General features: G+C 67.5%; 48 protein-coding genes. 18 read left to right on the top strand and 30 right to left on the bottom strand.

Annotated features, from left to right (window positions below):
- Positions 1-474: 474 nt before the first annotated feature.
- From LC039_RS25910 to LC039_RS25890, 5 genes are read right to left on the bottom strand one after another with little or no spacing between them, the layout of a single operon-like run.
- Complete coding sequence (locus tag LC039_RS25910) at positions 475-1,239, bottom strand: DeoR/GlpR family DNA-binding transcription regulator (protein ID WP_226629637.1); 765 nt, start codon at positions 1,237-1,239, stop codon at positions 475-477.
- Complete coding sequence (locus LC039_RS25905; protein WP_226629636.1) at positions 1,229-3,088, bottom strand: ABC transporter ATP-binding protein; 1,860 nt, start codon at positions 3,086-3,088, stop codon at positions 1,229-1,231. The genes LC039_RS25910 and LC039_RS25905 overlap by 11 nt, the downstream gene beginning before the upstream one ends.
- Complete coding sequence (locus LC039_RS25900) at positions 3,088-4,017, bottom strand: ABC transporter permease (protein WP_226629634.1); 930 nt, start codon at positions 4,015-4,017, stop codon at positions 3,088-3,090. The genes LC039_RS25905 and LC039_RS25900 overlap by 1 nt, the downstream gene beginning before the upstream one ends.
- Positions 4,017-5,003: an ABC transporter permease gene (locus LC039_RS25895; protein ID WP_226629632.1), complete on the bottom strand. Its 987-nt coding sequence runs from the start codon at positions 5,001-5,003 to the stop codon at positions 4,017-4,019. The genes LC039_RS25900 and LC039_RS25895 overlap by 1 nt, the downstream gene beginning before the upstream one ends.
- Positions 5,004-5,044: 41 nt before the next feature.
- Complete coding sequence (locus LC039_RS25890) at positions 5,045-6,577, bottom strand: ABC transporter substrate-binding protein (RefSeq protein ID WP_226629630.1); 1,533 nt, start codon at positions 6,575-6,577, stop codon at positions 5,045-5,047.
- A gap of 718 nt (positions 6,578-7,295) precedes the next feature.
- Here LC039_RS25890 and LC039_RS25885 point away from each other — a divergent pair.
- The 8 genes from LC039_RS25885 (at position 7,296) to LC039_RS25850 (ending at position 15,745) form a co-directional block, all read left to right on the top strand.
- Positions 7,296-8,678 carry an ethanolamine ammonia-lyase subunit EutB gene (locus LC039_RS25885; protein ID WP_226629629.1) on the top strand — a complete coding sequence of 461 codons (1,383 nt, stop codon included), beginning with the start codon at positions 7,296-7,298 and terminating at the stop codon, positions 8,676-8,678.
- A complete protein-coding gene (gene eutC, locus LC039_RS25880) occupies positions 8,678-9,418 on the top strand; it encodes an ethanolamine ammonia-lyase subunit EutC (protein ID WP_226629627.1) in 741 nt (246 codons plus the stop codon). Before LC039_RS25885 ends, eutC begins: the two co-directional genes overlap by 1 nt.
- 336 nt (positions 9,419-9,754) lie before the next feature.
- Positions 9,755-10,546, top strand: a complete 792-nt coding sequence (locus LC039_RS25875; protein WP_226629625.1) for an inositol monophosphatase family protein — start codon at positions 9,755-9,757, stop codon at positions 10,544-10,546.
- A 135-nt stretch (positions 10,547-10,681) separates the two neighbouring features.
- Positions 10,682-12,079 carry an amidase gene (locus LC039_RS25870; RefSeq protein ID WP_226629623.1) on the top strand — a complete coding sequence of 466 codons (1,398 nt, stop codon included), beginning with the start codon at positions 10,682-10,684 and terminating at the stop codon, positions 12,077-12,079.
- A gap of 4 nt (positions 12,080-12,083) precedes the next feature.
- Entirely contained in the window at positions 12,084-13,046 is a 963-nt protein-coding gene (locus LC039_RS25865) for a phosphotransferase (protein ID WP_226629622.1), read from the top strand.
- A 2-nt stretch (positions 13,047-13,048) separates the two neighbouring features.
- On the top strand, positions 13,049-13,960 hold the full coding sequence (locus LC039_RS25860; RefSeq protein ID WP_226629620.1) for a choline/ethanolamine kinase family protein: 912 nt from the start codon (positions 13,049-13,051) through the stop codon (positions 13,958-13,960).
- Positions 13,961-14,024: 64 nt separating this feature from the next.
- On the top strand, positions 14,025-14,498 hold the full coding sequence (locus LC039_RS25855) for a DUF2938 family protein (protein WP_226629618.1): 474 nt from the start codon (positions 14,025-14,027) through the stop codon (positions 14,496-14,498).
- A gap of 23 nt (positions 14,499-14,521) precedes the next feature.
- Positions 14,522-15,745, top strand: coding sequence for a YbfB/YjiJ family MFS transporter (locus tag LC039_RS25850; protein ID WP_226629617.1), 1,224 nt, complete (start codon positions 14,522-14,524; stop codon positions 15,743-15,745).
- Between the two features lie 58 nt (positions 15,746-15,803).
- Here LC039_RS25850 and LC039_RS25845 read toward each other — a convergent pair whose 3' ends face one another.
- The 16 genes from LC039_RS25845 to LC039_RS25770 all read right to left on the bottom strand — a co-directional run bounded on the left by LC039_RS25845 (position 15,804) and on the right by LC039_RS25770 (position 31,811).
- A complete protein-coding gene (locus tag LC039_RS25845; protein ID WP_226629615.1) occupies positions 15,804-17,000 on the bottom strand; it encodes an MFS transporter in 1,197 nt (398 codons plus the stop codon).
- Entirely contained in the window at positions 16,997-18,373 is a 1,377-nt protein-coding gene (locus tag LC039_RS25840; protein ID WP_226629613.1) for an amidase, read from the bottom strand. Before LC039_RS25840 ends, LC039_RS25845 begins: the two co-directional genes overlap by 4 nt.
- Positions 18,374-18,387: 14 nt before the next feature.
- Positions 18,388-19,125 (bottom strand): SDR family NAD(P)-dependent oxidoreductase, encoded by a 738-nt coding sequence (locus LC039_RS25835; RefSeq protein WP_226629611.1) that lies wholly within the window; start codon positions 19,123-19,125, stop codon positions 18,388-18,390.
- A 7-nt stretch (positions 19,126-19,132) separates the two neighbouring features.
- Positions 19,133-19,858 (bottom strand): SDR family NAD(P)-dependent oxidoreductase, encoded by a 726-nt coding sequence (locus LC039_RS25830; RefSeq protein ID WP_226629605.1) that lies wholly within the window; start codon positions 19,856-19,858, stop codon positions 19,133-19,135.
- Positions 19,855-20,673, bottom strand: coding sequence for a polysaccharide deacetylase family protein (locus tag LC039_RS25825; protein ID WP_226629603.1), 819 nt, complete (start codon positions 20,671-20,673; stop codon positions 19,855-19,857). The genes LC039_RS25830 and LC039_RS25825 overlap by 4 nt, the downstream gene beginning before the upstream one ends.
- Positions 20,674-20,686: 13 nt before the next feature.
- The gene (locus LC039_RS25820; RefSeq protein WP_226629596.1) at positions 20,687-21,475 is read right to left on the bottom strand and encodes an ABC transporter permease; all 789 of its coding nucleotides are present in this window, start codon (positions 21,473-21,475) and stop codon (positions 20,687-20,689) included.
- Positions 21,472-22,329: an ABC transporter permease gene (locus LC039_RS25815; RefSeq protein ID WP_226629594.1), complete on the bottom strand. Its 858-nt coding sequence runs from the start codon at positions 22,327-22,329 to the stop codon at positions 21,472-21,474. Before LC039_RS25815 ends, LC039_RS25820 begins: the two co-directional genes overlap by 4 nt.
- Positions 22,326-23,381, bottom strand: coding sequence for an ABC transporter ATP-binding protein (locus LC039_RS25810; protein WP_226629593.1), 1,056 nt, complete (start codon positions 23,379-23,381; stop codon positions 22,326-22,328). The genes LC039_RS25815 and LC039_RS25810 overlap by 4 nt, the downstream gene beginning before the upstream one ends.
- A gap of 96 nt (positions 23,382-23,477) precedes the next feature.
- Positions 23,478-24,488 (bottom strand): ABC transporter substrate-binding protein, encoded by a 1,011-nt coding sequence (locus LC039_RS25805; protein WP_226629591.1) that lies wholly within the window; start codon positions 24,486-24,488, stop codon positions 23,478-23,480.
- A 127-nt stretch (positions 24,489-24,615) separates the two neighbouring features.
- On the bottom strand, positions 24,616-25,131 hold the full coding sequence (locus LC039_RS25800) for a MarR family winged helix-turn-helix transcriptional regulator (RefSeq protein WP_226629589.1): 516 nt from the start codon (positions 25,129-25,131) through the stop codon (positions 24,616-24,618).
- Between the two features lie 134 nt (positions 25,132-25,265).
- Entirely contained in the window at positions 25,266-26,204 is a 939-nt protein-coding gene (locus LC039_RS25795; RefSeq protein ID WP_226629587.1) for a nucleoside hydrolase, read from the bottom strand.
- A 5-nt stretch (positions 26,205-26,209) separates the two neighbouring features.
- Positions 26,210-28,444, bottom strand: coding sequence for an arylsulfatase (locus tag LC039_RS25790; protein WP_226629585.1), 2,235 nt, complete (start codon positions 28,442-28,444; stop codon positions 26,210-26,212).
- A 64-nt stretch (positions 28,445-28,508) separates the two neighbouring features.
- On the bottom strand, positions 28,509-29,258 hold the full coding sequence (locus LC039_RS25785; protein ID WP_226629583.1) for an ABC transporter permease: 750 nt from the start codon (positions 29,256-29,258) through the stop codon (positions 28,509-28,511).
- A gap of 23 nt (positions 29,259-29,281) precedes the next feature.
- On the bottom strand, positions 29,282-30,076 hold the full coding sequence (locus LC039_RS25780) for an ABC transporter ATP-binding protein (protein WP_226629581.1): 795 nt from the start codon (positions 30,074-30,076) through the stop codon (positions 29,282-29,284).
- 26 nt (positions 30,077-30,102) lie between these two features.
- On the bottom strand, positions 30,103-31,068 hold the full coding sequence (locus tag LC039_RS25775) for an ABC transporter substrate-binding protein (RefSeq protein ID WP_226629579.1): 966 nt from the start codon (positions 31,066-31,068) through the stop codon (positions 30,103-30,105).
- Entirely contained in the window at positions 31,065-31,811 is a 747-nt protein-coding gene (locus tag LC039_RS25770; RefSeq protein WP_226629577.1) for a GntR family transcriptional regulator, read from the bottom strand. The genes LC039_RS25775 and LC039_RS25770 overlap by 4 nt, the downstream gene beginning before the upstream one ends.
- A gap of 199 nt (positions 31,812-32,010) precedes the next feature.
- On the opposite strand from LC039_RS25770, the gene LC039_RS25765 reads away from it, so the two are divergent.
- Entirely contained in the window at positions 32,011-32,826 is an 816-nt protein-coding gene (locus LC039_RS25765; protein ID WP_264179681.1) for a formylglycine-generating enzyme family protein, read from the top strand.
- A gap of 432 nt (positions 32,827-33,258) precedes the next feature.
- Positions 33,259-34,971, top strand: coding sequence for a chloride channel protein (locus LC039_RS25760; protein ID WP_226629575.1), 1,713 nt, complete (start codon positions 33,259-33,261; stop codon positions 34,969-34,971).
- Positions 34,972-35,228: 257 nt separating this feature from the next.
- On the opposite strand, the gene LC039_RS25755 is transcribed toward LC039_RS25760, so the two are convergent.
- Entirely contained in the window at positions 35,229-35,903 is a 675-nt protein-coding gene (locus LC039_RS25755) for a TetR/AcrR family transcriptional regulator (protein ID WP_226629573.1), read from the bottom strand.
- Positions 35,904-36,031: 128 nt separating this feature from the next.
- Here LC039_RS25755 and LC039_RS25750 point away from each other — a divergent pair, with 128 nt between their 5' ends.
- Positions 36,032-37,210: an efflux RND transporter periplasmic adaptor subunit gene (locus LC039_RS25750; RefSeq protein WP_226629571.1), complete on the top strand. Its 1,179-nt coding sequence runs from the start codon at positions 36,032-36,034 to the stop codon at positions 37,208-37,210.
- Complete coding sequence (locus LC039_RS25745) at positions 37,207-40,380, top strand: efflux RND transporter permease subunit (RefSeq protein WP_226629569.1); 3,174 nt, start codon at positions 37,207-37,209, stop codon at positions 40,378-40,380. Before LC039_RS25750 ends, LC039_RS25745 begins: the two co-directional genes overlap by 4 nt.
- Before the next feature lie 90 nt (positions 40,381-40,470).
- Here LC039_RS25745 and betI read toward each other — a convergent pair whose 3' ends face one another.
- Positions 40,471-41,127, bottom strand: coding sequence for a transcriptional regulator BetI (gene betI / locus LC039_RS25740; RefSeq protein ID WP_226629567.1), 657 nt, complete (start codon positions 41,125-41,127; stop codon positions 40,471-40,473).
- 132 nt (positions 41,128-41,259) lie between these two features.
- Between betI and choX the strand changes: the two genes are divergently transcribed.
- Together choX and LC039_RS25730 are read left to right on the top strand one after the other, a co-directional pair.
- Positions 41,260-42,183 (top strand): choline ABC transporter substrate-binding protein, encoded by a 924-nt coding sequence (choX, locus tag LC039_RS25735; RefSeq protein ID WP_226629565.1) that lies wholly within the window; start codon positions 41,260-41,262, stop codon positions 42,181-42,183.
- The gene (locus LC039_RS25730) at positions 42,180-43,106 is read left to right on the top strand and encodes an alpha/beta fold hydrolase (RefSeq protein ID WP_226629563.1); all 927 of its coding nucleotides are present in this window, start codon (positions 42,180-42,182) and stop codon (positions 43,104-43,106) included. The genes choX and LC039_RS25730 overlap by 4 nt, the downstream gene beginning before the upstream one ends.
- A gap of 132 nt (positions 43,107-43,238) precedes the next feature.
- On the opposite strand, the gene LC039_RS25725 is transcribed toward LC039_RS25730, so the two are convergent.
- The 7 genes from LC039_RS25725 to LC039_RS25695 all read right to left on the bottom strand — a co-directional run bounded on the left by LC039_RS25725 (position 43,239) and on the right by LC039_RS25695 (position 51,411).
- On the bottom strand, positions 43,239-45,014 hold the full coding sequence (locus LC039_RS25725) for a formylglycine-generating enzyme family protein (RefSeq protein WP_226629562.1): 1,776 nt from the start codon (positions 45,012-45,014) through the stop codon (positions 43,239-43,241).
- Entirely contained in the window at positions 45,011-45,394 is a 384-nt protein-coding gene (locus tag LC039_RS25720) for a VOC family protein (protein WP_226629560.1), read from the bottom strand. Before LC039_RS25720 ends, LC039_RS25725 begins: the two co-directional genes overlap by 4 nt.
- A gap of 54 nt (positions 45,395-45,448) precedes the next feature.
- Positions 45,449-46,831, bottom strand: coding sequence for an ABC transporter substrate-binding protein (locus LC039_RS25715; RefSeq protein WP_226629558.1), 1,383 nt, complete (start codon positions 46,829-46,831; stop codon positions 45,449-45,451).
- The gene (locus LC039_RS25710; protein ID WP_226629556.1) at positions 46,828-47,664 is read right to left on the bottom strand and encodes an ABC transporter permease; all 837 of its coding nucleotides are present in this window, start codon (positions 47,662-47,664) and stop codon (positions 46,828-46,830) included. The genes LC039_RS25715 and LC039_RS25710 overlap by 4 nt, the downstream gene beginning before the upstream one ends.
- Positions 47,665-47,677: 13 nt before the next feature.
- On the bottom strand, positions 47,678-48,688 hold the full coding sequence (locus LC039_RS25705) for an ABC transporter permease (RefSeq protein WP_226629555.1): 1,011 nt from the start codon (positions 48,686-48,688) through the stop codon (positions 47,678-47,680).
- A gap of 80 nt (positions 48,689-48,768) precedes the next feature.
- Positions 48,769-50,343: an ABC transporter substrate-binding protein gene (locus LC039_RS25700; RefSeq protein ID WP_226629553.1), complete on the bottom strand. Its 1,575-nt coding sequence runs from the start codon at positions 50,341-50,343 to the stop codon at positions 48,769-48,771.
- Positions 50,344-50,547: 204 nt separating this feature from the next.
- A complete protein-coding gene (locus tag LC039_RS25695) occupies positions 50,548-51,411 on the bottom strand; it encodes a sulfurtransferase (protein ID WP_226629552.1) in 864 nt (287 codons plus the stop codon).
- Between the two features lie 110 nt (positions 51,412-51,521).
- Between LC039_RS25695 and LC039_RS25690 the strand changes: the two genes are divergently transcribed.
- The 4 genes from LC039_RS25690 to LC039_RS25675 form a co-directional block, all read left to right on the top strand.
- Complete coding sequence (locus tag LC039_RS25690; protein ID WP_226629550.1) at positions 51,522-53,309, top strand: ABC transporter ATP-binding protein; 1,788 nt, start codon at positions 51,522-51,524, stop codon at positions 53,307-53,309.
- Positions 53,310-53,334: 25 nt separating this feature from the next.
- Positions 53,335-54,009 carry an aspartate/glutamate racemase family protein gene (locus LC039_RS25685; RefSeq protein ID WP_226629548.1) on the top strand — a complete coding sequence of 225 codons (675 nt, stop codon included), beginning with the start codon at positions 53,335-53,337 and terminating at the stop codon, positions 54,007-54,009.
- A 10-nt stretch (positions 54,010-54,019) separates the two neighbouring features.
- Entirely contained in the window at positions 54,020-55,396 is a 1,377-nt protein-coding gene (locus LC039_RS25680; RefSeq protein WP_226629546.1) for a dihydroorotase, read from the top strand.
- Positions 55,393-56,078, top strand: a 686-nt coding sequence (locus LC039_RS25675) for a dihydrodipicolinate synthase family protein (RefSeq protein ID WP_226629544.1), incomplete at its 3' end; no start/stop codon positions are given. The genes LC039_RS25680 and LC039_RS25675, both read left to right, overlap by 4 nt.

The raw sequence follows: 56,078 nt of genomic DNA, 5'->3' as shown, positions 1-56,078 counted from the left end.
CCGTCATGAACGGTCACACCGCGCTCGGCATACCCGTTACTGTGGCCGTGGGATAAGTCCGTCTGGGGAAAGGGGGAGCCTGATCATCAGCCGATTTGTGCAACAGAGTCTTCGGCAGCCTGCTAAATCCCATCGATTTCCGGCGGGGCCAGTTGGCCACTTCAATAGAGCTGCTGAATGTCGGCCAGATCCTCTTCCAGCGTGGGGACTGCGGGCTCGATTTGGAGGGTTTTCGCCACAAGCCCCAGCCCGCTTGCAGCAATCTGCCGCGCCTGAGCGTGGGGCGTGTGCGAAGGTTGGGGCGGTGTCGGGAGCAGGCGAACCGGTGCCGCCAGACACCGCGAGAGCCATCGCATGCTTGCATGCAAGCGGCAGCCGCAATGTCATCCAGATCGAGACATTGCCAAAAGACCTGCCGTCCGAAAGACGCGGGGGAAATACAGACCGCGCCTGCGCTTGGAGATCGCCTGCGGCTCAGTCCCAGACGACTTCGCCGATCCCCGCGCCGCGCAGGGTGCCCACCTCCGACTCCTCCACGCCTTTCTCGGTGACCAGCACGTCGATCTCGTCGCAGCCGCAGATCTCGACGCGGCTGACCTCCCCCAGCTTCGAGACGTCCGCCAGCGCCACGACCTTTTTCGCCGAGGCAATCACCGCCCGGGCAAAGTCCGCCTCGGACTGATGGAAATCCGTTGCACCGCGGGTGGCAGAGATACCCACGGGCGAGAAGACACCGAGATCGGGGCTGTAGCGCCGCATGCTCGACGTCGCCATCTCGCCGAAGGTGCCGGGGATCTCGGGGATCACCCGGCCGCCGATGAGCACCACGTCGGCATCGGGGCGGATCGCGAGGATCGCGGTGCTGGCATCGACCGAATTGGTGATCACCGCGACATCGGGAATTCCGGCCATCGCCGTGGCGAAGGCCAGCGTGGTGGTGCCAGCATCCAGCGCCACCATCATGCCCGGCTGCACCAGGCGCGCGGCGGCAATGGCGATGCGCTTCTTGGCCGCGGCGTTGACCCGCTTGCGGTCCTCGAACTTCGGCTCGTTCTGGACCGTGACCCGCTCGGCGCCGCCATGCACACGGCGCAGCTTGCCCTCGCTTTCCAGCTGCACGATGTCACGCCGGATGGTCTCGCGCGAGACCTGCATGTCCTCGACCAGCTCATCCACGCTGACGCGCTCGCTCACGGTCAGCTTGGCGAGGATGAGATGGTAGCGATCCTTAGCCCACACGGGAGATTTCCTCTTTCGTTTCAGCGGACTCAAGCATGCCCCTCGCCAGCGGGAAGTGGCAGGCAATTCGTCCGCGGGCCAAGGTATTGCGGAGCATGGGATCGCTTTCAAGGCATTCCGGACGGGAAACCGGGCACCGTTCCGCAAAGGCACAGCCCTTGGGAAGGCGGATCGGCGAGGGCGGCTCGCCGTCGACCAGGCATTCCCCAGGATCGTAGGGCGATGCCTCGATGGTCGGAGCGGCGGAGAGCAGCGCCCGGGTGTAGGGGTGCAGCGGCCGTCCGAAGACATTTTCGTTCGATCCGATCTCGACGATCCGGCCCAGGTACATCACCGCCACCCGCGAGGCGACGCGGCGCACCAGTGCAAGGTCGTGGCTGATGAAGATGCAGGTGATCGCGCGCTCGCGCTGCAGCGTGCGGAAGAGCTCGATCAGCGGCGTCTGCTCCATCGGGTCGAGGGCCGAGAAGGTCTCATCAAGCAGCAGCACTGTGGGCTCGAGCACGATCGCCCGCGCCACGTTGATCCGCTGGCGTTGCCCCGCCGAGAGCCCCGACGGCAACTTGTCGTAGAGCGCGGGATCGAGCCCGACCTCGGCCATGGTCGCCTCGACCCTGGCGCGCCGCGCCTTGCCACCGAGGTCCGAATGCAGCCGCAACGACTCCGAGATCGTGCGCCCGATGGTCCAGTGCGCAGGGATCGAGCCATAGGGATCCTGCAGCACGAGTTGGAGCTGCGCGCGAAGATCGAAGCGCTCCTTCTTGGTGAAGGTGCCGACGTTCTTGCCGTGGAAGTGCACCGCGCCATCGTCCGGTTCCTCGAGCCAGGTCAGCAGCCGCATCAGGGTCGACTTGCCGCAGCCCGACTCGCCCACGATGGCGAGGCTCTCGCCCGGGTAGACGTCGAAATCCGCACCACGCACCGCCTGCACGAAGACCGACCCGAAGAGCTTGTCCTTGCGCGGCACCTTGTAGGTGCGCCTGACGGCGGTGATCGACAGCGCGGCGGGACGGTTCAGCTCGTCGGACGCCGAGAGGCTTTCCGGTGCGGTGGTGCCCCAGATTTTCGGAGACTGCGCGATGAGCTGCCCGGACGCCTCGGTCTGCGGCGCCTCGAGAAGCTGCCGGGTCGGGCCGCTCTCGACGATCCGGCCTTTGTCCATGACCACGATACGGTCGGCGAAATCCTTGATCGTCGGCACCGAGGAGGTGATGAAGATGAACGCCGTGCCAAGGCGCTCGCGCAGGTCCTGGAAGAGCCGGATGATCTGCGCCGCCACGGTCACGTCGAGCGGCTGGGTGACATTGTCGGCAATCACCAGCTTGGTCTCGCCGATCATCGCGTCGACAATCGCGGCCCGCTGGATCATGCCGCCGGAATATTTCGACGGGAGTTCTTCCATGCGGTGCCGGGCCTCGGGGATACGCACGAGGTTGAACAGCTCGTGCACCCGCTCGAGCGCCTCCTTCATCGACACGCCGGGGCGCACCGCCCGGTATTTCTCGGCGATCTGGCGACCGACCGGCAGCGTCGGGTCGAAGACCCGCGTCGGGTCGGCGCCGACGTAGCCGATGCCGGTGCCGCGGATGCGGCGCAGCGCGTCCGGCGCCGCCTCGAGCACCTCCTCGCCGCCGAGGCTGACGCTGCCGCCGGTCACCGTGAGCGGCGCCTCAGTCCAGCCCATCAGCGACCGGCCCAGAACGCTCTTGCCGGCACCACTGCGCCCGATGATCGCCAGTGCCTCGCCCGGCGCCACATCGAAGGAGACGTGATCGAGGATCGGGGCATCACCCGGACGCGCGGCGTTCGCGACGCTGAGCTCCGACACGGAAAGAAGCTTCTCGGTCATCATTTGGCTCCTTCGAAGACGGCGTTGCGGGCGCGCTCGAGCGCGGTGCCCATCATGTTGAGCGACAAGAGCAGCAGCATCAGGAAGACACCGGGCAGCACGGCGATCCACCAGGCGTTGATCAAGTACTTGCGCCCGTCGGCGATGATCACACCGAGCGTGGGGGTCGGCGGCTGCAGGCCGATGCCGAGGAAGTCGAGCACGCATTCGAAAATCATCATGCGGGCGAGGTCGAACACCGCGGCGAAGGCCATCGGCGGCAGGGCGACCGGGGCCACCATCAACAGGATGATGCGAATGTCCGAGGCACCGAGCACCCGGGCGGCGCGCACGTATTCCTGCCCGCGCTCGGCCAGGGCCCCGGCACGGGTCAGGCGGGCGTAGTTCGGCCATGTGGCCAGCACCAGCACGGCAATCACCAGAGCGGGCGTCGCGCGGGCGAGGCCGAGAATGGTGATCGCGAGGATGATCGGCGGGATCGACATCTGAATGTCCACCACGCGCATCAGCAGCTGGTCGATCTTGCCACCGACGAAGCCGGCGTAGAGCCCCACCGCCGAGCCGATGACGAAAGAGAGCGCCGTGGCCGCAAGCCCGATGAGGAAGGTGATCTGCAGTCCGACCAGGGCGCGGGAGAGCATGTCGCGGCCAAGCTGGTCGGTGCCCAGCGGAAAGGCCGGGTTGGCACCCTCGGAGAAGATCGGCGGCGTGAACTTGTCGACGAAGTTCATCTTGGTCGGGTCGACCTGGAAGACGAAGACCGACACAAGGGCCATGAGCAGCAGCAGGCCGAAGAGACCGGCCCCGAGCAGGAACCAGGGCGAGGACCGCGTGGCCAGCCAGATGCGCTTGCCCATGGCCAGTTCACGGGTCGATGGCAGGGCGGGTTTCGGGGCAGCGAGCGGGGCGGTGGAAATGTCAGAGGTCATCAGTAGTCCAGCCTTGGGTCGAAGAGGCCGCTGACGAAGTCGACAGCGATGTTCACCAGCACGAAGAAGGCGCTGATAATGATGGCGATGGCCTGCACCAGCGGGAAGTCGCGCTGCAGAACCGCCTCGACGGTCAGCTTCCCGAGGCCGGGGAAGTCGAAGACGAACTCGATCACCAGAAGACTGCCGATCAGACTGGTCAGCATCACGCCCAACGTGTTGATGAACGGCACGGCGGCGCCGCGCAGCACGTGGCGCGAGAAGATCTGCCGCTGACCGAGGCCACGTACCGGGGCCACGCGGACGAAGTCGCGGCGGGTCATCGAGGAGATCGCCGAAGACCAGGTGCGGATGAAGATCGGCGCCATCTCGATGGCCAGCACGATCGCCGGCAGGATCAGGTAGCGCGGCCCCTCGTAGCCCACGGCGGGAAGCCATTTGAGCTTGATCGAGATCAGCAGCACCAGCAGACCGGCGATCCAGAAGCTGGGCATCGAGACCAGCAGCGATGAGCCCATGATCGACAGCGACTCCTGCCATTTCCCGGCGCGCAGGCCCGCGTAGATGCCGATCGGAGCAGAGACCAGCAGCGCCAGGCCCAGGCCCGCCAACGCGAGACCGAGGCTCAGCGGCAGGCGGCTGCCCAGCAGCGACAGCACGTCGGCGCGGTCGGACCGGGTCTGGTCGTCGCCGTGCCCGCCCCCGACCGAAAGGCCGGATTCGGAGCGGATGTAGGACTGGCCGAAGTCCCCATGCAGGACGATACCGCCGACGTATTTTCCGAATTGCACGAGGAACGGGTCGTTGAGACCCATCTTCTCGGACAGGGCATCGACGCTCGCCTGGTCCGACAGGCCCCCGGCCAGCATCCGGGCGGGATCGCCCGGACCGACGCGCAGCAGCGTGAACACGATCAGCGCCGCAAGGAAGACGATGAGCGCGCCTTGTGACAGGCGCCTCGCGAGAAAGGAGAAGGTTGCGATCATGTCTGATCCTCGGGGTCTTTGATCGTGTTCACCGGCCTGGCTCAGGCCATGTTCGCGGCGGTGAAGTCGAGATCACCCGCGGCGGTCATGCCGATGCCGGTGAGCGCGGAGGAGGTCGCGATCATCATGTTGGAGTTGAACAGCACCTGGTTCGGCAGCTTGTCGGCGATCTCGGGCAGCACCTCGTCCGAGATGATCTTGGCGCGGGTCGCCATGTCGGTCTCGGCCACCTGCTTTGCGAGCACCGCGTCGATCGACGGCTCGCTGACGCCGGTCACGAGGCCGATCTTCGAAGAGTACTGCAGCATCAGCTGGATGTTGGGCTCGGGGGAGTTCGGCGCCCAGCCACCGTCGATCATGTTGCCGGCGTTAACGTTGTAATAGGCGTCGTTCCAGGCGGCGACCTCCATCACCGTCAGCGTGATCGGGAAGCCTTGAGCCTGCAACATGGCGGTGATCGCCTCGCAGATTTCCTTGGACTTCGGGTAGAAGCCGGTCGAGGTGATGTATTCGATCTCGGGCATGCCGCTGCCGCCCGGGTAGCCGGCCTCGGCGAGCAGTTGCTGGCACAGTTCCGGGTCGTACTTGCCGTAGTCGGGCAGCGGGGTGGAGCCGAGCTTCATCGGCGGCAGCACGCTCTCGGCCTTGTAGCCGGCCTCGCCGATCAGCGAGAGCAGCCCGTCGCGGTCGATCGCGGCGGCGGCGGCGCGGCGCACGCGGTAGTCGTCGAAGGGCGGCTTGTTGCAGCGGAAGTGCAGGTAGCGGTTCTCGACCGAGTTCACCTTCTGGGTGCCGACGCCCTCTTCGCTCTGCAGGCTGGCGTATTGCTCGGGCTCGAGCCGTTCGATCACCTCGGCTTCGCCGGACATCAGCGCCAGCATCCGCGCGTTGCCATCGGGCACGTAGCGCACGACGATCTTCTTGACGTTGCCGGTGCTGCCGCCCCAATGGCCGTCGAAGGCTTCGAAGCTGTGACCGCTGGCATCGGTGCCGAGGTAGCGGAACGGGCCGGTGCCGTTCATGCTGCCCTGCAGCTTCTCGGGCGTCGCGACATCGGCGGCGCGCAGGATCGGCGAGTAGACCTGCAGGAAGAGGAACGAGTGCGAGGGGAAGGTCTCGGTGGTGACGGTCAGGCTGTGGCTGTCCTTGACGGTGACCTTGACCGGCCCGGGGTAGAAGGCACGCGCCGCGCCTTCGCGCGAATAGTACTCGAGCGATGCCTTCACGTCCTCTGCGGTCAGTTCGGCACCGTCGTGGAAGGTGATGCCCTTCTTCAGCACGATATCGACATTGGCGCCGTCGATGATCTCGAAGCTCTCGGCGAGGCGCAGCTCCGGCTCAAGCAGGTCGTCGCCGGTCATCGGGTAGCGCAGCAGCGTGTCGAAGACGATGAACTCGATGCGCGTGTTGGCCAGGGTCGTGTTGCCCGACGGATCCCAGTTGCCGGTGGTGTTCTCGGGACTGAGCCAGCGGACGACGCCCGTCTCGCCAGCCTGCAGCGGCGCGCCGAGCACGGCTGCAGTGAGCGGGATGGCCGCGCTGGCCATGAGGAAGGTTCTGCGTGAGAGTTTCATTGTCTTATCCCTGTTGCTGGTCGTTCCGGATCGTGGTCTTGCGCGCCGAGCCGGGTAGTCATGCCTGCGAGCCGGCAGTCTTGTGGTCTTGCCCCACGCGTCCATGCGGTCGTGTGGAGGTCGAGGTTGCGCTGCCCTTAAGTGTCGTGGCGGGTGGCTGATCCATCGGCGCGTTGCCGTCCTGTCCCTGAGATCCGGTGTGAAAGTGCTGACGTGACGCAAACACAAATCCACACAAACACACACTTCGGTCAAGCGGTGTTTCCAACAATTCGCCGATTTACACATATTTTCTTCCTCAGGATCTGAATTGGGTATGCAACTTTTTGCACACCGTTGAAAAACATCGCAGCCACCATCGCGCGACGTCGAAAATCGCGCCGTTCTGAAAACACGGTGCTGTCTGCGATGTATTTCGCTCCACAAAACCGCAAAAACACCCAACAAGGCTCAGGACAGCTCCCAACAGAAACGCCTGCCAGCCGCGCGATTCCCCAACATCCACAGCCAACTGCACACGGCATGTCATGACGCGTCATGGACCGCCGGTGCGGCCCAAACCCGCAGCAGGAGACCTCATGAGACCGCAGCGAGAATCTCCGTCTCCCACCCGCGCGCCGGCGACAGCCTGCTTGACCGAGTTCCTCCCGCCCCCGCCGGGCGCAGCAGCCCCAACCTCCGGAACGATCCGACCCAGAAATGAAAGGCACCCCTCCCCGTGACCTACTCGCATATCGCCGGCGGCGAGACGCACCGGTTCGACACCCTCGCACACGTCCTCGCCGCCGCCTCGCCACTGCGCTCCGGCGATGAACTGGCCGGTCTCGCGGCTCCCAGCGAGGCCAACCGCGTGGCGGCGCGCTACGTGCTGGCGGATCTGCCGCTGACCACCTTTCTCGAGGACCTCGTCGTGCCCCACGAGCACGACGAGATCACCCGCCTGATCATCGACAGCCATGACGCCGTCGCCTTCGCCGCCTTCCGGTCCATGACGGTCGGCGATCTGCGCGACTGGCTACTGGCCGATACCACTGATGGCCCGGCCCTCGAGCGCGCCTCCCGCGCGTTGACCGCGGAGATGGTCGCCGCCGTCAGCAAGCTGATGCGCAATCAGGATCTGATCGCCGTGGCCGCGCGCATCGAGGTGGTCACGAAGTTCCGCAACACGATCGGCCGCAAGGGGCACCTCTCGACACGCCTGCAACCCAACCACCCGAGCGACGATCCGCGCGGGATCGCCGCGACGATCCTCGACGGGCTGCTGCAGGGCACCGGAGACGCGGTGATCGGCATCAACCCCGCGTCGGACAGCGTGAAGAACTGCACCGACCTGCTGAAGGCGCTCGACACCTTCCGGCAGGAGTTCGACATTCCCACCCAAAGCTGCGTGCTGACCCATGTGACCAACTCGATCCAGATCATCGAGGCAGGCGGCCCGGTCGATCTCGTCTTTCAGTCGATTGCGGGCACCGAGGCGGCCAACAACGGCTTCGGCGTCAACCTGGCGGTACTGAAGGAAGCGCACGAGGCGGCATTGTCGCTCAACCGGGGCACGCTCGGCAACAACGTCATGTATTTCGAGACCGGACAGGGGGCGCCGCTCTCGGCGGGCGCCCATCACGGCGTCGATCAACAGACTCTCGAGGTGCGCGCCTATGCCGTGGCCAAGGCCTTCGATCCGTTGCTGCTCAATACCGTGGTCGGCTTCATCGGGCCCGAGTACCTGTTTAACGGCAAGCAGGTGATCCGCGCCGGCCTCGAGGACCACTTCTGCGCCAAGCTCATGGGTCTGCCGATGGGCTGCGACATCTGCTACACCAACCACGTCGACGCCGATCAGGACGACATGGACACGCTGATGTGCCTGCTGGGCGCTGCTGGGGTCAACTTCGTGATCTGCGTGCCCGGCTCGGACGACGTGATGCTGTCCTACCAGTCTCTGGCCTTCGAGGACGCACGCTGGATGCACGGCAACTTCAATACCCGCCCCGCTCCTGAATTCGATGCCTGGCTCACCCGCATGGGATTGGGACGCGATGCCGACCGCCGCGCCCTGCCGGACCTGGGCGATTTTGCCAAACGCGCGGGGCTCGTGGCCTGATGACCGAAATGAAATCCTCGCTCACCAGCAACCTGCGCCACCTCACCCCCGCACGGCTTCGGCTCGAAGCGGGCGGCGGCGCCGCGAAACTCTCCTCGGTCCTTGATTTCCAAGCCTGCCATGCGAATGCCCGCGACGCCATCCGCACGCCGGTCGACTGGCGGGGCGTCACGGAGGCGCTCGGGGACGCCGCCGCCATCCAGGTGCACAGCCGCGCCGAGACCCGCGACATTTACATTCGCCGGCCCGACCTCGGCAGGCGGCTGCGCGACGAGGATGCGGCTTTGCTGCCCGAAGGCCCCTTCGACATCGCCATCGTCGTCGCCGACGGCCTCTCGGCGCATGCGATCAACGACACCGGCGGCGCGCTCGTCGCCTCGCTGCTACAGGCCTTCGCCGACCTCTCGGTTGCACCAGTGGTGCTGGCTGAACAGGGGCGCGTCGGCCTTGGCGACGAGATCGGCGCGCATCTCGGCGCGGCGCTTGTGCTGATCCTCGTGGGGGAGCGCCCGGGACTGTCGGTCACCAATTCGATCGGCGCCTACCTCACCCGCAACCCGCGCGTGGGCACCCCGGACAGCGCCCGCAACTGCGTGTCGAACATCCACGGCAAGGGCGGGCTGTCCATCGCGGATGCGACGCACAAGATCAACTGGCTGGTGCGGCACGCCCGCAAGCTGGGCGTCACGGGAGTTGGACTGAAAGACCTGTCCGACACCGTCCCCCTGCTGGGCGACTGAGACAACAGGAACCGCCGCGCGCCCATGGTGCGCGGCCGCGGACACGACATGGGGCACGGAGGCCATCGAGACATGTCGCCGCCCACCGAAAGGTCGCCCAAATACACACAAACACAACACTCCGTTGGCGCAAAGCTGGCAAAAGCGACATCGATCTGCTGAATTTTCGCGCTTAATTTCGCAATCAGAGCGCCCATAATGAGTGAATTACAGGATATTCACCGAAACTCCCACAAATCCACACAAGCGTTCTTGAAATTTGTGGGTTTGTGGTGAATCTGGGACTAAGCCGGAGGCAAGAGCCGCCGTGATCGCCCGATACGCATGGACCAAATGATGATGACACCCCCCGAGCAGAGCTTCGCCGCCGACGTGGCCGATGAAGCCCGCAAGATCGCCAAGCACTACTTCCGCAGCGCCCTCGAGGTGGACGACAAGGCCGACAGCTCGCCGGTGACCGTCGCCGACCGCGAGATCGAGGCCTACCTGCGCAGCCGCATTGCCGAGACCTTCCCCGAGCACGGCATCTTCGGCGAGGAGCAGGCGCCGGTGAACCTCGATGCCAGCATGATCTGGGTGGTCGATCCGATCGACGGCACCAAGTCCTTCGTCACCGGCCACCCGCTTTTCGGGAACCTGATGGCGCTGCTCAAGGACGGCACGCCGTGGCTGGGGCAGATCGACATGCCCATCCTCGGCGAGCGCTGGCAGGGGGTCGCGGGCATGCCCACGCTGCACAATGGCGAGCCCTGCCGCACCAGCGGCTGCACCCGGCTTTCGGAGGCGCGCGGCTACACGACCGACCCCCGTCTTTTCGAGGGCCCGGCCCGTGCCGCCTATGACGCCCTGGCCTCCTCGGTGCACCTGCTGCGCTTCAACGGCGACTGCTACAACTACGGGCTCCTGGCTTCGGGACAGTGCGATGTGGTGCTCGAGATCGCCCAGCAGCCCTACGATTACCTTCCGGTAGTGCAGGTGGTGACCGGTGCAGGCGGCGTGATCAGCGACTGGGCCGGCAATCCCCTTACGCTCGAGTCGCAGGGCGACGTCCTCGCCTCCGCGACACCCGAACTGCACGACGAGATGCTGGAAAAGCTGGCACGCACCCGCGAAACCGCTGCCGCCTGACGGGCGCCGTTCCAATCCGACAGGCGTTCCGATGCCCCGCCCCTGCCGCTAGGCTGAAGAAAGGTCGCGGGGCCGGGACGTGCAGACAACAGGGCGCAGCGCGCCCGGTGACAGACCAAAGAAGAGGCTGAGACCATGTGGACCCTTTCCGCCACCGAACTTCTGCAGGGATACCGTGACGGGACGCTCTCGCCCGTCGACGTGATGCAGGCGCTGCTCGACCGTTGCGACCGCATCAACCCAAAAATCAACGCTCTCTACGAGATCGACGCCGCGGGCGCGATGCAGGCCGCCCGTGCCTCGGCGGCCCGCTGGCAGGCCGGCGCGCCGATGGGACCGCTCGACGGCGTGCCCTGCGTGGTCAAGGACAGCATCGCGGTGAAGGGCACGCAGATGAAGCGCGGCCTCAAGGCGCGTGAAGATGCGGCGCCCGACACCGAGGACTCACCCCCCGCCGCCCGCCTGCGCGAGGCCGGGGCGATCCTCTTCGCCAAGTCCACCATGCCGGACATGGGATTTCTTGGCGCCGGGGTCAGCTCGGCCCACGGCGTGACCCGCAACCCCTGGGACCTGTCGCTGAACACCGGCGGCTCCTCTTCCGGTTCGGCCGCCGCCGTGGCCGCCGGGCTCGCACCACTGTCCATCGGCAGCGACGTCGGCGGCTCGGTTCGCCTGCCCGCCAGCCATTGCGGCCTCGCCACGCTCAAGCCCACGGCGGGCGTCATTCCGCACCTGCCCTACAGCCGCGACCGGGTGGCCGGGCCGATCACCCGCACCATGGCCGACGCCGTGCTGATGATGTCGGTGCTCGGCCAGCCCGACCCGCGCGCCTTCGAACCCGGGGCCGAGATCCCGGCGCAGCTCGCCCCGCTCGACCTGACCGGCAAGCGCATCGGCCTGATGCTGGCGATCGGCGACAGCCCCGAGGTCGCCCCCGAGGTCGCCGCGCTGATCCGCAAGGCCGCCGAGGTGTTCCGCGCACTCGGCGCCGAGATCACCGAGATCGACAACCCGGTCGGCTTCCCCTTCCTGCGCGCGCTGCACACGTATTTCTGCGTCAAGGCCGCCGGCGAACGCGCGGGCCTGCCCGAGGACCGCCGCGGCGAGATGCTGGAGGTGCTCACCCGCTCCGCCGACAAGGGCGACGCCTTCACGGCGCTGGACTTCGCGAAGGCGCTCAGCACCATCGAGAAGGCGCAGCTGAACATCGCCCGGGCCACCGCGGACTTCGACTTCCTGCTTTCCCCCACCATGCCGCTGCCGAACTACCCGGCCGAGGCGGTGGGCGCCGACCCGGAGAACCCGCACGACCACGTTGGCTTCACCGCCCTGCTCAACCAGTCCGCCCAACCGGCGATCACCGCGCTCTGCGGCTTCGCCGGCACCTCGCCGGTCGGGCTGCAGCTCATCGGATCGGCGGGTCAGGACATCGAGCTTCTGCGCGCGGGCCTAGCTTACGAAGCCGCCCGCGACGAGATGCCCGCCTTCCCGGACGAGATCGGGGCGCCCGCGATCATGGCAGCCGGGGTGTGACCGGATGACCGTGACGGATGACATGATCCCGGCAAGTGAACGCCAGACCTCGGCGCTCGCAGCCCTCGCTCCCGGGGCGGTGGCGGGCGATCCGCTGCCCGCCGTGGCCATGCCCATGCACATGGGGCTCGATGCTCTGGTGACACCGTTCGAGCAGGACGGCGTGCCGCTCATCGCCAAGACCTTCCTGCCCGGCGCGCTTGCCCCCTTCACCTTCGCCGGAGCGGCGGAGGCGGCCCGGGCGGCGGGCGAACTCGGCATCGCTCCCGCATTGAGGGCCCGCGACGACGCCACGGCGACGCTGCTGTTCGACCGGCTCGGCGACGGATGGCGCATGGCCTCGGTGAAGGACCTTCAGTCTGAAAACACGCTCGCCACGCTGGTCGCCGCGAAGAAGCGCTGGCACGGCGCGCCGCCGCTGACCACCGCGATCGTGCCGATGGAGCTTTACCAAAGCTACCTCTCCACCTGCCGAGAGCGGGCCATTCCGGTGCTTCCGGCAACGCTGCGCATGGATCTCGAGGGCCTGACGCAATGGGTCGAGCGCATTGCGGGCGCCCTCGACGCCGCCGGCGCGGACAGCGTGCCGCTGCATGGCGAGAACGTAACCTCGAACGTCATGCTCGGCCCGGGCGGAGAGCTCCGCCTGCTCGACTTCGACCGCGCAGGGATGGGCGACCCCTTCCGCGACCTCGGCGCCATGGCGCTCGACCTCTGCGTCGACAACGAGGACCGCGCGGCGCTGATTTCGCTCTATACCGGCCAGCCCGCCACCGCCGGCGAGCTGGCGCGTCTGAAACTGCACGGGCTGCTCGACGATGCCTGCTGGGCCCTCTGGGCGCTGATCGCCGAAACCGAAGCTCCGCGCCGCGGCCCGGAGCTCTACAAATACGCGGCCAACCGGCTGATCCGGTTCCGCCTGCACCTGTCGACCTTCGACATGGCGCGGCTGCTGCGCGAGGTATGACCATGGACATGACCGATATCCACGCCGCCATCGCCCGCGTGCCGCTGTTCGACGGGCGGGAGGTGAAAGCCTTCCGCATCAATGGCGGCATCACCAACATCAACTGGCGGGTGGTCGACCAGTCCAGTCGCGAGACCTTCTTCGTTAAGCTCCACGGCCCCGGCACCGAGCAGTTCATCGACCGCCAGACCGCGCTCGCCGCCGCGAAGATCGCGGCGCAGAAGGGAGTCGGGCCCCAGGTCCTGTTCCACGACGACGACGCCGGGATCGAGGTGCACGAGTTTCTGCAGGGCTTCACCAGCTGCGATATCGTCGACGCGCAGGACGAACGGGTCCGGGCGAACATCATGGCAGCCTACAAGGACATGCACGACAGCCTGCTGCTGGAGCGCGAGAACACCGGCCTCAGCCAGTTCGAGGATTTTGTCGGGAAGGTCGTCGGAAAGTCTCCCATGGTGCCGCGCGACATCGACCAGCTGGTCTGGCAGGCGCGCCGGGCCAAGGCGGCGATCGAAGCCTCGGGCATCACGCTGGCCGGCTGCTACAACGACGCCTACATCTCGAACTACATGCGCAACGACGACGCCGAGATCCGCATCATCGACTGGGAATACGCCGCCAACAACGATCCCTACTGGGACGTGGCGATGTTCAGTTTCGAGGTCTTTTTCGACGATATCCGCGGCATCTCCTCGATCCTCGAGATGTACGAGGGCGCCGTCCGCGAGGATGTTCTGGCCCGGACCTATCTCTACATCGGCGTGGCCATGGTGCGCTGGGGTCTCTGGGCCATCTACCAGAGCATGACCTCGCCGATCGGCTTCGATTTTGCCAAATATTCGCGCTTGCTGCTGCTTCGGGCACGGCGGCAGATCGGATCGCCGGAATGGGACTGGGCGCTGACCAAGGTCTGAGGCACAACGGCGGAGCGTGTCGCACCTTCGCGATGCGCGCCCTTTCGCCCAGAAGGAAACGGACATGTCGAACTTCCTCGTCTGCACGCTGATCCTCGGGATCGGCGCGACGGTCTTCTCGGATCTCTGGCAATGGGCATTCCTGCGCATCACCGAAGGCAAGGCGCCGAACTGGAGCAGCGTCGGGCGCTGGGTGCTGGGCTTTCGCGAGGGCCGCGTGATGGATCCCGATCTCGGCACACGCCCGGCGCTGCCGGGTGAGAACGCCGTTGGCTGGGTCTTCCACTACATCGTCGGCATCGGTTACGGTGGGCTGTATCTTGCATGCCTTGCCCTGTTCGGGGCCGGGCCGACGCTGGGCAACGCGCTGCTGTTCGGAGCCATCACCCTCGCCGCACCCATGCTCTTCATGAAGCCCTGCATGGGGGGCGGCCTCTTCGGCATGCGCGCCGCCAAGCCGTGGCGCGGCGCATTGAAGACCGTCTCGGCACACCTGTCCTTCGGCCTCGGCCTCTGGATCGTCGCGCTCCTCACCTGATCCTCTTCCAAGACAGCGCCAACATGAGCACCACCTCCACCGCCACCCCGTCGCAGCCCGGATGCGCACCCGCCCCCGCGGGCTGGGCGATCGTTGCCGCGGGCGCCGTCTGCCTGGCCATCGCCATGGGAATCGGTCGCTTCGCCTACACCTCGATCCTGCCGCTGATGATCGCCGAAAACGCGCTCGACCTCAGCTACGGCAGCACCCTCGCCTCGTCCAACTACCTCGGCTACCTGGTCGGCGCGCTCGGCTGCGTGCTGATCCCGAACCACTGGTCAAGCGCGCGCCTCGTGCGCTGGGGGCTGGTCGCGACGGTGCTGCTCACCGCCGGCATGATGCTGCCCCTGCCCGGCCTCTGGCTCGGCCTGCGCTTCGTCTCGGGCGTGGTCAGCGGGCTGACGCTGGTCCACGCCTCGCGCTGGTGCCTGGGCGCCATGGCGCGGCGCGGCAGGGCGGCGCTCGGCAGCGCGATGTTCACCGGGGTCGGGCTGGGGATCGCCGTATCCGGCGTGGTTGCCAGCGCGATGATCGCGGCGCATTGGAGCTGGGTCGCCGCCTGGGGCGGCTTCGCGCTGACCGCGGCGCTGCTGCTGGCGCTGGTCTGGCGCCTTGTGGATCCGGCCACCGAACACCGTCCCGCCCCTGCCCTCCGGCCCGAGACCCCGCGCTTCCGCCTGCCCCGGCCCGAGCTGCAACTGTCGCTCTTCACGCTGGCCTATGGGCTTGCCGGCTTCGGCTACATCATCACCGCGACCTACCTGCCGGTGATCGCCCGTGCGGCGCTGCCGCCCTCGGTCTGGCTCGATCTCTTCTGGCCGATCTACGGCCTCGCCGCGGCCGCCGGATCGCTCATGGTAACCCGTCTGCACGGACGGCTGGAGACCCGTGCCCTGCTCATCCTGTGCCACCTGATGCAGGCCGCCGGGGTGATGCTGTCGACCGTTTGGCCGAGCCTCTCGGGTTTCATCCTCGGGGCCATCGTCGCCGGGCTGCCGTTCACCGCGCTGAACTTCCTGGCGATGGACGAGGCCGCGCGCCTCCAGCCGCATCGGCCGGCCCAGTTCATCGGCCTGCTCACCGCGGCCTTCGCCATCGGGCAGATCTTCGGCCCGCCGCTGGTGCAACTCGTCATGCACAACGTGACCGATCCCGCATTCGGCTTCGACCTGTCGCTGCGCATCGCCGGGGGCGCGCTGCTCGTGTCGGCGGGGCTCTACGTGATGCTCCGCAGGCGCTATCCCTGACCCCGCTCGCGCGTCGGTGGCCTCTCACGGCGTTGCACCCGTGTCGCGCCGGTAGAACCTAGGCCATCCTTTTCGGCGCAAGGACCAACACGAGCGCCAGCAACGCCGCGATGCCGATCGCAACACCCGGCCAGCCTATGCCATCCCAGACCAGGCCGAAGAGCCAGCCGAACAGCGCACCGCCGAGGTAATAGGCCAGAAGGTAGAGCGTCGCCGCCTGCGCCTTGTCGACGGGCGCCAGCCGCGTGGTTGCTCCGGAGGCGAGCGCATGCGCCGCAAAGAACCCGACGGTGAAGGCGGTGAGACCGGCGAGGATGCCCCAGAGCGCCGGCACCAGGGTCAGCAGCACGCCGGCGACCGCGCGCCCGACGAAGAGTCGCGCCGCGCGTGCCGCTCCCAGTCTCGCGGCGGCCGCCCCGCTGAGCGTGGCGCTGGCCATACCGGTCGCGTAGAGCAGGAAAAGGATCCCCACGAGGGCTGTAGACAGGCCGAAAGGCGGCGCGACCAACCGATAGGTCAGGAAGTTGTAGATCGCGACAAGCGTGCCCATCAGCACGAAGCCCATCAGGCTGAGCCGCCGCTGTACGGGATCCTCGAGATGACGCCCGAATGCCTTGACTTGCGCCGCGATGCTACGCCCCTCCGGCGCGAAATGGCGCGCGCTCGGCAGCAGCAGAGAAAAGGCGAGCGCGGTGAGGACGCCCACGCCAGCGACGGACAGCAGCGCCCAGTGCCAGCCGAAGTGTTCGGCAACCGAGGCCGCCAGCAGCCGGCCCGCCATGCCCCCGAAGGCGGCGCCCGACACGTAGATGCCATTCGCGCGCGTCCGCGCCTCGGGCGCCACCTCCTCGCTGATGTAGGTGATCGCCACGGCGGGCACGCCCGCGATGGCTAGACCGCTCAGTGCGCGCAGCAGCAGCAGGCTGTGCCAATCGGGCGCGAAGGCGGTGGCACCCAGCGACAGCGACGACAGCCAGAGCGAGGCCACCATCACCGGCTTGCGCCCGAAACGATCCGACAGCCCGGCCGAGACCAGCATCGCCAACGCCAGCGCGGCGATGGTCACCGACAGCGACAGGCTTGCGGTCGCCGCCGAGATCCCGAACTCGGCGGAGAAGAGCGGCATCAGCGGTTGCACGGCGTTCATGATCGCGAAGGTCGAGAACCCGGCCGCGACCATCGACAACACGACCCGGCGGTAGTGCGGGGAACTCGCGGTGATGAACGTGCCCGCGCCGGCAGTCGCGCTGGTCATTGCCCCAGCAGCGCCTCGACGCCCGCGGCGACCCGCAGCAGGAAGCGGTCCTGGTACCATGAGGTCATGATCTGCAGCCCGATGGGCAGACCCTCGGTGTTGCGGCCACAGGGCATCGAGATCGCCGGGTGCCCGGTCAGGTTCAGCGGGTAGGTGAACGGGTACCAGGCACCGCGGATGGTGCCGCGGTTGCCGGCGATCTCGACCTCGCCGGCGGTGTCGATCGAGGTCGGGATGGCCGGCGCGGTCAGCACCGGCGAGACGATCACGTCGCAGCGCGACAGCGCCTCCTGCAGCGCCGCGAAGGTCTGGGTGCGGACGAAGGTGGCCTCCGACAGATCCTTGGCCGACAGTCCGCGCCCCTCGATGATGCGCACCAGCAGCGTCGGGTCCATCTCGTTGCCGTAGCGCGCCACATGCGCGCCCATGCGCGCCGAGAGCCCCGCGCGCAGCACGGTGAGGAAGGCCGGCTCGACCGCGCGCAGGTCGATGTCGATCTCCTCGACCTCGGCCCCCGCCCGCGCCATGGCCGCCACGGCGGCGCGGGTCGCCGCGGCGGTCTCGGGCTCGACGCTGGCACCGGCGTTCGGCAGCCAGCCGACGCGCAGGCCGGTCATGCCGTCGAAGGGTTTCTCCGGCGGCAGCGCCCCCTGCCCCCAGGGATCGCGCGCGTCAAAGCCGGCCATGGCCTCGAAGAAGAGCGCCGTGTCGGCCACGTCGCCCGCCATCGGGCCGACGTAGGAATTGGCGCCGAAGAGATCGGGCAACGACAGATGCGGGATCATGCCCAGCGTCGGCTTCAGACCGACGATGCCGCAGCAGGCCGCCGGAATGCGGATCGAGCCCCCGCCGTCGGAGCCGATCGAGAGCGGCCCCATGCCCGCGGCCACCGCCACCGCCGAACCCGAGGAGGAGGCACCCGGCGTCCGGTCGGGGTGGGTCGGGTGCAGGGTCCGCCCCGAAACCGGCGAGGTCGCCTCGGGCTTGTGGCCGAACTCGGGGGTGGTGGTCTTGCCGATGAGAATGCCGCCCGCCGCGCGCGCGCGCGCCACCGAAACGCCGTCTTCCTGCGGCACGGTCTCGGCAAAGATGCGCGAGCCGTTGGTCGTCCGCACCCCTTCGGTGGCGATGAGGTCCTTCACCGAGAAGGGCACGCCGTCGAGTGGACCGCGCAGGGTGCCTGCGGCGATACGCGCCTCGGCGGCCCTGGCCTCGTCCAGCGCGCGCTCGGCGCAGACGGTGACGTATGCGTTCAGCTCGGCCCGCGCCTCGATCCGATCGAGCGCGGCCTGCACCGCTTCCACCGGGGAGATCTCGCGCGCGGCGATGGCCTTCGCCAGCGGGATGGCGTTCAAGTCGGCGATGTCGGTCATGTCGGTCCTCGGCGTCAGAGCATGTTGCGACCGCCGTTGATGGCGATCGTCTGTCCGGTGATGAAACGGGCCTCGTCCGAGGCGAGATAGGCCACCAGCCCGCCCACCTCTTCAGCCTGCGCGATGAAACCCGCGGGGGTCGCGGCGACGAGCGCGTCCAGCGTTTCGCGTGGAATGCGGTTGTGCGCCTCGGTGGCGATGGCGCCGGGGCAGACCGCGTTCACCGTCACCCCGTGCGGCGCTAGCTCCTGCGCGAGCGCGCGGGTGAAGCCGACGATCCCCATCTTCGCGGCGGCATAATCCGACAGGCGCAGATCCCCCGAAAGCGCGGCATCGCTCGACATGTTGACGATCCGGCCGCGGCCGCGCGCCTTCATGCCCGGAGCGATGATCCGGCAGGCGCGCATCGTGGTCATCAGGTTGACCTCGGTGACGAAGCGCCAGACCTCCTCGTCGCTGTCGCAGAAGAGCGCGCTGCGCTCTCGGCCGGACTGGCCGAGGTTGTTGAACAGCACGTCGATCGGCCCCAGCTCGGCCTCGACTTGCGCCACCGCCGCAGCCAACGCCTCGCCGTCGGTGCCGTCGAAGGCCCGCGACAGCCAACCCGCCTGAGTCACCTCGGGCTTAGCGGCCTCGTGCAGGTCGAAGACGGCCACGCGGGCCCCTTCGGCGGCGAGCCTACGTGCCGTTGCCGCGCCGATCCCGCCCGCTCCCCCGGTGACGAGGGCGGTCTTGTTGGTGAAACGTTGCATGGGTGCCTCAGTGGAAGGTGCGGCCGCCGTCGACAGCGAGGGTGGTTCCGGTGATGTGCCTGGCTCCCGGCCCGACAAGAAAGAGGATTGCCTCGGCCAGTTCCTCGGGCTGGGCGATGCGGCGCAGCGCGTAACGCTCGCGGATTTCCTCGAGCTTCGCCTCGGGGTCCGGCGCATGGACCCAGGACTGGTCGAAGAGATCGCTGTGCACCGCGCCGGGACAGACCGTGTTGACCCGGATGCCCTGCGCGGCCCAGTCGAAGGCCAGCGATTTCGACAGCATCACCAGCCCCGCCTTCGAGGCGCAGTATGCGGCGCGGCCGGGAATGGGCCGCAGCCCCGCGCCGGACGAGACGTTGACGATCGCGCCCCGGCCCGAGGCTGCAAGGTGGGGAAACGCGGCCCGCGCCGCCCGCATCGGCCCCGAGAGGTTGACGCTGAGCACGCGGTCCCAGTCGGCATCCGAGACTGCTTCGCTCGGCGCCTCGAGGTCGATCCCGGCGGAGTTCACCAGGATGTCGATACCACCCAGCACCTCGGCGGCCCGGACCATGGCCGCGGTCACCGTCCCGGCGTCGGCAAGGTCTGCCCGGGCCCCCTCGCGCGGCGCCGCGTCGTTGCGGTCGATCACGAAGACCCGGGCGCCGCGCTCTTCGAGCAGCGCCGCCGTGGCGCGGCCGATGCCGGCGGCACCGCCGACCACAACCGCGCGATATCCTTCGAGAGCGCTCATGCGGTGGCCTTCATCCGCGCGGCCATGTCGGCGGCGATGCGGTCGCAGCGGTCGATCCAGACGTTGTCATGGCTGCGGATGTGCCGGATGAACCTGTCGAGCACGATGGCGCCCGACGGCTGGCCGATGAACTCGGGGTGCATGGCGGTGACCATCATGCGGTCCTCGGCGTAGAGCGTGTCGAATTCCCAGCTCCAGGTGTCGACCACCTGCGGCGGCGAGGTGATGGTGCGGCCGGGCAGGATCTTGGCGAACTGGAAGTAGGGGCTGTCGGTATTGATATAGCGGAACGGCAGCTCGACGCAGTCGATGGGCTCGCCGCGCACCTTGAGCATGTAGGGCGCATCGTCGTCGAAGAAGTTCGACGAGTAGGAAAAGCCGTATTCCTTGATCAGGTCCATGGTCACGTCTGTGACCTCGGCCGCCGGGCTGCGCCAGCCGCGCGGGGCCTCGCCGGTGGCGCGGATGATCGCCTGCTGCGCCAGTTCCATCTCCTCGCGCTCCTCCTCGGGGCTCAGGGTGACGATCCAGCGGTGGGTGTGGCTGTGATGGGCGATCTCGTGACCGTCCTTCAGCAGCGCCTCGACCACCTCGGGATGCGCCTCGACGACAAGGCCCGGCACAAAGAAGGTCGAGGTGATCTCGTGCCGCTTCAGCACCTCGAGCACCCGCCATACGCCGCGCTTCCAGCCATAGGCGCCCTGCGACATCAGGATCGGTCTCTTGTGCGCCTCGGGGTCGCGCGCGGTCCACATCGTCTCGCAATCGAGATCGAAGGTGAGCATCATCGGGAAGCCCTTGGAGGTAAAGCTCATGGTCGTGTCCAGTTCAGAAGAAACGGGTGAAGGAGACCCATTTCTGGGCCAGGATGAGAGCGATCGCGGTGCCCGCGACCAGCAGGGTCGAGGCGGCAGCGATCGAGGGGTCGACGCCATGCTCGACCGAGGCGAAGATCTTGACCGGCAGCGTGGTCTGCCGCGGCGTCAGCAGGAAGATGGTCACCGGCACGTTGTCGAGCGAGGTGACGAAGGAGAAGATGCCCCCCGCGACGAGCCCCGGTTTCAGCAGCGGCAGGGTGACCAGCCGGAACGCCTCGAAGCGGTTCGAGCCGAGCACCATCGCCGCCTCTTCGAGCTGCGGGTTGAGCCCGGTCAGTGACGACATGGCCGAGCGCACCACGTAGGGCAGCGTGATCAGCACGTGCGCAAGCATCAGGATCCAGAACTGCCCGCGGAACCCGAGCATCGAGATGTACTGCAGCAGCGCGACCCCGATCACCACGGCCGGGAAGACCAGCGGTGCCATGACCAGCGACAGGATCGCGTCCCGGCCCCGCACCAGCCGGTGGTGCAGCGCGTAGCTCGCCGCGGTGCCCAGCAGGATCGACAGCGCCGTGGCGCCCGCCGCCAGCGTCAGACTGGTCGAGATCGCGCGGCGGTAGCCGCGGTCCGTCAGCACCTCCGAGAACCAATCCAGCGTCCAACCCTGCGGCGGCACGGTCAGGTAGCTGGTCTTGGTGAAAGAGGCGAGGACGACCACCACCGTGGGCGCGTTCATGAAGACTAGGACGAGGAGAGCGAAGAGCGTGAGCAGCAACGTGGGTTTGCGCGGGATCATGCCTGAAGCCCCTTCGTGTAGCGCGCCGCCAGGCGGTTGGCCCCCCAGATCAATCCGAGCGTGATGGCCGTGAGGATGAAGGCGAGCGCCGCCCCTGCGGGCCAGTTCAAGTTGGTCATGAACTCGTCGTAGATCTGCGTCGCCATGACCTTGTAGGTCGGCCCGCCCAGCATGCGCGGGGTGACGAGCGCCGAGATCGTCAGCACGAAAACAAGGATCGATCCGGTGATGATGCCCGGCAGCGCCAGCGGCACGATGATCGTCGCGAAGGTGCGCGGGCGCGAGGCGCGCAGCCCGAGCGCCGCCGCCTCGACATCGGCGGGAATGTTTTGCAGCGCCGGCACCAGAAGCAGCACCATGAACGGCAGGTAGATCTGCGTGAGGCCGATGACGACGCCGGTCAGGTTGTACATCAGGTCGAGCGGCTCGGCGATGAGGCCGAGCGAGGCCAGCGTCTCGTTGATCACCCCGTTGGGCGAGAGCAGCACCATCCAGCCGAAGGACCGCACCACGATGTTGCAGAGCAGCGGGAAGATCACCAGCAGGATGGTCAGCGTCTGCACAGCCGGAGACGAGCGCAGGATGAACAGCGCCAACGGAAAGCCCAGAAGCAGCGTGGCCAGCGTCACCACCAGCCCCAGAAACAGCGTGCGGGCCATGATCTCGATGTAGAAGCCATCGGTGAGCACAGACAGGTAGTTGGCAATGGTCCAATCCGAGCCCACGCCGGTTCCGGCAGTGTAGTTGCGCAGGCTCATCAGCCCCATGAGCAGCGTCGGAGCGAGGAAGAGCAATAGAAGGAGCGCGGTCGCGGGCAGAACCAGCCCGGCGCCCAGCCAGCGGGACGAATTCATGCCGACACCTCCGCGGGCGACAGAAAGATGCGGTCGGGCGCGATCTCGAGCGCCACCTGCGTTCCGGGCGCCAGATCGGCGAGGGGACCGCGCGAGGTGACACGTGCCAGCACCTCGACCCCCTGCCCCAGCGACACGACATATTGCACGCTGGCGCCTTCGAAGATCCGCAGGTTGATGGTGCCCGACAGCTCACCGGTCGCCCCGGGCACGAGATGGATGTCCTCCTGCCGCAGCGTGACGGTCAGAGGCGCGCCCTCCAGCATCGAGGGCGCGGCGTCGAGCATGACGCCCTCGGCCAGGGCAACCCTGCCGCCACTGACACGGCCTTGCAGCTTGTTCGGGCTGCCGACGAAGCCGGAGACGAAACCGTTGGCGGGACGGAAGTAGACTTCCTCGGGCGAGGCGAACTGCTGGATGTCACCGCCCGACATCAGGCAGATGCGGTCCGACAGCGTCATCGCCTCGTGCTGATCGTGGGTGACAAAGAGCGAGGTGATCTGAAGGTCGGCCTGCAACCTCTTGATCTCGATCTGCATTTCTTCGCGCAGCTGCGCGTCGAGGTTCGACAGCGGTTCGTCGAACAGCAGGATCGAGGGGCGCGGCGCAATGGACCGGGCCAGCGCCACCCGCTGCTGCTGCCCGCCCGAAAGCTGGCGCGGGTAGCGGTCGCCATGCTGGCCGAGCCTGACGCGTTCGAGCGCCTCGCGGACGCGGGTGTCGAGTTCGGCGCCGGACACTTTCTGTCGGCGCAGACCGAAGGCGACATTCTCGAAGACGGTCAGATGCGGGAACAGCGCGTAGCTCTGGAAGACGAGGCCGATGTTGCGGCGGTTCGGGGGCAACCGGGTCACGTCGGTCTCGCCGAAGAGGATCTGCCCGCCGCTGGGGTCGAGCAGCCCCGCGATCATCCGCAGGATCGTGGTCTTGCCGCAGCCTGACGGCCCGAGAAGCGAAACGAATTCCCCCTGCGCGACATCGAGGGACACCGAGTTCACGACAGTAAGGTCGTCGTATCGTTTCTTGAGGTTCTTGATCGTGAGTGACGACACTGGAGTCTCCGTCTGAGTGTGAGGCAGGGCCACACAGGGGCCCGGCCCGCGCAGAAGGCGCGGGCAGCGGGCATGGTCAAAATTTCCGAAGGGAGATTAGCGGGTGATCTCGCGCTGCCAGCGGGCGCGCCAGTCACCGACGTTCGCCGCCACCACTTCGGGGTCGGGGAAGTAGAGCGTCGGGTAGGCTTCGGTCGGCACGGCTTCGGCGGCGGCACCTTCGAGCTTGGTCTCGGGGTTCACCGGGCCCTCGTACATCTTCTCGGCGAGGCAGGATTGCGCCTCGGGCGAGAGGATCGTGTCGATGAAGCCGTAAGCGCCCTCGGGGTTGGCCGCGCCCTTGGGGATGATCAGCGTGACGTTGATGCCAATGCCGCCCTCCGTCGGATAGGCGATCTTGACCGGCACGCCGCCGGCCGCGGCCGAGGCGGCACGGTCGGTGTACCAGGGGGCCATGGCGATCTCGCCGCGCTCGAACATGCTGATCAGCTGGTCGGCCTGGGTGTAGTAGGCCTGCACATCGGGGGCAATCTTGGCGATGGCCTCGAAGCCGGGATCGAGGTTGTCGATATCGCCACCGTTCAACCGCGCCGCCGCAAGCAGGAAGTGGACGCCCGCGGTGCCGGAGATGTCCGGCAGCGCAACCTTGCCCTTGTAGGCGGGATCGAAGACGGCGCTCCAACTGGTCGGCGGGGTGTCGACCAGCTCGGGGTTGTAGGCCAGCGCAGTGGCCGCCCACATGAATTGCACGAAGCTGTCGTCCGGTCCCCAGACCTGCGGGTCGAAATTTGCCGCATTCGGCAGCTTGGCATGGTCGAGCGACTCGACGAGGCTTTCCGAGCCAAGCTGGGTGGCAAAGGAATTGTCGATGTAGATCACGTCGAAGTCGCTGCTGCCGCCGGTCGCGCGGACCATCGAGGCGAACTGCGACGAGCTGCCTTCCTGGGTGATCACCGTGTCGCCCGAGGCATCCTCGAAGGGTGCGATGTGGCATTGCGCGACGGCTTCGCCGAAGGAACCGCCAAATGTGCCGACCACGACATCATCCGCAAGAGCCGGCGATGCGACCGACGCGAGCAACGCGCCGAGAACTGCAAGGTGTTTCATGTTGATCCCTGTTGTCGATTATCTGCCTCGAGCTTGGGGAGATTCCCTTGGTCTGTCCAGTTTTATCTTTTCATAAAGATACCCAAAAGCAATCGGCGCGAAGATCGCCCAAGTTCTGCTCATCCGCTTATCTGTGGATCGAGTTCAGCAGCAGCACGCGGCGCAGAAGATCCTCCAGTTGCTGCCGCTCCTCGGCGGAGAGCATGCGTACGAAATCCCGTTCGGCACTGGCTTGTGGCGGCATGGTCCTGTCGGCGAGCGCGCAGCCCTCGCGGGTGAGGCGCACCAGAACCCCCCGGCCATCCGATGGATCGACCTCGCGCGTCACAAGTCCCTTGCCTTCGAGCCGGGCGATCTGGTTGGAAAGACCGCCCGACGAGACGACCAACGTCGCCTGCAGGGATTTCGGCGTCATGGCGTAGGGCGCCCCGCTTGCCCGCAGGGTCGCGAGGATCGCGTAGGTTCCGTATTTTATGCCATGCTCGTGCAGGACACCGTTCATCCGCTCGTTGATGAACTCCGCCAGCCGCAGGATGCGCCCGGTAATCTGCTTGCCGGAGGTATCAAGCTCCGGCACTTCCTCCGTCCACAGCAAGATCGCCTCGTCCACGAAATCGCGCTCGTCCTTGACCGAATAAGACATCAGGTTTCCGATAAATTATCTTTTCCGAAAGGAATAATCGCGCAGCCGTGAGCGAAGTGCAAGTCGGAGCGCGGTGCCTGAGCCGGTCAAGCCGCGCCGCCCGGCCCCTCGGAGCGCGGGCGGCGCATGGGCCGTCACGGGATCGCAACCGCGCCGACCTTCGCCGACGCGGCAACGCGGAACGGCGCGAAGAACAGCTCCTTGACCAGCTCTGGATCGCAGGCCGTCGCCACCTCGATCTCGGCCCGGCCGGTCGTGCGCCGGGTCGCGCCGCCCTCGGGCCCCTCGAGCACCACCCGGACCGGCGTCGGCGTGAGGCCCAGCAGATCCGGCATCACCGCGGCCATCACGGTCAGCGGATCATGCAGCCCGCAGCCCTCCTGCGCGCGCCCGGCGTAGAACTCGAGGTAGAGCCCGCTTATCTCCTGCAGGAACGGCCCCTGCGCGGGATTGATCCGCGCAAGCGCTTCGAAATCCCCCGCATCGAGCAGGACCCGGTTCGTCACGTCGAGGCCAACCATGCGGATCGCCGCGCCGCTCTGCAGCACGACGTCGAGCGCATGCGGGTCGTGGTAGGCATTGGCCTCGGCATGCGGCGTCACATTGCCCGGCACGTCCAGCGCGCCGCCCATGAAGACGATCCCGGCGAGGTTCCCGGCAAACTCCGGGTCGAGCAGCATCGCCTTGGCGATATTGGTCATCGGCCCCACCGGGCAGAGCACCAGCTCGCCGCGGTGCTGCCGCGCCATCCGCACGAGGAAAGCGGCAGCGCCCTCCTCCTCTTTCGTGCCACGGGCGTCGATGGAGGTCAGTTCGCCGAACCCCTCTGGTCCGTGTACGTGGTGGCTGGGCTCGATCGGCCCGTTGACCAGAGGCTTGTTCTCCCCCTGCGCCACCGGGATGTCGAGCCCTGCCCTTTCCACGAGGTGCAGCGCGTTGCGCGTGGCCTGCCGGGCGGTGACATTGCCAAAGACCGTGGTCAGCCCCAGCAGCTCGATCCCGGGATGCGCCGCAGCGTAGAGGATCGCCATGGCGTCGTCGATGCCGGGATCGGTGTCGATGATCATCTTCATGGCGGTCAGTCCACATCCAGCGTGTCGGGCTTGAGACCGCCGTCATCACCAAGCGCATAGTCCACCTGCAGCAGCCGGCCCTGGAAGTCGGGGCGCTTGCGCTGCGCGGGATCGACGGGTTCGGGATGGCTCGAGCCGAAGCGCAGCGGCGAGAGCGAGAGCCGCAGCAACGTCTTGGGGAACAGGCAGGCGCCGGCCTCCTCACCGTCGATCAGCAGGCGACCCCGCCCTTCCAGCGTGCCGGTCTTCTCGAACTCGAAGCACAGCTCGCTGCGGCCCATGGGCAGCTCGCGGTCGGACACCAGGCGCACAACCTGCGTGCCAGCGGCGTTGTAGACATAGACCAAGCGGTTGTCGCAGATGTCGAGCGCGTAGCCGCCGTGGCAGTTGCCGAAACAGACCAGCGCGCCCTCCATGTCGGGCCGGTCCCGCTCGACGGTGACGGTGATCCGGTGCGAGCAGTCCTGCGTCATCGGCGCCGCTTCGGGCGGAATGGTCGAGATCGGCGGGTAGAAACTGTAGGCGGTGCGCCAGCGCGGCGCGCCCGGACGATAGGGCGGACGGAACAGCACGTCGCTGTCGTCGAGCGGCATGACGCCGTAGCGCCCGGCCTCGGCCCACCAGCGTTCCTTCAGTTCGGTGAGCTTGGCGGGCATCTCCGCCGACAGATCGCGGGTTTCCGAGAAATCCTCGTCGAGGTGATAGAGCTCCCAAGCCTCGGTTTCGAAATCCGTGCCTGCCTCGTGGCGGGTGACCGCCTTCCAGCCCTGATGCCAGATGCTGCGGTGGCCATACATCTCGAAATACTGCGTGGTCTTGCGTGTCTCGGCATCAGGCGCATCGAAGGAATAGGCGAAGCTCTCGCCATGCACCGGCATCTGCGGCACGCCCTTGATCGTCTCGGGCGCCTGCATGCCGCAGATCTCCAGAACGGTCGGGGTGATGTCGGTCGCATGGGTGAACTGGCTGCGCACCTCGCCCTGCTGCTCCATGCCCGCAGGCCAGGACACGATCATCGGATCGCGCACGCCGCCGCCATGGGTAAAGCTCTTGTAAAGCTTGAGCGGCGTGTTGGACGCCTGCGCCCAGCCCCAGGGATAGTTGCCGAAACTGCGCGGGCCGCCGATGTCTTCCAGCTGCTGCGCCGAAACCGCGTAATCGTCGGGGATCTTGTTGAACCAGCGCAGCACGTTGGTGGTGCCGTCGGGATCGCAGTCGATGGAGGCACCATTGTCAGAGATCAGCACGATGATCGTGTTGTCGCGCTGACCGGTGCGGTCAAGGAAGTCGAGGACACGGCCAAAGCTCTTGTCGGTGTGATCGAGAAAGCCCGCATAGGCCTCCTGCATCCGTTCGGCGACCTCGCGCTCTTCTGCCGACAGTTCCTCCCAGGCGCGCACGCCGGGGTTTGCCGGCGGCAGGTCGGTGCCCTCGGGCACGAGGCCGGTCGCCTTCTGCTTGGCGAGCCTGCGGGTGCGCTCCTCGTCCCAACCGTGGGCAAAGGCGCCGCGGTAGCGCTCCATCGCCTCCTTCGGTGCCTGATGCGGGAAGTGACCCGCGCCGTAGCAGAGGTAGAGGAAGAAGGGCTTGTCGGGCCAGATCGCCATCTTGTCGGACATGAAGCGCACGGCTTTGTCCGCAAGGTCGTCCGACAGGTGGTAGCCCTCTTCGGGGCCGGCGGGGGGCGTGGCCGAATGGTTGTCCTCGAAAAGCTCGGGGTAATACTGGTCGGTGCCGCCGTTCATGAAGCCATAAAAGCGGTCGAAGCCGCGCCCCAGCGGCCACTGATCGAAGGGGCCCGCCGCGTTGGCCTGCTCGGTCGGCGCAAGGTGCCACTTGCCGACCGCATAGGTGGCATAGCCCTGCATCCGCAGCATCTCGGCCAGCGTCCCGGCCTTATGGTCGATTGCGCCGCGCCCCGAGGGCCAGCCCATGTCGGCATTGGCCAGATAGCGCATGCCGACCGAATGGTGGTTACGCCCGGTCAGCAAACAGGCGCGCGTCGGCGAGCAAAGCGTCGTGGTGTGGAAATTGCTGTAGCGCAGGCCGCGGTCGGCCAGGCTGCCGAAATTCCGCGTGTCGATCGACGAGCCGAAGCAGCCCAGATCCGCGTAGCCCACATCATCGAGCACCACATAGATCACATTGGGCTGGCCGGCGGGTCCGGTGGGGATCGGCGCATAGGCGCGCTTCGATTCATGGTGGGTCCGGCCGATGAGCGGCTGCGGGTCTTGGGTCATCGGAAATGTCCTTGAAAAGAGAGGCGGCGCGGCCCGCTCGGGTGCCGCACCGGAAGTGTCTTGATCAGTAGCCGGTCACGCCGCGCAGGAAGCGCTGGAACAGGCTGCGGCCAGCCCACCGCCACAGGCGGTCCGTGATGAAGCCCAGCAGGCCGAGCACGATGATCGCGGCGAACATCCAATCGACCTGGAAGTAGAGGCGCGCGGTCCAGATGATGTAGCCAAGCCCCGAGTCCGCCGCGAGCATCTCTGCCGCCGCGATGACCAGGAACGACGAGGCCAGCGCCAGCCGCATGCCGACGTAGATCGACGGCAGGCTCGCCGGGATCGTCACGCGCCGGAAGACCTGAAGCGGTTTCGCGCCGAGGCAGCGTGCCGCATCGAGCTTGTCCTGAGAGATGCCCGACACGCCGCTGGCGGTGTTCACCGTCACGATGAAGGCCGTGGCATAGGCGATCAGGATGATCTTGCTGACTTCGCCGACGCCGAACCACACGATGAACAGCGTGACGAGCGCGATCGCCGGAACGAAGCGGAAGAAGTGGATAAACGGGTCGATCAGGGCGCGCGCAGTGCGCGACACACCGACCGCGAGACCGATCGGGATGGCGATGGCGCTGCCCAAAATCCAGCCCGACAGGATCCGCATCATCGACACCGCGATGGAGCTCAGCAGTGTGCCGTCGAGCAGCAACTGCCAGGCGCCCTGAAGCACGGCGACCGGGGTGGGCAGGAACATCGGGTCGACGAACCACGTAGACACCGCCTGCCACAGCAGCACCACAGCGGCCACCGAGGCGGCGGACCAGGCCATGTCTTTGCGAGCCGTGGCCTTGTTCATTGCGCTTGCCATTGCGAGGATGCCTCCTTCTCGATGTCGGCCTCGATCTCGCGCACCGAGCGGGCGAATTCGGCATCCAGATCGTCCCGCGGATAGGGCAGGTCGATGTCGTAGATGCGGGTGATGTTGGCGCGCGGGCCGCGGCTCATGACGGCGACGCGCTGGCCGAGGATCACCGCTTCGCGGATGTCGTGGGTCACGTAGACCATGGTGCGGCCGGTTTCCTGCCAGATGCGGATCAGCTCCTGCTGCAGCACGCGACGGGTCAGCGCGTCGAGCGCCGCGAAGGGCTCGTCGAAGAGGATCAGCTCGGGCTCGGCTGCCAGTGTCCGGGCGATCTGCACCCGCTGCTTCATGCCGCCCGACAGCTCGTGCGGGAACTTCTTTTCATGGCCGCGCAGGCCAACGAGGTCGATGTATCTCTGCGCGATTTCCCGGCAAACCTTGCGCGACTTGCCCGCCACCTCCGGTCCGAAGCCGACGTTGCCGGCCACGGTCAGCCACTCGAAGAGCGGCTCTTCGACGGATTGGAACACCATGCCGTGCCGCCGGTCGGGGCCGTTGATCTTTTCTCCGAAGGCGAGCACCTCGCCCTCGGTCTGTTTCTGGGTGCCGGCGACGATCTTCAGAAGCGTCGACTTGCCCGAGCCCGAAGGCCCGACGAGGATGAAGAACTCCCCCTCGGCGATGCTCAGGCTGAGATCGGCGAGGATGAGCTCGCTGCCGGCCTTCTGACCGGGATAGGCCATGCCCACCCGGTCGAAGGAGATTGCGGCCGTGGTCGCAGTCATCGTGGTATCCTTGGTCTTCGGGTCGCTCATTCGGCGAGGGTGACCGCGCTCGGAACCGCTTCGGTCAGGAACGAGGCGTCGACACCGGTCGCGAAGGTGACCTCCGTCGACTGGCTGCGCGAGACGAACTCGGACACGGCGTCGAAGCCGGCCTTCTCGTAGTCGCCGAGCGCGAGGCTGAAGGCATTGTACTCGAGCAGGTTGCGCACGGTATCACGCGGCGCGCGCGTGTGGCTTGCGATGATGTCCGCCGCCTCGTCGCGGTTGGCCTCGATGAAGCTGCTGGCCTTGTCGAGCGCGCGCAGCACCGAAACCACCGCCTCGGGCTTCTCCTCGGCAAAGCCCGAGGCCGCGGCGATGTAGGCGCTGCCCTTGAGCTTCGCGGCGCTGTCGTCGGTCAGAACGTAGTGCTCGCCGTCGCTGGTCGATTTCTCGGTGCCGTCGGCCCAGACGAAGGAGGCGTCGATGCGGCCCGAGCGCAGCGAGGCGACGATTTCCATCAGGCTGGTGAAGCCGACGATCTCGACGTCGTCGGGGCTGACGCCGTTCTCCTCGAGATACTTGATGGTGATCAGGTGCTCGGCGGTGCCGGTGGCGATGCCGATCTTCTTGCCCTTCAGGTCGGACGGCTCCTGAATGTCGTTCGACACGACCAGCTTGTGGAAGCCCGGCGTCGAGTGGAAGATCCCCGCCAGCACCTTCAGCTTGCCGCCCTGGATGCGCGACACCATCGGGAAGTCGAGCCCCACGGACATGTCGGCGCGACCGACCAGCAGCGCGTCGATCGCCTCGACGCCGGTGGCGAAGGTGGTGATCTGAGCGTCGATGCCCTCTTCGTCAAAGTAGCCCTTGTCCTCCGCGACCCAGATTTGCGAGCCGGTGGTATAGGCGTCGACCCCGAAGCGGACCGCGGTTTCGGCAAGGGCCGGCTGTGCGGCGAGGAACCCGCAGGCGGCCAGCAGGCCGCCGAACATGCGAACGGATTTGGTCATGAGTTCTCCTGGGAAGCGTTGTTGGCCGCGTGCAGGAAGTGCATCGCGGAGAGTTGCGTGGTGGTGCGGTTGTTGATGAGCTTGGGGTTGTGCCACGACCGGGAGGCAAGGATCACCGCCCCGTTGCCAGACTTGACGGCGGCCATGCCGGTCAGCAGCGCCTCGCCTTCCGGCACGTTCAGCAGCCCCGCGATGGCCAGCGTGGCATTGCAGGCAGAGGATTGCGTGGTCAGCGTCGCGCCTTCCACGACAATCTGATCGCGCAGCGCGTGCATGACATTGGGCGTCACGTCGGGATTGATCGCTTCGAGCGATGCGTGCGGCGCGAGGAAATGGTCGATCAGCACGCAGGGCTCGCCATTGGCGAGGAAGAGCCAGCGCAGCGAGTCCACCGTGAGGCCGGGCTCGAGCCCCATGAGCGAGGCGATCGCGTCAGGCAGCTCCGCCTTGCCCCGGCTCAGCTCGCGGACCGAGGGGGTCATCTTCGACTGCTCGATCAGCTTCCAGAAGCCGACGTTGTTGCCCATGGAATTCATGATCGGCGGCTCGGCGACGAAGGTCCCGATGCCGTGCCGGCGGGTCAGCATGCCGCGCGCAAGCAGCTCGGAATAGGCCTCGCGCACCGAATTGCGGCTGAGGCCGAGCAGCTGCGCCATGGCGATCTCCGCCGGCAGGCGGTCGCCCGGCGTCATGCCTTCGGACCTGATGAAGTTGATCACGCGATCTGTTGAGGTTTCCTGCATGCGCACTCCGGAGGTAGGACGTCCTACCTCTTGTCGTGACGCAGCGTTGCTGTCAAAGTCCGCGCCGAAGAATTTTCCGCTTTTCGAAAAAGAGGGGCATGCCTTGACGTGTTGCAGCCCAAAAATTGAGCAAGCGGGCCCGCATGAGCGCCCCCTTGCAGCTCCGATTGCCACTTTGGATCCGACGGAGCACCCGGAAATGGCGCCCATCCCAAGCGGCACATGGCTCATTGGTGATGACGGCCCCGAAGCGATTCCCGGCGATGGAGAGCGCCCGGTGCGGCCTGTCGACCTGCCGGACTTCCTCATTGATCGCACCGCAGTGACCAACGCGCAGTTCGCCGCCTTCGTCCGCGCCACCGGCTACCGCACCGAGGCCGAACGCGCCGGCTGGTCCTTTGTCTTTGCCGCGCAGCTTCATCCGGACGGCGCCCTCGCCGATGTCGACGATCTGATCGCGCCCGAATGGTGGTGCGCCGCGCGCGGAGCCTGCTGGCATCGGCCCGACGGGGGCACCTCCTCCCTGCGGGGCCGCATGGATCACCCGGTCGTGCACGTGTCGTGGAACGACGCCCTGGCGTTCTGCGCCTTCGCCGGGAAGCGCCTGCCGACCGAGGAGGAATGGGAGGTGGCCGCGCGCGGGGGTTTGCGACGGGCCACCTACCCATGGGGCGATGCGCTGACGCCCGGCGGCGCGCATATGTGCAATATCTGGCAGGGCCGCTTCCCGATGCAGAACACCGCCGCGGACGGCTATCTCGCCACCGCACCCGCCCGCAGCTTCGCGCCCAATGGCTTCGGCCTCTACAACATGTCCGGAAACTGCTGGGAGTGGACGGCCTCCGACTGGACTCCCGACACGCCGGCGATGAAGGCGATGCGCGGCGGCTCGTACCTGTGCCACGCCTCCTACTGCAACCGGTACCGGGTATCCGCCAGAACCGCGAACGCCGCACAGGCGACCTCGAGCCACCTCGGCTTTCGCTGCGCGGGCGATATCCGCACCAACGGGTGACGCTGCTCCTCCCGCCCGCATCATGGACCTGAATACGCACATGAAGTGGCGAGACTTTTCGCCGGCACCCCGACATCCCTTTCCGGCACGTCCGACGACAATGGATCCGCCACACTGTTTCGCACTCGCCCGAACGCGCGATCAGATTGAGGTAAAAATCTCGTGAACGAGTATACAAAGTCCCTCGCGAAATCTGGACCCGCGACCGGATGCGCTGTTTCAGCGGCCGCAGCCAGAAGCACGCGAATCCACACCCCGAAGGACCCGGAGATGAGCCGCCGCGAAACCGCATTCACTTCCCCCGAGGCCGTCCCCGCGGACAAGGTCATCGGGACCGGAACGCATGCCGGCCCCTCCGCTGCCGGTCCGGCCGGTGGCCTTGCGGAAAGAAGTACGCCGCCGAAAGCCCGCAGCCGCAGGGTGCTGCGCCGCTTGCGCGCCCCGTTCCGCCTCCGGACGCTGATCCGCCGCAACGAGATCGCCTACACGCTGGTGGCGGCGCTGATCGGTGTGCTCGCGGGCGCCGCGGTGATCGGCATGCAGGAAGTGATCCACCTGCTGGGTCTGCTGGTCTTCGGCTACGCCGATCCGGTCAGCGGCGCGCCTCGTCTTGACCCGCTGCGCGCCTTCGCCGGGCCGGTGCTGGGCGGCGTTCTCGTCGGCCTGTCCTATCTCGTCGGACGTCGCTGGTTCCGCCGCGTGGCCGACCCGATCGAGGCCAATGCCGTCGGCGGCGGCAAGATCCCGGTGCCCGGCAGCATCTACATCACCCTGCAGACCATCGCCTCGAGCGGCTTCGGCGCCTCGGTGGGCATGGAGGCCGCCTACACGCAGGCCGCTTCGGCGCTCGCGTCGTGGAGCGGACAGAAGCTGCGGTTGCGCCGCGAGGACCTGCGACAGCTGGTTGCCGCTGGTGCAGGGGGGGCCATCGCCGCGGCCTTCGACGCGCCGCTTACGGGCGCCTTCTATGCCTTCGAACTGGTGCTCGCCGCCTATTCCGTCGCGGCCCTTCTGCCGGTGCTCTCCGCCTCTATCGCCGCCACCGTGGTGGCGCGGCTGCTGTCGGATACGCATGGCACGAGCCTCGTCTTCGCGGGTGACATTCCCGCCCGGTCCTATCTGCTGATCGCCCTGCTGGCAGTCGCTGCCGCACTTGTCGGGATCTTCGTCATGCGCTCGGTGGCGCTGATGGAGCGGCTGCTGAGCAAGAGCCATATTCCCGGATGGAGCCAGCCGATCCTTGGCGGCATCTGCGTCGGCGCTCTCGCGCTCGTCAGCCCGCAGGTGCTGTCGTCGGGCCACGGCGCCATGACGCTGGTGATGGGCAGCGATCTGCCGCTCTGGCCGCTGATCCTGCTGTTCTTGCTCAAGATGATGGCGTCGATCATCTCGCTGGGTGCGGGCTTTCGGGGCGGGCTGTTCTTTGCATCGCTGCTGCTTGGCGCGATCCTCGGCAAGGTTCTTGCACTGCTTTGGATGCTTGGGTTCGGCCTGCAGCCGCCGGTCGAGGTGCTTGCGGTGGTCGGCATGTGCGCCCTCGCCACGGCGGTGATCGGCGCACCGCTGACCATGAGCTTCCTCGCGCTGGAAATGACCCAGAGCCTGCCATTGGCGCTGGCGGTGCTGGTTTCCGCCCTGCTCTCGACCTCCATCGTGCGGCAGTTCTTCGGCTTCAGCTTTTCCACGTGGCGTTTCCACCTGCGCGGCGAAACCATCCGCTCGGCCGCCGATGTCGGCTGGATGCGCGATCTCACCGTCGGACGCATGATGCGGCGGTCCGGCCATACACTGTCGAACACCGCCACCATCGCCGAGGCACGTCGCCGCTTTCCGCTCGGGGCGACGAAGGCCGTCCCCTTGCTCGACGAGAGCGATCGCTACGCCGGGCTGTGCCTGATGACCGACCTGCACTGGGACGGGCAGGATCCCAAGGCCCCCCTGTCGAGCATCGCCCGGCTCAGGAGCGCATGGCTGCGGCCCGAGCAAACCGTTCAGGACGCGATCGGCGCATTTGCCAAGAACGAGGCGGACACGTTGGCCGTGCTCGATTCCGAGCGGCAGGTGCTTGGGATCGTGAACGAACACTACTGCCTGCGCCGCTACGCCGAGGAAACCAACAAGCGCCTGTACCCGGCCCGGCGCTGAACGATCGTCTTTCCCGCGAATGCTCGGCACCGCTTACGCCAAGGTGACGCACCGAGAAGTGGCGCATCTCGCTTCGGGCCTCCGGCCTTCAAGCGGGCCGGGTCGGCAAGTCGCCCTGCGAACGGATCGCGGGCGCGGGACAGCTCCTAGAATGTGTGGCTCCGCTGGTTCGCTTGCGGCCGCCGCGGTCCGCGCGTCCAAGCCAGATTGGACGGCGTGTTCTGCCCGGCGTCAGAGACGATCGGCCACCGACGGCCCTAGACCGGCCGGAGGAAATCCATGAACTCCCCGGCCCGCGGCATCCGCACCTGTGCACCCGTGCATCCGAGCAGCCGGTTGGTCATCCGCTCCTCCAGGTGCAGGCGCTCTTGCAGCATGGTCTCGCCTCCAAACAGGTCGCCGGCAGCGCTGCGCTCGCGCGCATGCGCGAGGACAACCCAGCGCATGCGCCAGGCGTGCTGCAGAAGATCGACGGTCATGTCGATGTCCACCACGTCGAAAGCCCCCTCCCGGACCCCCTCGGCAACCAATGTGCGCATCACGGGCGTCGCGCGTCGGCGCGCCTCCTGCTCGAGCTTGAGGAAAATGGCCTCGTTGCCTTCCATCATCGCGATGCGGATGACGCCCATGATCTTGTCCGAATGGCGCAATTCCCAGCGCGTCGTACCCTCGAGGTAGGCGGTGAACCGCGCCACGGCTCCGCCCTCGCTGCGCTCGTAGACGTCCTGCCCCGCGGCGGTGCTGGCATCGGTGAGCCGCAGGAGGACCGCCTCGAGAACGTCGTCCTTGGAGGTGAAGTGATGGTAGAAGCCGCCCTTGGAAATCCCCGCCGCCTCGAGCAACAGCGCCACGGTGACCTCCTCCCATGGGTGGGTCGAGAGAAGCTCGGTGGCGACGTCGAGGATCGCGGTCCGGCGGTCTTCGGCGGACATTCTGGAACGTTTGATATTCACGATTACGTTCTCCGTCATCTGTGGGCTTGATTACCGACCGACCGTCGGTATGTAAAGCCGCGAAGACGTCCGTTCGATCACGCCCTCATGAGCGAAAGTAGCAGCACATGACCGACCAACCCGCCCCCGCGGCACCGCCCGCGAGCCTGCAGTTCGAGACCGACCGCGGCTCGTCGCGGCCGTTCTGGATCGCGCTCTCGCTGGTGGCCATCATCATCGCCTGGATGGGCAGCGGCTTCCTCTTCCCCGGCGCCGAGCCTGCGCAGGACGCTGCCGCGGATGATCCTCTGCCGCCGTCGGTCATGGTCATGCAGTCCGAGGCGGAGCCGGTCACCCTGAGCTACAGGGCCGAAGGTCAGGCGCTGCCCGACCGCGACACGGACGTCATCGCCGAGACCGCCGGCACGGTGGTCGAGATGCCCTTTGCCAAGGGCGACCGGGTGGAACGGGGCGACGTGCTGGCACGGCTCAACTCCGCCCGCGCCGAAGCCGCGCTCACCCAGGCCGAAGAGCAGCGCGCCAATGCCCAGCGGGAGTTCGACAACGCGGCTCAGCTCTTCGAGCGCGGCGTCGCCACCAACGACCGGCTGTCCGAGGCCCGCGCAACGCTCGCCGCCGCCGAGGCGGATGTGGCCAGCGCCGAGGAGGCGATCAACAACCTCGTCGTCGAAGCACCCTTTGCCGGGCGCATCGAGGGGCTGCCCGCAAGCGAGGGCGAATACGTGCAGGCCGGGGCCACGATTGCGCGGGTTGTCGACAATGACCCGCTGACCGTCGCGATCCAGGTGCCGCAACAGGCGCTCAGCCGGATCAGCGAAGGCCAGACCGCCCGGGTGAGCTTCATCACCGGCCAGACCCGCGAGGGCCGGGTCAGCTTCGTCGGGGCCGCCGCGGCCTCCGAAACCCGCACCTTCCTGACCGAGATCGAGGTCGCCAACCCGGATGGAGAGGTGCCCGCGGGCGTATCCGCCCAGGTCACGATTCCCACCGGCGAGGCCACGGCGCATCGCGTGGCCCCCTCGATCATCTCGCTCGACGAGGCCGGCCAGATCGGGCTGAAGACCGTCGAGGATGGTCACGTTACCTTCCACCCGATCCAGGTCGTGAAGACCGAAATCGACAGCGTCTGGGTCACCGGACTGGACGACGATGTCACGATCATCACCGTGGGCCAGGGCTTCGTGCGCGACGGCGAAGCGGTTCGCGCCGAGCCGCAGGAGCAGGCCGAACAGGTCTCTGACGCCAGTACAGGCATGCCGCTCGAGCTGGCGGAGGACAAGCCGTGAACAGCCTGATCGACGCCGCCTTTTCCCGTGGCCGGGCGATGATGATCCTGCTGGGGATGATCCTGACCTTCGGCGCTGTCGCCTATGTCTCGATCCCCAAGGAGGCGAACCCCGAGGTTCCGCTGCCGCTGGTCTATGTCAGCACCACGCTCGATGGCATCAGCCCGTCCGACGCCGAGCGCCTGCTGATCGAGCCGATGGAAGCGGAGTTCGGCGCCATCGAGGGGCTCGAAAAGATGTCCGCCGAGGCCACCGAGGGATTTGCCAGCGTGCAGCTCGAGTTTGCCGCCGGCGGCGACATCGACGAGGCGCTCGACAAGGTGCGCGAGGCCGCCGACACCGTGCAGAGCGACCTGCCCGAAGACGCCACCACGCTCAACGTCACCGAGATCAACACCGCGCTCTTCCCGATCATCACTGCCTTACTGTCCGGCCCCCTGCCCGAGCGAACCTTGAATGACGTCGCCGAGGCGGTGCAGGACAAGCTCGAAGCGCTGCCCGGTGTGCTGGAAGTGGACATCGGCGGCGCGCGCGAGGAATTCCTCGAGGTGCTGATCGACCCGACCGTCTTCCAGACCTACAACCTCAGCTTTGAGACGCTGACCAGCCAGCTGCAGCGCAACAACCAGCTGATCGCCGCGGGCGCCATCGAGACCGGCGGCGGGCGCATCGTGTTGAAGGTGCCCGGCCTGATCGAAGACCTCGAGGACGTGATGGCCATGCCGGTGAAGGTCGACGGCACCACCGTCGTCACCTTCGGCGACGTGGCAACCGTGCGCCGCACCTTCGAAGACCCCACCGGCTACGCCCGCATCGACGGCCAGCCCTCGCTGGCGCTGGAGGTCACCAAACGCTCGGGCGCCAATATCATCGACACCGTCGCGGCCACCAAGCGGGTCATCGACGAGATGAGCGGCGACTGGCCGGGCAGCCTGCGCGTCACCTACCTGCAGGACCAGTCGGAGCAGGTGAAGACGCTGCTGTCGGATCTGGAGGCCAACGTCATGGCCGCCGTCATGCTGGTGATGATCGTCATCGTCTTCGCGCTCGGGCTGCGCTCGGCGATCCTCGTCGGCCTGTCGATCCCCGGTGCCTTCCTCGCTGGCGTCGCGATTATCTGGGCGATGGGTTTCACCATGAACATCGTGGTGCTCTTCGCGCTGATCCTCGTGGTGGGCATGCTGGTCGACGGCGCCATCGTCACCGTCGAACTGGCGGACCGCCGCCTGCAGGAGGGCGACAGCCCGAAGGCCGCCTATGCCCATGCCGCCAAGCGCATGGCGTGGCCGATCATCGCCTCCACCGCCACCACCCTGTCGGTGTTCTTCCCGCTGCTGTTCTGGACCGGCCTGATCGGGCAGTTCATGAAGTACCTGCCGATCACCGTGATCCTGACGCTGGGCGCCTCGCTCTTCATGGCGCTGATCTTCATCCCCGTGCTGGGCGGCATGATCGGCCGCAACCAGCCGCAGACAGCCCAGGCCAAGGCCGCGCTGCACGCCGCCGAACGCGGCGACCCGCGCCAGATCGGTGGGCTCACCGGGGCCTACGTACGGCTGCTCGAACGCGCCATCCTGCGCCCTTGGACGACCGTCGTTCTGGCGCTGGCGCTGCTGCTCGGCGGCTTCGCGCTCTACGGTCAGTTCGGGCGGGGCATCTCGTTCTTCCCGTCGGTAGAGCCCGAGTTCATGCAGTTGCAGGTCCGCGCCCGCGACAACCTGTCGATCTACGAACGCGACGATCTGGTGCGCAAGGTCGAGGATCGTCTCGTCGGCACCGAGGGGATCGAGAGCGTCTACGCCCGCTCGACCATGAGCGCCGGCGGCGGCGAAGAAGACGTGATCGGCACCCTGCAGCTCGATCTGGTGGACTGGCAGGAGCGCCGGACCGCCGACGAGATCGGCGCGGACATCCGTGAAAAGATGGCCGATATCGCGGGCATCGACGTGCAGGTCGAGACCGAGAGCGGCGGCCCGTCGAGCGGCAAACCGGTGAACCTGCGCGTCTCGGCTGGAGATTTCTCGCAGCAGAGCGCGGCGGTGGACGACGTGCTGGCGGCGATGGAGCGCGTCGGTGGCTTCACCGATATCACTGACACCCGCCCGCTGCCCGGTGTCGAGGTGGCGATCAACGTCGACCGCGCCGAAGCGGCGCGCTTCGGCGCAGACGTCAGCCTGCTGGGCCAGGCGGTGCAGCTGCTCACCCAAGGCATCACCGTCACCGATTACCGCCCGCCAGATGCCGACGGCGAGCTCGACGTGCGGGTGCGCTTTCCCAACGACTCCCGCTCGCTGTCGGAGCTGACGAACCTGCGCGTGCCGACCTCGGCCGGGCTGGTGCCGATCTCCAACTTCGTCACCTTCGAGCCGGTCGAGCGCGTCGGCGTGATCCGCCGGGTCGACGAACAGCGCGTCACCACCATCGAGGCCAATGTCGCCCCGGGCCTGCTGGTCAACGACCAGGTGATGGCCCTTCGCACCGAGCTCGATCAGGCTGATCTGCCCGACAGCGCGTCCTACGAGTTCGCCGGCGAGGCCGAGGACCAGCAGGAATCCATGACCTTCCTCGCCGTCGCCTTCCTCGCCGCGATCGGGCTGATGTTCCTGATCCTCGTGGTGCAGTTCAACAGCTTCTACCAGTCCCTGGTCGTGATGAGCGCCATCGTCTTCTCGATCGGCGGGGTGCTGCTGGGGCTGATCGTCACCGGCCGCCCCTTCGGCATCGTCATGGGCGGCGTCGGGGTGATCGCGCTCGCGGGGATCGTTGTGAACAACAACATCGTGCTGATCGATGCCTACAACGACCTGCGCAAGGACGGGCTCTCACCGCTGGAGGCGGCACTGCGGACAGGCGCACAGCGCCTCCGCCCGGTGGTGCTGACCTCCATCACCACGGCGCTGGGGCTGATGCCCATGGTGCTTGGGATGAATATCAATTTCATCTCGCGCGAGATCGTCTTCGGCGCCCCCTCGACGCAGTACTGGACCGAGCTGTCGAGCGCCATCGCGGGCGGGCTGGTGATCGCCACGGTGCTCACACTCGTGGTGACCCCAGCGATGCTGATGCTGCGCGAGAAGCGCGACGCACGCGCAGTGCCGAGCAGCCGGAGCGATGCCCCAGCGCTCCATTCACAAGCGGCTTTCGGTGGCCCCTCGGCGCAGGGGGATTGAGGCACCGACTGAATCGCGACTGGGAAGGTCGACGTACAGCTGGAACCCGAATGTCTGCCAGGCCACCGGTCCTGGCGCGGGCCGGCTGCGCTATTCGGCGATCCCCTTCGACAGCATGAGGATCCGGCAGGCCTCGGCCATGGTGGACTGGGCCGCGCGGCGCTCGGGGGTGTCGCCAAAGCGCGCATCTAGGAGCAATTCGAACTGGGCTCTTGCATCCGTGGCGGTGATTCCGCCGAGGCTCAGCCCGCAACGCGTCCAGACCCCGTCGATCACCGAGATCAACGCGTCGGTCATCAGCTCGGCGGTGCTTTCGTCCGACAGCGCCCGCAACGGCCCCACGAGATTGCTGCGGGTGCGCGCGTAGATCACCGTCTGGATGCGCTGGTACTGCCGGTTGTAGGGCACCGCCGCGCTGAGCGACATCCAGCCATGCGCAATCGACGGCCTGAAGGCCCGCGGCGAAAGGTTCGCCTCGATCACCGCGTAGATCCGCTGCCAGGGATCGCGCGCCACCTTCATCAGCGCCGAAACCTCGTCGCGCAGCGCGCTGTTGCCGTGCCGCAGCGCCGCTTCCAGCAAGTCTTCCTTGGTCCGGAAATAGTGCAGGACGCTGGCCTTGGAAACGCCGGCCTCCTCGGCGACCCGGGCCAGGGTGGTGGCGGCCATACCGTGGCGGGCAAGGCAGAGGTGCGCCGCCCGGGCCAGCTCCCTGCGGCGGATCTTCGACAATGGCCTGCGTCCCATGGCCGTTCCTCCTGCCTGCCCCCATTCAGGTACTGCGGGTAGTATAGTTTGACTCGTCGGTCAACTTATCTTATCCAGCGCATAAATTGACCCGATGGTCAGTTTATATAACAACAGGACAGGATACTTGAGATGAAGACCTCCCCGGCCGCGCTTGCCGCAAGCGCCTTTCTCGCCTCCGCCCCGTTTGCCCAAGCCGCGTGCAGCAACGTGCAGCTCGCCCAGCCCGGCTGGACCGACACCGCGCTGACCTCCGGCATCGCGCAGGTGCTGCTCGAACAGCTCGGCTACGACGCCGAGGTCGACATGCTCAGCATCCCGATCATCTACGAGTCGATGGCCTCGCAGGAGGTCGACGCCTTCCTCGGTTTCTGGGACCCGGCGATGACGAAGTACTACGCCCCCTTCAAGGAGGACGGCTCGGTTGTGACGGTGTCGCAGAACCTCCAAGGCGCGAAATACACCTGGGCGGTGCCCTCCTATGTCTACGAGGCCGGCGTGCATGACTTCGCCGATATCGCCGCGCATGAGGACGAGTTCGACCACAAGCTCTACGGCCTCTCGCCGGGCTCCAACGACAGCATGATCGCGGCGCGCGACTCCGGGGACTTCGGCCTGGACGACTGGGACGTGGTCGAGAGCTCCGAGCAAGGCATGCTGGCGCAGGTCGCCCGCGAGGTGAAGCGCGGCAAGTGGATTGTCTTCCTCGGCTGGGCACCGCACCCGATGAACACCCGCTTCGACATGCGCTACCTGACCGGCGGTGACGACTTCTACGGGCCAAACTTCGGCGGCGCCACGGTGCACACCCAGTTCCGCAAGGGCTATGACGCCGAGTGCCCGAACGTGGGCAAGCTGCTGTCGCAGATGCGCTTCACCGTCGAGATGGAAAACATCGGCATGGGCTACATCCTCGACGATGGCATGTCCGAGCTTGATGCCGCGCGCAGGATCATCGACGAGAACGCGCAGATGCTGGATGGCTGGCTCGAGGGCGTGACGACGCTCGACGGTGCCCCCGCCCTGCCTGCGGTGAAAGAAGGGCTCGGGCTGTGAGCGCCCAAGGCGATCTCTTTGCCAAGGTCAACGGGGTTCGCCTGTGCTACCGCACGGACGGCCCCGAGGAGGCCCCGGCGTTGTTTCTTGCAACCGGCCTCGGCATGCAGCTCACCGAGTGGCCCGAGGCGCTGGTGGCACGTCTCGCGCAGAACTTCCGGGTGATCCGCGCCGACAACCGCGACATAGGGCTGTCGCAGCGGATGGGCCCGCCGTACGACGCCGTGCCGCAGGGCTTCCGCTGGATCAGCCGGCACAGCGTCGCGGCCCCCTACCACCTGGCCGACATGGCGGACGATCTTCTGGCGCTGGCCGACCACCTCGGGATCGCGCGCTTTGCCTGCGCCGGGTTCTCGATGGGCGGGATGATCGCGCAGCACGTGGCGCTGCGCGCGCCGGGCCGCGTGACCGCGCTGGTGTCGCTCTCCAGCGCTGATGGCGAGCCCGTGGCCGCCGGCACCGCCGCAAACGACGCGATGATCGAACGGTTCTTCCTGCTGCCGCCGGACCGCGAGGGCCAGCTGCGCGCCTATTGCGAGAGCGCCGAGTTCTACTCCGGCGGGCTGGTGCGCGCCGACGACGCTGCGACGCGGGCCGGCGCCGGGGCCCTGCTCGATCGCTCGAACGAGGGCGGCGGCGATGGCGGCGGCTTCCTGCGGCAGGCCCTGGCGATCACCGACTCGCCGGACTGGGTAGAGGCGCTTGGCACGCTCCGGATTCCGGCGCTCGTGGTACATGGCGCCGCCGATCCCTGCCTGCCGGTCGCCCTCGGCGAACGCGCCGCGGCGCGGGTCCCCGGCGCCGAGCTGCGGGTGCACCAGGGACTGGGACATTGGCTTTCGGACGCGGTGGTTTCGGATGTCTGCGACTGGCTGGAGGCGCAATTCTCCGGGGCGACGCATGCCGCGCGAGCGCCCGCCTAGGCCCGCATCGCATCGACCGCTGCCACGCAGAAAGTCGCGGCAGCGGCCGAGGCCGATTGCGAGATGTCTCTTCGGCGCCGTCGCCGCCCGCACCTACGTCTCAACAGTCACGCGATGATGCGTGGCGCGCGCCTAGGAGACCACCACCCGAAACCCGTTGCCCCGCCAGAAGCCATTGGGCTCGAGGCTGCCGCGGTAGATGCCGTTGGCCTTCAGCCGCCCGGACGAGAAGCATCCGCCGCGCAGCACCCGGCGCACCTCGGGCGATGCGTCCAGGGCCTCGCGTCCGTCCTCGGCCCAGGGGAAGGCAAAGCTCGGCGCGGCCATGTCCGTGCCCCAGAGGGTCGTGCACCATTCCCAGACCTGCCCCGCCATATCGAAGCATCCGAAGGGCGAGGCGCCCTCGCGAAAGAGGCCGACCGTGCAGATGTCGTTGAAGGCGGTTTCTTCGTCATTCGCATGTTCGGGCGCCCAGTCTTGGCCCCAGGGGTAGGCAAAGCCGTCGGCGCCGCGCGCGGCCGCCTCCCATTCGCGTTCGGTCGGCAGGCGCACGCTCTGAGCCGCGGCAATACGCCCGTCCGCCCGCCACCTTTCGGTGAGCCATGCGCAATAGTTGCGGGCGTCGTGCCAGGTGAGATCGGTGGCCGGATGGCTGGCGCGCTCCGGCGCCCGCCCGTTGGCCGTGACCCAGCTCCGACCGGTGTCCTCGACAAACCGCAGATAGGCCCCGCAGGTCACCGGGTAGGCGCCGATGCGGAAGCCACGCAGGGTGACGCGATGCGCAGGCGCCGAGTTGGGATGCAGATCGCCGCCCATCGTGTAAGTGCCCGCGGGCACCGAGACCAGCGCATCCAGCGCCCGCGGGTCCCCGAGCCGGGCAAGCGCCTCGCCGGCGCGGCGGCGCAGTGCCGGCGCGGCACCCCCCTGCGCGATGGCGTGCGTCAGAGCGCTGGCAATTGTTGAGGCGCCCTCCTGTTTCGCCTGCGTCAGATCGGCCGCGGCAAGCAGAAGCGGCAACGGGCCTGCGCCCGCAAGGGCGTCGGCAAGCGCTGCGTCCGTGCCCCGCTCGGCTACCAGTAGCCGCAGTGGCCCACCCCAGCGGGCGGGATCCTGTTGCGCACGCGTGGCGATTTCATCGGCGGACAGCGCGGCCAGCTCGGCCGCATCCCGCGCCTCCTGCAGCCAGTCCTCCGCGGCGGGCGTCGCGGCGGCCTCGGCCAGGCTCAGCGCACGGCCCTCGGCGAGCGAGAGCGCCCAGAGACCGGGCCAGACCCAGAGATCGTCGCAGGGGTCCGTCTGCCCGAGCGGGGTCAGTGCGGCCTTCCGCTCGGGCCGGAGCAGCGGCAGCAGGCCGTGGACACGCAGGTCCGGATGCAGTCGGATCGCTTCCAGCGCACCGCTCTCGCACAGAACCAGCAGCCGGGCCTCGGGCGCGCCGGAGATCCATGCCATCGCGTCCCGCACCAGCGCGGAGGGATCGGCCTCGCGCTCGAGCCCGTCCAGAATAAGCAGCACCGCACCTGATCGGGCGCGCGCCTCGGCCAGCGCCGCCCTGCCCTGTCCCGGAGCGGCGAGCAGCGGATGCAATGCGCCGACCTCCCAGACCTGCGGAAGCGTCAACCCCTCGGGATTGCGCACCGCCGGACGGCAGAGCGCCTCGGGCAGGCGGCCCGTCCCCAGACCACGAGCCTCTGTCAGCGCGTCGGCCAGCTCGTTCGCCAAGGTGGTTTTGCCGCCGCCGCGCGGCGCGTGCAGCAGTTGCGCACGGTGCATGGAGACCATCTCGGCGGCGGTGAACTGCACCGCCACCTCGGGCTCGGCATCACCGGCAAAGACCCGCAGGCCCTTGGCGGCACGGTCCTCGTGGGTAAAGCTCACGAGCCGGGGCAGGATGGGATGTTCGGTCATTTGAAGAGCTTGGCCACATCCGGGTTGTGGAAGCGCTGGATCTCGATGGCGTAGCCAGCCGGATCCTCGAAGAAGAAGTGCTCGCAATAGGTGCCGCGCAGGATGTCGGACAGCCCGGCAACGCTGGCCTGTGTCATCTTCTCGTGCCAACCCTTTACGTCTTCGGACACCACGGTCAGGAGCGTCGCGCTCTGCGGCTGATGCTTAAGATGCCCCTTGTTGCCATCGACGATGCCGAAATAGGCGTTGCCGGCGATGCGGTAGATCCGGGCCAGCCCCTGGTCGAGCACCAGTTCGAAGCCCAGCACGTCCTCGTAAAAGGGGGCCACCGCGTGGATGTCCTCGTAGTAATAGAAGGTGATCGCGCATTCCTTGAGCATGCTCGGCTCCTTTTTTTGTATGTGACTTGTCTGGATCTGACTTGAGGGCGGACATCAGGCGATGCGCAGGATGCCCTTGTGATCGAGGCTCAGCCCCTGCAGCGCAGGCGCATGCGCAAGGCAGAGCACAGGGTGGAAAAGGTAGGCCCAGGGCGGTGCCTCCTGCAGGCGGCGCAGAAGCCCGCCATAGGCGCTGGCGCGGGCCTGGCAGTTCGTCAGGTGGCGCGCGGCGTCGAAGCCCGCATCGACCTGGGGATCGCACACGCCCTGCCACCAGACCGCGCGGCTCAGGCCGGAGATCTTGTCATCGAGTACGCGGAACGTGCTGTGCGGCGAGCTGTCGAAGATCGCGGCGTCGCCCATGCGCTTCTCACCGATATCGCGGGCGTATTGCGGCCGATCCTCGGCGATCTCGATCCGGGTCTCGAAGCCGACGGCGTCCCAGGCCTCAGCCATGAAGCGCGCGAACTCGGGCGCCCGTTCGGGCATGTAGGTGGGGCTGCGCAGCACGACCTCGCGCGGGCCCTGCGAGAGTTCAAGCAGGCGCCGTGCCTCGTCTGGGTCGAAGCGCAGCGGCGCAAGCCCGGCCTCGGCATGGCCGAAATGCCAGGGGCTGACGATGGTGTCCGAAGGGCGCGCGAGCCCGCCCATCACCTCCTCGACCAGCCGGGCGCGGTCGATGGCCAGATTGGCGGCCAGCCGTGCGTGGGGGTCGGCAAAGACTCCCTCGAAACCATTCATGTAGGCCATGACCGACAACGTGCTGGTCTGCTCCTGCCAGCCGAAGCCGTCGATGCCTCGAAGCGGGTGCTCCAGCCTTTCCATGTGGGTCGCGGCCTGCACGTCGCCTGCGCGCAGCGCGGCCAGCCGGTCCTCGGCCCGGGGCATGGCGACGAACCGCGCAGTGCGCCCGTCGCTGCGCCGATGCAGCAACGCCTCCATACCGGGCGTGAAGGAATCGACCTGCCACGGCCCGGTGCCGATCACCGGGCGACCCTCGGCGTCCATGCGCGGCAGATAGAATTCCGAGAGGATCTCGGGCAGATCCGGGAAGGGTTTCGGCGTCGCGATGGTCAGCACCTGTCCCTCGGCGGAGATCTCGGCCCCCGCGAGGTAACGCGCGTAGGACCATGGCATGCCGAACATGTCGCGCGAGTCGAGGATCCTCGCGATGAACTCCGCCGCATGCTGCGCAAGGACCGGCGTGCCATCATGGAAGGCCTTGCCGGGGCGGATCCGCAGGCTCCAGCGGCATCCGGTTTCATCCAGCGACCAATCGGCGAAGAGACCGGGACGGATCTCGCCATCCTGCCAGCGCAGCATCGGCTCGAGCACCAACGACTTCAGCGTCAGCACGCTGCAATCGTCGGTCACCCGATCGGGCGGCAGGAAGTCTATCTTTTCCAGGGCAATGGTTGGAATGGCAGGCAGGCTCATCCGATCTGGCTCCGGCGACGGGGGTCGAACCAGTCGGCCAGCGCGTCGCCGATCAGGTTGAAGGAGAGCACCGCCAGCAGGATGGCGAAGCCCGGGCCAAGCGCGGTCCAGGGGCTGGAGCGGGCGAAGGCGAGGTTGGCCGAGACGTCGGCGCCCCACTCGGGCATCGGCGGCTGCGCCCCGAGGCCAAGGAACCCGAGGCTGGCGGTCTGCAGGATGGCACTGCCGACGTTGAGCGACGCCTGCACCAGCAGCGGACCGATGGAATTCACCAGGACATAGCGCAGCAGGATCCGCCGCTGCGGCAGGCCGAGGGCATGCGCCGCGTCGACATAAAGCCGCGACGAGACCGCCAGCGCCTGGCTGCGCGCCACCCGGGCGAATTGCGGCGCCATGGTGATGGCGACGGCGACCATGGCATTCTCGAGACTGGGCCCGAAGGCCGCGGCAAGCGCGATGGCCAGCACCAATGCCGGGAAGGACAGCATGGCGTCGACGACGCGCATGATCAGCGTGTCGAGCCAGCCACCGGCAAAGCCCGCGACCACGCCGAAGAAGACACCGATGACAAAGGCAATGCCCACCACGAGCACACCGATGGCCAGCGTGTAGCGCCCGCCATGGACGAGGCGCGAAAGCATGTCGCGGCCGAAGCTGTCGGTGCCCAGCCAGTGCCCCGGCCCCGGCGGCAGCAGCTTGGCGCCCATGTCGATGGCGGTCGGCGATTGCACCAGGAAGGGCCCCGCCAGCACCGCCAGCAGCAACGTCCCGAGGATGCCCGCGCCGACCATGGCCAGCGTGTTGCGACGAAGGAAATGGATCAGGTCTTTCATGGCATTGCCCTTGTCAGCGCATCTTGCGGCGGACGCGCGGGTCCAGCACGGCGTAGAGGATGTCGACCAGCAGCGAGGTCAGCATGAAGAGCAGGGCGAAGACCAGCGTCGCGCCCTGGATCACCGGGTAGTCGCGGTTGCGGATCGCCTCGAACATGAAGCGGCCGATGCCGGGCCAGCTGAAAATCGTCTCGGTCAGGATCGCACCGCCCAGCATCTCGGCGAACTTGAGCCCGACCACGGTGATCGCCGGCAGCAGCGAGGTGCGCAGCGCGTGGCCGTAGATCACCTCGCGGCGGCTCAGACCCTTGGCGCGGGCGGTGCGCACGTAATCCTCGCCCAGCGTCTCGAGCATCGTGGCGCGCACGAAGCGCCCCAGCGTTGCCGCGAGGAAGGCGGCCAGCACGGTGACCGGCAGGATCATGTGCAGCAGGGCGCTCTGCACCGCGCCCTCCTCGCCCGAGAGCCACGCGTCGATGAGCGCAAAGCCGGTAACGTTGTCGACGAAGAGATAGCTCGACATGCGCCCCGAGACCGGCAGCCAGCCGAGCCAGGTGGCGAAGATGAGTTGCAGGAGCAGCGCCAGCAGGAAGGCCGGCATCGACACGCCGGTCAGCGACAGGATCCGCACGCCGTGATCGAAGCCGGAGTTGGGCCGGGTCGCCGACAGCACCCCGATCGGCGTGCCGACAAGGATGGCGACCAGCACCGCGGCGATGGAGATCTCGAGCGTCGCCGGAAGACGCAGCAGGATCTCGTCGAGCACCGGCTGGCCGGACTTCAGCGAAACCCCGAGATCGCCCTGCGCAAGCCCCGCCACGTAGTGCCAAAGTTGCAGAAGCGCCGGTTCATCGAGATTGAGCTGGGCGCGCAGCGCGGCGATCTGACTGTCGGTGGCGCCGGGACCGAGCAGCGTCACCGCCGGATCGCCCGGGATCAGCCGGACCAGCGAGAACACGATCACCAGCACCAGCGCGAGGACGGGGAGGAGCGACAGCAGGCGCCGCACGAGGAAGGCAAACATCGGATAGTCCGGTCAGAGAGGGGAACACCGGCCCCGACCATAAGGGCCGGGCCGGTGCCTGTTTCGCGAGGCTGCGAAGATCAGTTCTTCGAAACGCTCCAGTACTCGTTCAGCGGCGGTGCGCTGTTGACCACCAGCCCGTCGACATTCGAGCGGGCAAAGACGATCAGCTTGGGGCTGAAGAGGTAGGCGCCCGGCACGTCTTCCACGATTTCCTTCTGGATCTCCGAGTAGAGCGCCTTGCGCGCCTCCATGTCGGCCTCGCCCTGCGCCTCGAGGATCTTGGCGTCGAGCTCGGAGTTTTCCGGCATGCGGAAGGTCATCGCGCTGTCCTTCAGCGACGAGAGGTAGCCGATGGTGACATGCGCATCGGGGTCGTTGTACCAGGGCTGGCGGCCGTCGAGCGCCATCTGCCATTCGCCGGCCACGTGCAGCGCGCGGTAGGAGGGGAACTCGGTCTGAGCGATCTCGACGTCGACTCCGATCTCGGCGAGGTTGGCCTGCACGAAGGTCGCCACGGCGCCCCAGAGCGCACCCTGGAAGCTGTAGAGCTTGACCGAAAGGTCCGCCGGATCGACACCGGCTTCCTTGAGCAGCGCCTTGGCGCCCTCGGGGTCGTATTTCGGCGCGAGATCCTTGACCGCCGGATCGAAGGCCCAGCTGTTCGAGGTAAGCGGGCCGTAAACGCGCTCGGCGGTGCCGTCGAAGACGCCAGAGAGCAGCCCGTCATAGTCGATGGCCATGGCGATGGCGCGGCGCACGCGCACGTCGGTGAACGGGCCGTCGGTCAGCGAGTTGTTGAACTCGAGCTGGCGGATGATCTGCGACGGGCTCTCGAGAATCTGGATGTCAGCGTTGTCGGCAAAGGCCGCCATTTCCTCGGAAGGCACCGCGGAAAGCTGACCCGCCTGCTGGATGATGTCGACGCCACCGTTCTCCAGCTCGAGGCGCCGGGTCGAGGCCTCGGGGATGATGGTGTAGATCAGCCGCTCGAGCTTCGGCGCCCCGCGGAAATAATCGGCATTGGCGTCAAGCACCACGCGGGTGTCGGCCTGGTAGGCGCGGAAGGTGAACGGGCCGGTGCCGACCGGGTTGTTGGCGAAGTCCTCGCCGAACTTCTCGACCGCCGCCGGGCTCACAATCGCCGATTGCGGCTGCGCGAGGATCGACAGGAAGGCGGGATAGGGGCGCGACAGGGTGAACACCACCTCGGTCTCGGAGGGGGTCTCGATGCTTTCGATCAGACCCAGCGTCGCCTCGACGTAGGGGTTCATCTCGGTGGTGCGCTCGATCGAGAACTTCACCGCCTCGGCGTTGAAGGGCGTGCCGTCGTGGAAGGTGACGCCGTCGCGCAGGGTGAAATCGAAGGTCTTGCCGTCCTCGGAGACGGTCCAGTCGGTCGCCAGGCGTCCCTCAAGCTCGGCGAAGTCCGGGGCCTTCCATGCCACCAGCGTGTCGAAGACATTGAGGATGATCTCGGACCCGATCGGCTCGGCCTTGTTGATCCCCGGCTCGAGTCCGGCGGGATCGGAGGGTACCGCGATCACCAGCGTCGACGCCTCTTGCGCAAGCGCGCCCTGGACGGAGAGCGGAACCGTTGCCAGCCCCAGCGCTGCGCCGGAGAAGGCTCCGAACAATCTGCGCGTCAGTTTCATCTTTCGCTCCTGTGTTGGATGGGGCCGCGGCCCGTTTCTTGCGCGACCGAGTCGCGAGGTGTCGTTAAAGACTGCGCACTGTGATATATCAGGTGCAATATTTGATTTAAGGATAGAGTGCTTTGGCGACCGATTTCCCCAACCCGATCCTGGGGCGCTCAAGAATTAGGCGCAGAGGCCCGCCATAGCGGAAACTTCCAGCCCTCAGGGAAATGGCCCGCGTTTCACCGGATGGGCCGGGTCCTGGACGTATTGCGACCAGGAGCCCACGTACATCGCCGCGTCGACCCCGATCGAGGCGAGCGCCAGAACCGTGACCGCGGCCGACATACCTGCACCGCAATAGACGCCAACCGGCGCGGCGCCCGTCGCGCCAAGCCCGCGGTACATCTCTGCCAGCGTCTCGGGCGTGGTCAGCGGTCCTTCGTCGGTGAAATTGTCCGGTGCCGGCGCGCTTTGCGCCCCGGGGATGTGGCCGCGCTTCGGATCGCCTCCCTGCTCGGGACCGCCAATGTAGTTTGGACGAATGCGGGCATCGAGAAGCACCCCCTCCGCCGCCAGCCGGGCCGCACCCGCCGCGTTCAGTTCGGGCATCTGCCCCGGCGTGAGTTCAATTTGACTTTCTTTCGATATGTCAGCTACTTCCACGGTCCGAAGCCCCGCCTTCACCCAGGCGTCGAGGCCACCGTCCAGCACCCGCACATCAGCAATCCCGGCCCACCGCAGCACCCACCAGGCGCGGGCCGCCGTCATCGCTCGTTCGGCATCATAGAGCACGACGGGCCGATGGCCATCGATGCCCCAGCGCCGCACGGCCGCTTGCAACGCCGCCGGGTCAGGCAGCGGCCGTTGCCCGCGGTCACGCTCGGCCGGCCCCGCGAAATCCCTGTAGGCGTCGGCATCGACCGCTCCGGGGATCCAGCGCCCGCCGCGCGAGGAGGCGCCGGTATATGGATTGACCGACTGCACGGCGATCACCACCGGCGGCAGCGGCCCGTCCAGCATCGCCTTGAGCTGCTGCGGCGTCAGCAGCACTTTGGCGCGGGTCTCGGCATCGGGTGTCGGCATGATCGGGCTCCGAGTTGTTGCGACTGTGATATATCACAAAGTACATTTATATTTGACACCACAGAACGGATCGGCTGTAAATCCCCTCGTCTCCTCACATCGGACTCCGCATGACCCTCCTCTCCGTTTCAGGCCTCACCACGCAGTTTCGCACGCCGGATGGCTGGCGCAGCGTGGTCGATGACGTCAGCTTCGATGTCGCCGCCGGGCAGACGCTGGCGGTCGTGGGAGAATCGGGGTCGGGCAAGAGCGTCACCGCGCTCTCGGTCATGGGGCTGCTGCCCGAAGGGCTCGCCCGCGCCAGCGGCTCCATCCACTTCGAGAACAAGGAGCTGCTGTCCCTGCCCGAGCGGCAGATGGAGCGGATCCGCGGCAACGACATCGCGATGATCTTCCAGGAGCCGATGACCTCGCTGAACCCGGTGCTCAGCGTCGGGCGGCAGATCGCCGAGCCGCTGGTGCGTCACCGCGGCCTCTCACGCCGCGCCGCGATGGCCGAGGCAATGCGCCTGATGGACCGGGTGCGCATTCCCGCCGCCGCGCGGCGCGCCGGGGAATACCCGCACGAGATGTCGGGCGGCATGCTGCAGCGGGTGATGATCGCCACCGCGCTCGCCTGCGCCCCCCGCCTGCTCATCGCCGACGAGCCGACAACCGCGCTCGATGTCACGATCCAGGCGCAGATCCTCGAGCTCATCAAGGAGCTGCAGGACGAAGACGGCATGGGCGTGCTCTTCATCACCCATGACATGGGCGTGGTCGCCGAGATCGCCGAGCGCACCGTTGTCATGTACCGCTCGAAGCTGCTCGAGGCGGGAGCGACCGAACAGATCTTCGCCGCGCCGCGCACCGATTACACCCGCCGCCTGCTGGCCGCCGCGCCGCGGCTCGGCGACCTCGGCGGCAGCCCCCTGCCCCGGCCCTACCCCGAGGAAGGCGCCGCACTGCCCCCGGCCATCGACACCGTCCAGCGCGGCGTGGCGCCGCTGCTCGAGGTGCGCGATCTGGTCACCCGCTTCGACCTGCGCCGCGGTGTCCTGGGGAGCGTCCACGCCCGGGTGCACGCGGTGCAGAACCTGTCGTTCGACCTCTACCGCGGCGAGACACTGGCGCTGGTCGGCGAGTCGGGCTGTGGCAAGTCTTCGACCGGTCGCTCGGTGCTGCGCCTGACCGAGCCGACGTCGGGCAGCCTGCGCTTTGACGGGCAGGACCTTCGCGCGATGCCGCCCGCCGCCCTGGTGCGCGAGCGGCAGGCGATGCAGATGATCTTCCAGGACCCGTTCAGCTCGCTCAACCCGCGCATGCGCGTCGGCGAGGCGATCGCCGAGCCGATGATCGTGCACGGGCTGCTGGACCGCGCGGAGGCGCCGGCCGAAGTGGCCCGCCTGCTGACCCGTGTCGGCCTCGACCCCGAGATGGCCGGTCGCTGGCCGCATGAGTTCTCCGGCGGTCAGCGCCAGCGCATCTCGATCGCCCGCGCCCTGGGGCTGAAGCCGCGGCTGATCGTGGCGGACGAGAGCGTCTCGGCGCTCGACGTGACGATCAAGGCGCAGGTGGTGAACCTGATGATGGAACTGCAGGCCGATCTCGGCCTGTCCTATCTGTTCATCAGCCACGACATGGCGGTGGTCGAGCGGATCAGCCACCGGGTCGCCGTGATGCTCTCGGGCGAGATCGTCGAGATCGGGCCGCGCGACCGCATCTTCGCAGATCCGCAGCACCCCTACACCCGGCGCCTGCTGTCGGCGGTGCCGGAGCCCGACCCCGCCCGCCGCCTGACGCGACAAGTGATCGAGGCGACCGAGCTCAAAAGCCCGATCCATCCGCCGGATTTCGTGCCGCCCGTCCGCAGCTATGCCGAGGTCGCGCCCGGCCATCTCGTCATGCAGGGCGCCTGAGCCCCTCATTTTCCGAAAGACCTCCATGTCCCGCATCCTCGTTCTCAATCCCAACAGCTCGGAGGCCATCACCGCCTCGATCTCGGCCTGTCTCGCGCCGCAGCGCCGGCTGACACGGCACGATATCTGCTGCATCGACCTGCCGGGCGCCCCCGCCGGGATCGAAACCGACGCCGACGTCGCGCAGGTCGTACCGATGGTGCAGGCGCGCACCGCCAGCGCGGGGGCCGACGCAACAGTCATCGCCTGCTTCTCCGATCCCGGCGTCGCGCGCACCCGCGCCGCCCTGCCCGGCCGACCCGTCATCGGCATTGCCGAGTCCGCCTACTATGCCGCGCTACAACTGGGGCGCCGCTTCGGGGTGATTTCCCTCGGCCCCTCCTCCATTGCCCGCCATGCCGCGCGGATCGACGAGCTGGGCCTGCTGTCGCGCCTCGCCGGAGACCGCGATATCTCGATGACCGTGGCCGAGGGCAACCGCCCCGAGAGCCTGGGGAAGATCCGCGCCACGGCCGAAGCCCTGCGCGATCGCGACGGCGCCGAGGTCATCATCCTCGGCTGCGCCGGCATGGGGCTGCACCGCGCGGCCCTGCAGCAAGCACTCGGCCTGCCGGTGATTGATCCGGTTCAGGCTGCCGTCGCCGCCGCGGTGACGACGCTGGATCTCGATTACCACGCATACGTAAAGACCGGAGCCTGACATGCCTGACATGGACCTTCTCCTCCGCGGCACGATCGTCACCCCCGAAGCCACGCTGGAAAACGGCTGGGTCGCGGTCAGCGGCGGCCGCATTGACGCCACAGGCCAGGGCCCGGACGCGCCCGCCGCAGCGCGGACCATCGACCATGGCGACGCGCTGATCCTGCCCGGCGTCGTCGACGGCCAGACCCATGCCACCAGCGCCAAGGGCATGGCCGGCATCGCCGACACCACCCGCGGCGCGCTCGCCGGCGGGGTGACCACGCTCGTCGACATGCCCTACGACAACCCGCTGCCGCTCGACCGGCCCGAGCGGCTGGCCGAGAAGACCGCCGCCATCGCCGAGCACGCCCATGCCGACATGGCGCTCTACGGCACCGCCACGCGCGAGACCGGCACCGCCGAGATGCGCGCGCTGATCGAAGGCGGCGTCTGCGCCTTCAAGATCTCCTCCTTCGAGAGCAGCCCCACCCGCTTTCCGCGCATCGGCGCCGACCTGATGCTCGACATGATGGAGGTGCTGGCAGACACCGACGTGCCGCTCGGCCTGCACAACGAGGATCAGGAAATCGTCCGCGCCCGTATGGCCGCGGCGCGTGCCGCCGGTCGCGACGGCATCGAAGCCCATGCTGAGGCGCGGCCCATGGCCGCCGAGCTGGCCGCCACCGCGCAGTTCCTCGCGCTGGCGCAGGCCAGCGGCGCCCATGCCCACCCGGTGCACCTGACAGGGGCCGAAGGTTTCGACCAGGTCGCCGCCTTTGCCGGGCTCGGCGCACGGGTCACCGGCGAGACCTGCGTGCATTACCTCTGCCTCGATGCGGCGGCGGATGGCGCGCGTCTCGGTGCCCGGATGAAGGTCAACCCGCCGATCCGCGCCGGCCGGGTCGAGGGTCTGTGGCGGGCGATCGAGGCAGGACAGGTGGCCTTCACCTCCTCGGACCATTCGAGCTGGCCGATCGACAACAAGCTGACCGGCTCGATCTTCGACGCGGGCGCCGGTGTGCCGGGGCTGCAGACCCTGCTGCCGCTCTTCTACACGCTGGCCGAGGCGCGCGGGCTGGATGCCGCGCGGCTTGCCACCGAGCAGCTCTGCACCCGCCCGGCCCGCTTCTTCGGGCTCGACACCAAGGGCGCCATCGCGCCGGGCCGCGATGCCGACTTCGCCGTGCTCGAGAAAGGCGCCTTCGTCTTCGACGAGGCCGGCGCGCGCGACGGGCTGAAATGGTCCCCCTTCCACGGCGACAGCTTCAGCGTGCGCGTCGCCGCAACCTACCTGCGCGGCACCCCGGTCTGGGACGGCGCGGAGATTCTCAACACCCCCGGCAGCGGCCGCTACGTGGCGCGCGGCGCCAGCGGCTGGTTCGCCGAACAAGGACAGATCCAATGACCCTGCTCACCTCGGACGCCAAGGGCGTCTACGTCATCTCCGTCACGCCCTTCACCGACAGCGGCGAGATCGACTGGGACAGCCTCGACCGGGTGGTCGACTTCTACTTCGACAGGGGTGCCGACGGGCTCACCATCCTCGGCATGATGGGCGAGGCGCCGAAGCTGACCCAGGCCGAGAGCCGCGCCGTCGCCGAGCGGGTGATCAAGCGCGCCGCCGGCAAGCCGATCGTGGTCGGCGTCTCGGCTCCGGGCCTCCCCGCCATCGGCGAGCTGGGCAAGGCCGTCATGGACATGGGCGCCGCCGGCTGCATGGTGACGACGCCCGGCAGCCTGAAGACCGACCCGCAGATCCACGGCTATTTCGGTCAGGTTGCCCGCACGCTCGGGGATGACGTGCCGATCGTGCTGCAGGACTTCCCGCTGTCGACCGGCGTGCACATCTCCGACGAGGTGCTGGCCCGGGTCATCGACGACGTGCCGCAGGTGGTCATGCTCAAGCACGAGGACTGGCCGGGGCTGGCGAAGATCAGCAAGCTGCGCCGCGCCGAGGCCGAAGGGCGGCGCCGCATCTCGATCCTCTGCGGCAACGGCGGGGTCTTCCTGCCCGAGGAGATGGCCCGCGGCGCCGACGGCGCGATGACCGGTTTCGGCTTCCCCGAAATGCTGGCAGATGTTGTGCG

Source organism: Alloyangia pacifica, from assembly GCF_020524285.1.
Lineage (GTDB): Bacteria > Pseudomonadota > Alphaproteobacteria > Rhodobacterales > Rhodobacteraceae > Salipiger > Salipiger pacificus_B.
Note: the sequence above shows the minus strand (reverse complement) of the source record. Positions and strands in the feature narration are given on the sequence as shown.

Bases quoted from the DNA above. Each gene is read 5' to 3' on its own strand.
- LC039_RS25790 (WP_226629585.1), bottom strand. From the start codon at position 28,444: ATGACCCAAGACCCGCAGCCGCTCATCGGCCGGACCCACCATGAATCG.
- LC039_RS25865 (WP_226629622.1), top strand. From the start codon at position 12,084: ATGACCGTGACGGATGACATGATCCCGGCAAGTGAACGCCAGACCTCG.
- LC039_RS25815 (WP_226629594.1), bottom strand. From the start codon at position 22,329: ATGAATTCGTCCCGCTGGCTGGGCGCCGGGCTGGTTCTGCCCGCGACC.
- betI (WP_226629567.1), bottom strand. From the start codon at position 41,127: ATGGGACGCAGGCCATTGTCGAAGATCCGCCGCAGGGAGCTGGCCCGG.
- LC039_RS25680 (WP_226629546.1), top strand. From the start codon at position 54,020: ATGGACCTTCTCCTCCGCGGCACGATCGTCACCCCCGAAGCCACGCTG.
- LC039_RS25845 (WP_226629615.1), bottom strand. From the start codon at position 17,000: ATGACCAGCGCGACTGCCGGCGCGGGCACGTTCATCACCGCGAGTTCC.
- LC039_RS25800 (WP_226629589.1), bottom strand. From the start codon at position 25,131: ATGTCTTATTCGGTCAAGGACGAGCGCGATTTCGTGGACGAGGCGATC.
- LC039_RS25780 (WP_226629581.1), bottom strand. From the start codon at position 30,076: ATGACTGCGACCACGGCCGCAATCTCCTTCGACCGGGTGGGCATGGCC.
- LC039_RS25900 (WP_226629634.1), bottom strand. From the start codon at position 4,017: ATGACCTCTGACATTTCCACCGCCCCGCTCGCTGCCCCGAAACCCGCC.
- LC039_RS25705 (WP_226629555.1), bottom strand. From the start codon at position 48,688: ATGTTTGCCTTCCTCGTGCGGCGCCTGCTGTCGCTCCTCCCCGTCCTC.
- eutC (WP_226629627.1), top strand. From the start codon at position 8,678: ATGACCGAAATGAAATCCTCGCTCACCAGCAACCTGCGCCACCTCACC.
- LC039_RS25685 (WP_226629548.1), top strand. From the start codon at position 53,335: ATGTCCCGCATCCTCGTTCTCAATCCCAACAGCTCGGAGGCCATCACC.
- LC039_RS25770 (WP_226629577.1), bottom strand. From the start codon at position 31,811: ATGCAGGAAACCTCAACAGATCGCGTGATCAACTTCATCAGGTCCGAA.
- LC039_RS25850 (WP_226629617.1), top strand. From the start codon at position 14,522: ATGAGCACCACCTCCACCGCCACCCCGTCGCAGCCCGGATGCGCACCC.
- LC039_RS25830 (WP_226629605.1), bottom strand. From the start codon at position 19,858: ATGAGCGCTCTCGAAGGATATCGCGCGGTTGTGGTCGGCGGTGCCGCC.
- LC039_RS25750 (WP_226629571.1), top strand. From the start codon at position 36,032: ATGACCGACCAACCCGCCCCCGCGGCACCGCCCGCGAGCCTGCAGTTC.
- LC039_RS25775 (WP_226629579.1), bottom strand. From the start codon at position 31,068: ATGACCAAATCCGTTCGCATGTTCGGCGGCCTGCTGGCCGCCTGCGGG.
- choX (WP_226629565.1), top strand. From the start codon at position 41,260: ATGAAGACCTCCCCGGCCGCGCTTGCCGCAAGCGCCTTTCTCGCCTCC.
- LC039_RS25870 (WP_226629623.1), top strand. From the start codon at position 10,682: ATGTGGACCCTTTCCGCCACCGAACTTCTGCAGGGATACCGTGACGGG.
- LC039_RS25805 (WP_226629591.1), bottom strand. From the start codon at position 24,488: ATGAAACACCTTGCAGTTCTCGGCGCGTTGCTCGCGTCGGTCGCATCG.
- LC039_RS25725 (WP_226629562.1), bottom strand. From the start codon at position 45,014: ATGACCGAACATCCCATCCTGCCCCGGCTCGTGAGCTTTACCCACGAG.
- LC039_RS25755 (WP_226629573.1), bottom strand. From the start codon at position 35,903: ATGTCCGCCGAAGACCGCCGGACCGCGATCCTCGACGTCGCCACCGAG.
- LC039_RS25895 (WP_226629632.1), bottom strand. From the start codon at position 5,003: ATGATCGCAACCTTCTCCTTTCTCGCGAGGCGCCTGTCACAAGGCGCG.
- LC039_RS25890 (WP_226629630.1), bottom strand. From the start codon at position 6,577: ATGAAACTCTCACGCAGAACCTTCCTCATGGCCAGCGCGGCCATCCCG.
- LC039_RS25785 (WP_226629583.1), bottom strand. From the start codon at position 29,258: ATGGCCTGGTCCGCCGCCTCGGTGGCCGCTGTGGTGCTGCTGTGGCAG.
- LC039_RS25855 (WP_226629618.1), top strand. From the start codon at position 14,025: ATGTCGAACTTCCTCGTCTGCACGCTGATCCTCGGGATCGGCGCGACG.
- LC039_RS25720 (WP_226629560.1), bottom strand. From the start codon at position 45,394: ATGCTCAAGGAATGCGCGATCACCTTCTATTACTACGAGGACATCCAC.
- LC039_RS25690 (WP_226629550.1), top strand. From the start codon at position 51,522: ATGACCCTCCTCTCCGTTTCAGGCCTCACCACGCAGTTTCGCACGCCG.
- LC039_RS25765 (WP_264179681.1), top strand. From the start codon at position 32,011: ATGGCGCCCATCCCAAGCGGCACATGGCTCATTGGTGATGACGGCCCC.
- LC039_RS25820 (WP_226629596.1), bottom strand. From the start codon at position 21,475: ATGATCCCGCGCAAACCCACGTTGCTGCTCACGCTCTTCGCTCTCCTC.
- LC039_RS25710 (WP_226629556.1), bottom strand. From the start codon at position 47,664: ATGAAAGACCTGATCCATTTCCTTCGTCGCAACACGCTGGCCATGGTC.
- LC039_RS25715 (WP_226629558.1), bottom strand. From the start codon at position 46,831: ATGAGCCTGCCTGCCATTCCAACCATTGCCCTGGAAAAGATAGACTTC.
- LC039_RS25700 (WP_226629553.1), bottom strand. From the start codon at position 50,343: ATGAAACTGACGCGCAGATTGTTCGGAGCCTTCTCCGGCGCAGCGCTG.
- LC039_RS25875 (WP_226629625.1), top strand. From the start codon at position 9,755: ATGATGACACCCCCCGAGCAGAGCTTCGCCGCCGACGTGGCCGATGAA.
- LC039_RS25860 (WP_226629620.1), top strand. From the start codon at position 13,049: ATGGACATGACCGATATCCACGCCGCCATCGCCCGCGTGCCGCTGTTC.
- LC039_RS25695 (WP_226629552.1), bottom strand. From the start codon at position 51,411: ATGCCGACACCCGATGCCGAGACCCGCGCCAAAGTGCTGCTGACGCCG.
- LC039_RS25835 (WP_226629611.1), bottom strand. From the start codon at position 19,125: ATGCAACGTTTCACCAACAAGACCGCCCTCGTCACCGGGGGAGCGGGC.
- LC039_RS25795 (WP_226629587.1), bottom strand. From the start codon at position 26,204: ATGAAGATGATCATCGACACCGATCCCGGCATCGACGACGCCATGGCG.
- LC039_RS25905 (WP_226629636.1), bottom strand. From the start codon at position 3,088: ATGACCGAGAAGCTTCTTTCCGTGTCGGAGCTCAGCGTCGCGAACGCC.
- LC039_RS25840 (WP_226629613.1), bottom strand. From the start codon at position 18,373: ATGACCGACATCGCCGACTTGAACGCCATCCCGCTGGCGAAGGCCATC.
- LC039_RS25825 (WP_226629603.1), bottom strand. From the start codon at position 20,673: ATGAGCTTTACCTCCAAGGGCTTCCCGATGATGCTCACCTTCGATCTC.